This is a genomic window from Gammaproteobacteria bacterium, from assembly GCA_021647245.1.
Classification (GTDB): Bacteria; Pseudomonadota; Gammaproteobacteria; order RBG-16-57-12; family RBG-16-57-12; genus JAFLJP01.
The window spans coordinates 1-57,671 of the sequence record JAKIVC010000011.1; the positions used below are offsets into that span (position 1 = coordinate 1).

Below are 57,671 nucleotides of genomic sequence, written 5' to 3' on the forward strand. Positions count from 1 at the left end.
CGCTGGGGGCCGGAAAAGACAAACTGTGTATCCCTCACTTCAACCAATTGGCTGGCACTCTGACCGGTTACACTATCAACTGCGGTCACCGTAATGGTTCGATTAGCGGGATCACCACCCACATCCAGCGTTGCAGAGACTCGCCCTGAAGAGTTAGTTATGGTGCGTTCACCCGGTAAAATACCACCCGATGATGCGGAGAATTCAATAGCAGCATTCTCTACATAGTTATTGTCGCTGTCCCGAGCCACTGCGGTCAAAGTAACCGTACTTGAGCCATCGGATGGCATTTGTGGGCTACTAACCAATAGTGAAATATTCGTTACATTAGAGGTGGGATGGGGGGGAGGGTCACTGACATTAACAGTGCGTGTTAACTGCGTTGCAAAATTACCCGCTGCATCACTGACATCGTAAGTCACTACATAAGTACCTACCGCCGCAGTATCCACCGCATCGCCAGCAACAACAATATGCGCTGTTATATTGCCATCGACATTGTCCAAAGCAAAAAAACCGGGATCAACATAGGCATCACCAACCGATAGATTTAATGGATTATCACCGAGCAGTATGATTTCTGGAGCGTCCATATCACTGACATTAACAGTGCGTGTTAACTGCGTTGCAGAATTCCCCGCTGCATCACTGACATCGTAAGTCACTGTATAAGTACCTACCGCCGCAGTATCCACCGCATCGCCAGCAACAACAATATGCGCTGTTATATTGCCATCAACATTGTCCAAAGCAAAAGATCCGGGATCAACATAAGTATCACCAACCGGTAGATTTAATGGATCATCACCGAGCAGTATGATTTCTGGAGCGTCCTGATCACGAACGTTAATGGTGCGCGTTAATGGCGTTGCAGAGTTCCCCGCTGCATCACTGACATCGTAAGTCACTATATAAGCACCTACCGCCGCAGTGTCCACCACATCGCCAGCAACAACAATATGCGCTGTTACGTTGCCATCGACATTATCAGAAGCCGTGGCACCGGGATCAACGTAAGTATCACCAACCGATAAATCCAACGGATTTTCACCGGCTAATGTTATTTCGGGTACGGTTGTATCCGTTGCACCACCGCCATCATCTCCATCCACACAGGCCGTCAACAACAAAAACATGAAAATGACAGTACCCCGAATCCACTTCACCGATGACATAACATCCTCCATTATTTTTTATTCAGCGTGAATACCGCGTATTCACTGCCAGTAAATCACATAATAAAATTACCATACCACATTATAATCTTGGTCATTCATAATCGGATAGCCAAAAAAGGGAAGGGGGTCCGGAAGGGGGTCAAATACCATATTGATTTTTTGCCCTGTTTATTTAACAAAACTTATCGCAATGTCATATCACAAAACACTATACCCTGAGAGATCCCGGAAGTTAATACAGAAGCAATACGCCCTCTACGATCCAGATATTACGATTTGTGGAGGAACCGGGGGCTTATTCAAGCGCTGTTAGGTCATGCTGAGTTGCAAACCACGATGATTTATACGCATGTGTTGAGGCAGGGTGCGCAGGGGGTAGTGAGTCCGCTGGATATGCTGTAGGGCCAGTAGTGCATTAAGCCTATCGCTACCTAAAGGTGGCTCCTACGAGGATTTGCGGCGACCACGCTGTTATTAGCCCGCTTGATCGAATTTATAAAAAAGGGGGCGAATTCAATATTGGGCTTTTGCCTTTACAGTCGGCTGAAGAAAGTTTTTATCGTCTCCCCTGCTCATTAGCATGACCAAGCGCCTGCGCTCTTTACACAGTGTCATGAAATCCCTCGGTTTAGGGTGCGCCCTTTACGCTTTTATCTCTTCCACCCGCTTCATCACGTTATCCAGTGCCCCGCGATTTTGTGCCACCAGCCTCTTGCCCTGCTCTCCCATGGTGTGGCTAAGTGATGGATCGTTAAACAGTTGCCGTAACTCTTTTGCCAGGTGGCGGCTGTTCTCTACTTCTAGGGAGGCTTTTGCTTGTAGCAGCAGGCGGTGAATCTCTGCAAAGTTAAACATGTGGGGGCCAGTGAGCACTGGGATGCCCAATAAGGCGGGCTCTAGCAGGTTATGCCCTCCTGCGGCCACTAGGCTGCCGCCGACAAAGGCGATGTCTGATGCGGCGAAAAAGAGCATCAACTCGCCCATGCTGTCACCAAGAAAGATTGTCGTTTCGCTTTGGCAGTTGTGTTGTTCACTGCGGCGAACCAAGGTAAAGCCACGTGCCTGACACAGCTTCGCAACTTCATCAAAGCGCTCTGGGTGACGCGGCACCAAGATTAACAGTGTTTCTGGCAGGTGCTGTTGTAGCGTTTCAAACGCATCCAACAGTTGCTCATCTTCCCCTTTGTGGGTGCTTGCGGCGATCCAGACTTTGCGATTAACACCCCATTGGCTACGCAAGGTACGGGCACGTACTTCAAGGTCGGCGGGGGGGGTGAGGTCAAATTTCAAGCTACCGGTTATATGGGTTTTTGCGGGGTCTGACCCCAGCTTAATCAAGCGCTCCGCATCAATTTTTCCTTGCGCGGCAATCGAGCTGAATTTATTGAGTGTCGAGCGTGTGAGTGCGCTAAAACGGGCATAGCCTCGGGCTGATCGTTCTGACATACGGGCATTGACCAATAGGCTGGGGATCTTCCGCTGATGGCAGTAGTGCAGCATATTGGGCCAGATTTCGGTCTCCATGATAATCAGCATCGATGGCTGGATGCGGTTGAGAAAGCGTTTGATGCAGCCGGGTGTGTCGTAGGGCACATATCGGTGCTGTATGTTGCCTTTGATGTCGGCCACCCGCTCGGCTCCGGTCGGGGTCATGGTGGTCACCACCAGCGTGTGTTCGGGGTATTGCTTTTGTAGGCGCGTGATCAATGGTTTTGCCGCTTGCACTTCGCCCACGGAGACCGCATGCAGCCATATTACCGGTGCTTTTATACGCTCGCCAAAACCGAAGCGTTCGCTCAACCGCTCTCGATAAGCGGGCGATTTTCGCGCGCGCAGATAGAGGCGCAGCAAGATGAGAGGCAGTAGCAGTGTAAAAATAAAGGAGTAGAGAGGTCGCATCTGGTTTGTTATTTGTCTTCAGTCGGTTGCTGGCGAATCCGCTCTACAATGGCGCTGGTTGAACACCCTTCTGCAAAGTGCAGCACCTGCACTTTACCACCGCTGGCCTGAACGCACTGATGTCCGGCGATCTGTTCGATCTGATAGTCGCCGCCCTTTATGAGTACATCGGGTAAAATTTTGCAGATGAGACGTTGCGGGGTCTCTTCTGAAAACGGCACTACCCAATCGACACTGCGCAGGGCGGCCAGTACGGTCATCCGTTGTGCCAGTGGCACAATGGGGCGTTGCTCACCCTTGAGCCGCGCAACGGAGGCATCATCATTCACTGCCACGATCAGTCGGTCGCCCTGCTGCCTGGCTTTTTCAAGGTACTCTACATGGCCTGCATGTAGCAGATCAAAACAGCCGTTTGTCATCACGATGCGCTCACCCAGTTCTTTAGCGCGCTGCACGACAGATTGCAGCTCGGCTTCGTTCTGCACACCGGTTTTGATGCTGTTTTCAACCGGTTCACCTGCCCGAATGGCCGTACCCAGCTCTTTTACTGAGACGGTGGCGGTGCCCAGTTTGCCCACTACGATTCCTGCCGCCAGATTAGCTAATGCGGTGGCCTCGGCCAATGACTGCCCAGCAGCCAGTGCGGCAGCCAGAGTGGAGATCACGGTATCGCCTGCACCGGTTACGTCATAGACCTCTCGCGCCAGGGTAGGCAGGTGGAGTGGTGGGTGCCCTTTTTGTAGTAGCGTCATCCCTTTTTCACTGCGGGTGATGAGCAGCGCTTCCAGCTGTAACGCTTCACGCAGTGCATCGCCTTTGCTCACCACTGCGGCATCATTTTCACAGTGACCAACCACCGCTTCAAATTCGGAGAAGTTGGGTGTTAGCAGGGTTGCGCCGCTGTATTTCTGCATCGTAGCGCCTTTGGGGTCAATCAGTACCGGCTTACCGGCTGCTCGTGCCGCTTGAATCATCAGCTGAACTTGGTCCAACGTCCCTTTGGCATAGTCTGAAAGTACTACTGCATTACAGCCACTCAAACCCTGGGTAAAGCGAGCCAGTAGCGCCGCATTGGCAAACCGGTGCAGCGGTGCTTCAAAGTCGAGCCGCAGCAGCTGTTGATGTCGACTGAGCACCCGCAATTTGGTGATGGTCTGGATTTTTTCCGAGCGTTCGAAGCGGCAAACCACCCCCGCCTGTTCAAGCTGTTGTGACATGATGCGACCCGATTCATCGTCACCCGCTAAGCCATCCAACGCGACACCCGCGCCCAGCGCAGCAATGTTGATCGCTACATTTCCTGCGCCACCGGCTCGGGCATCTAGCTCACTACGCTTGATATTCACCACCGGCACCGGTGCTTCGGGGGAGATACGGGAGGTCGCCCCTTGCCAGTAGCGGTCTAGCATGAGGTCACCCGCCACCAGAATCTGTGCTTTTTTAAAATCAGGAATAGAGAGGCTCATACTTCAATCGACTCGCAAAGCAGATGTAATATAAGGATATGCATCTCTTGAATGCGTGCGGTGCGCTCAATCGGCACCGTGATCGCGTAATCAACCAGAGGAGCCAGCGCACCGCCGGTTTTACCCAGTAGGCCGATGGTTTTAATCTGGTTTGCGTTGGCATACTCCACCGCTTTGACCACATTGGCTGAGTTGCCCGAGGTGCTGATCGCCAGTAAAATATCACCTGGGTGACTCAAGGCGGCAAGCTGGCGCTCAAATACCGCATCAAAACCGTAGTCATTGCCAATGGAGGTGAGCGCACAACTGTCTGTGGTCAGTGCTACGGCAGGATAACCCCGGCGCTCTATCTCAAATCGCCCGGTCAACTCCGCCGCAAAGTGTTGAATATCTGAAGCAGAACCCCCGTTACCACAACCGTAAATGGTATGCCCGTTCGCCAATCGCTGGCGCATTAACTGGCTCACCTCATGCAAAATGGGGTAGAGTTTTTCTACGCAGCTCAGGGCGGCGCGGTGCTCTTCCAGACTCGTTTTAAAATCAAAAGCCATCTATTGTTCCCACTGACCCCTCACCCCCGGATAGCCACACGCACACTGCACAAACGATTGATTTAATAGCAAAACCAACATCTTACATGTCGACTCGTGTTTCTACCCAGGAATAAGGACTTATATTTTAAGTTATGTACTGATAATCGGGGTGTTATACTAGCACAGTCGTGCCCGCTCTCTGAGCGAGTTTACATGCTGAGTTTAAATCACCAAGATGCAGAAAAACAGACCTTCAGAGAGATTACCCATCCACCCCAAATATTGGCCCATCTGGCTGGGTTTGGCGCTGTTACGCCTGCTCAACACACTACCGTTCCGCGTACAGCTGATGCTGGGCAAACAGCTGGGCAATCTGCTCTTCCATGTGGCCAAAACTCGCCGCCGTGTGGCAGCCACCAACATCAAGCTCTGTTTTCCCGAACTCTCTGATGCAGCAAGGGCCTCCATACTGCGCAAACACTTCCACTCAATGGGTATTATGCTGTTTGAGTTGGGTTTGAGCTGGTGGGGGGGTGATAAACGCCTGGCTGCATTAACCGAAATTGAAGGGTTGGAGTATCTGGAGAGCGCGATAGCGGGTGGAAATGGCGCACTGTTGTTAGGTGCTCACTACACCACGCTCGATATCAGCGGCCACCTGCTCGCCACTCAAACCGATCTCTCCATACGCAGCATGTATCGCCCCCACGAGAATCCGGTGATCGAATATGTAATGAGAAATGGCCGCGAGAGTTATCTGGAGAGCCTGATCCCCCGTGATGATATTCGTGGGCTGATCCGCAGCCTCAAACAGAACAAAGCCGTCTGGTATGCGCCGGATCAACACTACGAAGGAAAAGGGTCGGCACTGGTACCCTTCTTCGGCATCCCCACCCCCACCAATACCGGTACTTCCCGGATTGCCAAAATGAGCAAGACAGCGGTGATCCCTTTTGTTTCAGTACGCAAAGAGGATGGCAGTGGCTATGCGCTTAAACTACTGCCACCGCTGGATAATTTCCCAACGGATGATGAGGTGGCGGATGCGGCCCGCATACACCAGCTATTTGAAACGCAGATTCGCAACAACAAGGCGCAATATTTTTGGGTACATAAGCGCTTCAAACGTAAGCGTATAGCGGGGGAAGATCCCTACCAAAAGTCACCCTGATATTAAGCTCTCACCAGTGATTGATAAACCTTAAAATTCCCCTCGACCATCGCCTCAATTGAGAACTCCGCCTTAACAATTTGCTTACCTTTTTCGCCCCATGCACGGGCCTGCGGCTCATCGGCTAATAATTTAAGCAGTGCGCTGCGCAACTCTGCAACATCTTGCGGAGCGACTAAAATGCCATTTTCACCATCGCGTACAATTTCGGGAATCCCCCCGGCGCGGGTCCCTATCAAGGGTACTCCTGCGGCGGCGGCTTGAAGCAGTGAGACACCCAGCCCCTCCATATCAGCTGGGTGAACCACCGCATACAGGTTGGGCATCACCCGGTGCAGGTCATCACGAAAACCGATCAACCGCACGTGATCACTTAGCCCCTGCTGCTTTATTTGCTGTGTCAGCTCATCGGCCAAAGGACCCTTACCAAACAGTAACACCTGAATATCGGGATGTTTTTCAATCACCTCTGGCAGTGCTGCAAACAGGTGGCGGTGCCCCTTGCGGTGAATAAGCTGAGCAACGACAGCCAACACCCGGCTGTTATGTGGCAGCGCCAATGCCTCTATAAACCACTCACGCTCTGCGGGTTGGTCAAATCGTTCCACATCCACTGCGCTGTGGACACACAGCACCTTGTCGGCGGGCACGCCTTCACTAATAAGAACCTCGCGAATACCATATGAAATGGTAATCACCTGGTCGTAAAGTGCGTATTTAAGCCGTGCAATCAGCGGCGATTCCGGGTTATCAACCCGACGTGAACAGATGCTCTTCACTCCCGCCCATCTAGCCGCCAGACCGCCCAGCACATCGGCTCCACGGCGACTGTGCAGATGCACCAGGTCGGCCTTTTCTTCCTTAAGCACCCACTTGAGTCGCCGGATAAAACCAAGATCAAGATCACCTTTCATGGGCATCTCATACACCTTATCCACCACACCCCGCGCTGCCTCGGCAATCGCACTCCCTTTAGGGCAGACCAAGATAGAGCGCACCGGTTTATTGGCCAATCCTCGCAGCAGATAGTAAACCTGTAGTGCGCCACCATAGAGGTGCATACCCGCCTCAACATGTACAACCGTCATGGTCACGGGGTTACCTCTCGGATATTTTTCATAATCGTATCAACGGTAATTTTTTTCATGCAGCTGAAATCTCCGTCACAAACCGGGTTACGGCGACAAGGGGAGCACTCCATTTTACGGTAAAGCACCCGGGCATTCTCACGGCGGGTATCGGTGTAGGGACAGGTGGATCCAAACAGTGCCAGTGTCGGAACATTAAAGGCGATACCCATATGGGTCAGGCCGGTATCAACCCCCACCAGCAACGCACTCTGTTTAATGATTGCCGCGGTCTGTGTCAGTGATGACTTACCCACTAGGCTGATTATTTTATCATTGGCCGCTTGAATAGGCGCTGCCGCCACCACATCACCCGGCCCGCCCAGCATAATTACCGGCACCCCTCGCTGCGCCATTATCTGCTGTGCCAACTCGGGCCAGCGTGAGGCCACCCAGTGCTTTTGTGGGCGAGTGGTAAAAGGGCAGATTACGGCATATTCGCCCTTGCCACGAAACTCTGCGGCATAGGCTTCATCCTCGTCACTGAGAGCGATATCCATGGAAAAATCACCCACATCCAGCTTCATCTCCAGTGCAAGATGATAATATTCGGAGCCGATGCGAGGGTCATTCCCTTGGCGGGAAATCACTTGAGTCATAAAGCGAGCACTCGCCTCCTTGGAACCCAGACCAATACGCACCGGTGCGCCCGACCAGAGTGCCCAGATGCCACTTTTAAGCAACCCTTGCAGATCAATCGCCAGGTCAAAATTTTTCGCCTTAAGGCGTTTACGCAGCAGCCCCAACGCCCTGAGCAGGGTGAGATATTTACGCTGCTTCCACAGCTGCTTCCACTCACTCTTTGGCCAGATCACCAGCTCATCAATATCCGGGTTATTTTTCAATAGCGGTGCCGCCGCAGGCTCCACCAGCCAGCTGATATTGGCATCGGGATAACGGCGGCGCAGCGCCTTAATCAGGGGCGATGAGAAGACCACATCACCAATGGCGCTAAGACGAATAATCAAGATATTTTGGGGTTGGGTCATGGTCTGCTTATCTCAGCCAACAGCCGCCAGCTAGCGGAAGTGAAAAAAGTTATGCGATTGTATCAGGCAAAAGGTGGGGAGAGTAATCGATATGATACCCCAACCCCAAATAACGACTCAGCCCCAATCCTCAGGTAGAAAGACGTCCGGGCGTTAGGGCTCAGCTAAAAACCGCAACGGATCGATCAGCGTAGGTGGCCGCACCCCACTCCCTTCAATAAACAGTTTGTGCCAGATAGAAAACTGCAACAGCGCATAAATATTTTTAGTCACATCACCCTTCTGTTGCTGGCGTTTCAATAACTTCTCAACGCCACGCCGCTGCATCCACTCGGCAATGGCCGGGCTTTCGAGTAACGCCATGCCAACCTTACCTAAATAATCACTTGCCAACCAGTCGCCCACTGGCACACTAAACCCTCGTTTCTTTTGCCAGAAATGCTCACTGGGAAGGTGGCGGCTCGCCCATTTTTTCAGAAACATCTTACCCTGTTTGCCCTCTATTTTCAGGCCATCCGGCAGTGACAATCCAAACTCGATCACACGATGATCAACAAATGGCAGCCGCCCCTCCAAACCCCAGCTCATTAACATACGATCCGCTTTAACCAACAGATTATCGGGCAGTGCAGTGGTAATATCCACATATTGACGACGCTGCAAATCACTCCACTCAGTCGGTGCCTCCTGCCAGGCGGTAATAATGGGGGCACGCCACTGATCAGCTCGTTGTAGCAGTTTTTCTGAGAAGAGTTGTTTTGGCAAACCACCGCGGAAATTACCCCCGGTACGGAAGCCGCCCGAACCGGGGTAGAGCCTGTTTTTCAACAGGCTCTCTAACTTCCCTGGACGATAGCGACCATAGCCTGCAAAGGCTTCATCTCCCCCTTCACCCGAGAAAACCACTTTCAAATCCTGTGCGGCCTCTTCAGCCAGTAGCGAGGTGGGGAGATTGGCAAAATCACGCATCAGATCATCTGCCGCCCAGGTACTGTAAACCAGACGCTGCAACATCGACTCAGCCGTCGGACGGATAATGGTGTGTTGGCTATTGAAGTGTTTAGCAATGCTCTCTGCCGTAGAGAGTTCATCGCCGACACTGGAGTTGCAAAAGCCCAGCGAGAAGGTTCGAATGGGTTCAGCTTTGTAACGACTTAGCAGTGCTAATAGGGTTGTTGAGTCCACCCCGCCTGATAGGAACAGTCCAAACGGCACATCCGCACGCATATGCTGCGTCATCACTGTTTCCATCAGTGAATCAAATTCAGACTCTGCCTCAGCATAGCTGATGTCACGCGGCTCGACACCCAGCGCCGACCAGTAACGCAGGCGGTCAACTACCCGCCCCTGCTCTACCGTCACACACTCACCGGGCAACAGCTGCTCAATACCCGAGAATAGCGTCTCCCGACCACTGGCGTTCTGATTTTGTAGAAACTGGATTAATGCCGAGGGATTTATTGACGGCTTTTCAGCCAGTGCCGGTAACAGAGCCTTAATCTCTGAAGCGAAGCAAACCCCTTCCGAGGTCTCTGCTATAAACAGCGGTTTCATACCAAGGCGATCACGCGCTAAAATCAAACGCTGCTTTTTACGATCAAACAGTGCAAAGGCAAACATGCCACCAATATGCTCAAGAAAAGTATCACCGTATACCGCATAGGCGTGCAGAATGGTTTCACAGTCAGAGTGGGTTTGAAATTGACGGCCTTGATCTTCAAGCTCTTTGCGCAACTCAAGGTGATTATAGATCTCACCATTGGCCACCAAAATCAGGCCATACTGCTCATCAATAAAGGGTTGATCACCACCCGCGAGGTCGATAATTGAGAGACGGGTGTGAGCTAGACCCAAAGAGCCGTCACAGTAAACATCTTGGTGGTCTGGGCCTCGATGAGCCAAAGATGAAATAGCGGCCTGCAATCGTTCGCCATCAACGGGAAGAACCGCGTTATACAAGCCCATAATTCCGCACATATTGTCTAACATCCAACAGTAAGATTAAATTTCAGATCCCAGTATACGTTAAATCAACGCCATTAACCGCCCAGCTAACATTCGATGTTTGTCAAGATAGTTGTCCAGCACTATGCTGATTCTCCTCTAATTCCAGGCCCTTTTTTACCCTAATCTTTTGGATTCAACCACACTTCACCTGCATCAAGGTTGCTATTTAATGTATACTAAAAATCAATAATTAATTGTCCAGTCGATACTCCTCCCTGACCATGCGTGTAGCTGGATGATACTGTTAGAGGCCTTTGCAGCAGAAGGGTGTGCGAAAAAAATAGATAAAACTTAACTGATTGAGGCGAAAAGCGCAGGGAGTAGCGAGCTACTCACAATATTTTCAACGAAAATCAGGTCTGTTTTAACCTTTTTTTATCCTTGCATCCTCTCGTGCAAAGGCCTTTGTTAGTGTTAGGTCAATAATTTCCGGATACCACCCTTTTTCATGACAACACATCAAAAGCCCAAAGTGACTATTTTCATCTCTTTTTCTGGTGAAGGTGGTGTCGAACGAATGATCAGCAACCTGATTCATGAGTTTATTCGCTTGGGGCACCCTGTCGAGCTGCTGCTCATAAAAGCTCGCGGGGAGCATCTAAAGCACCTGCCGAAAGAGGTTAACATCGTTAAACTTGGCTCTAATCACAGTGCCATGACACTACTACCCTTAGTGCGTTATCTGCAAAAAGAACAACCAAAATGTATATTGGTTGCAAAGCATCGTGCCATTGTAATTGCAGTTATCGCTCGCATGCTGGCGGGTGTTAACACTCGAATTGTGGGCCGTTTAGGTACCAACCTATCTCGAGCTTTAGAAGGAAAAAGCGCGCTAAGAAAATGGCTTTGGCACGCCCCTATGCGTAAAATTTATCCGAAAGTTGATATGATTATTCCTGTCTCAAAAGGAGTATTGGACGATATAACCTCTATCACAAAACTGAGTTCTGAAAAATTACGGGTAATTTGCAATCCGGTAATCACTCCTGAAACGGATCGATTAGCACAACAATCAATCAGCCACCCTTGGTTTTCAAAAGGGCAGCCTCCCGTGATTCTTGCTGCTGGGCGATTCACCCTCCAAAAAGACTTTATCACTCTCATTAAGGCATTTGCCGAGGTTCGTCAGCAACGTGCCTGCCGCTTAGTACTGCTCGGCCACGGCGCACTTCGAAGTGAATACGAAGCACTTGCGACAACACTAGGTGTTGATAAAGAGCTATCCATGCCAGGGTTTTCCAATAACCCATACCCTTACATGAAACAAGCCTCACTATTTGTACTTTCCTCTGCATGGGAAGGGTCACCCAATGTGCTCTCTGAGGCACTAGCACAAGGCACACCTGTTGTTGCCACCGACTGCCCCAGTGGACCAAGTGAAGTTTTGCAAGGTGGTAAAATTGCCCCGCTGATTCCTGTTAGTGATGTAAAAGAGATGGCCAAAGCGATTATTAAAACCCTAGACAATCCGCCGCCAGCCGAGTCACTTCGTGCAGCTGTACAAGAATATACCGTAAAGATCAGCGCACAACGCTATCTTGAGGCTCTAGGCATTCATTGAACAAGTTCGATGTTAAAATAAACCATAAGCTGATTTAAGTAGGCAACTGATGCTGTTATCCCATCGCTATCAATTTCTTTTTGTTCATATCGCCAAAACAGGGGGCACCAGCGTCCGTGCAGCACTGGTTAGAAAAGCAATGCTTGACCCATACCGGTTACCCATGTGGTGTTGCAGCAAGTTGAGCCACCTTACGAGACATAAACTAGCCAGCAAACTTCCCCGACACTCAAAAATCATCGCGGCAAAAGAGATGCTGCCAAAAGAGTTTTTTGATAGTTTATTTAAATTCGGATTTGTACGAAATCCTTGGGATTTACAGGTCAGTTCGTTTCACCATATCAAACGAGAGCGCCCTCAATACCTTTTTGGCCACGATAACTTCAAAGATTTCTTGAAGTTCAAATTTGACCCAAAGCGCCCCTATCAGTACCACATAGATACCTCTATTGAGCTACAAAGTGACTATCTAGTTGATCTGCACGGAAATATTATTGTCGATTATATTGGCCGCTACGAAAACTTTCATAATGATTTTTCTCACGTTTGCGAAAAGATAAAAATTAAATGCGCTCTACCAGAAAAGCGTATTTCAACAGACCGAACGAAGGATTTTCGTAACTACTACGATGATGAATCTGTTGAGCTGGTCGCTAGGCATTTCAAGCGAGATATCGAGCTGTTGGACTATTGCTTTGAGTAGCAAACACCGGCCTCACATTATAAAAAACCATATATCCAACTCCTACAATCATCACAAACTAGGCTAACACATTGAAAAGTCTTTATATTGCCAGATCTCCCCTACAATTATTCAATTGTATCGAGGCACGCAATCGTTTCTCTGGAGATGATGAAAATATTCTTGTGGCGGCATATAAAAATGATACAGATAAAAACCTACTGCACCAACTGATTGATAAAAACGATTGGAACCAAGTTTATCTACATTCAATTAAAGCCAATGCAGACCAATACTCACTCATCATAAAACTATTTGTGCAGCACTCTAAAGTAGACACTTTATACATTGGCGATTATACAAGCTCAATCAACTTTTATATTAACATTACAAGGCCAAAAAAAATCGTAATGGTTGATGATGGTATCGCAACCTTAAAAATAGTGGCGATGATAAACTCCGGCTCTTTACATAAAACAAAGAAACACTTGAAAAGCAAAATGAGTGTGCCAACAATTATTGTTAGAGCAATTTGTCAGACATCTCCTAAATATCTATATAGGTCTGACTTTTTCACTATGTATAACTTACAAGGACTTGGTCTTTCAGATAGAACCATCACGAACGACTACAGAATGTTCAAAAAAAACATTACAGGCTTGTCTGACGAAAAAACCTGTTTTTTTATTGGCACCAGCATGGAGGATTTATTGATCAGTAAAGCCTGCTACGAAAAATATTTTAAAATTCTTGCTGCTTATTTTGATAAAGAGAAATGGGTTTATGTTTTACATAGAAAAGAGTGTGCCGAGTACGTTGCACTCGTCGCAAAAAAATTTGGCATTCCTATTGTTCGCTTTAATAACATCATAGAGTCGGAGTTTTTTATTCAGAAAATTACACCCACCTCTATATCATCATTCTGCTCTTCTGCGTTGGATACAATAGAGGCTATATATAACCCAAAAATCAAACTTCTGAAATTTGATGAAAATGACCTCATACCTACCAAAAAAGAAGCTCTTCGCAACTACTATAAATACCAAGCCAACAGAGGGATCAACGTTATCCATTTCAATGAGTACACCAAGAAGTGACTCTATGCATCAACCTAGCTTAAGCATATTGATATAGCTTATCCAATCCTGCAGATAACTTTTCGAATGCAATCCATACATTTTCATAAATTGATCAATGGCTTTTGAACGCTCACCTTTACCACTCTCTTTATCCAGATGGTGCAACTCTATTTTTGAGGTAAACCATACCTTACTCGACTGCAACGATTGATAAACTTTAGATGCCTCTGGGCGTATTTGATAGTCACAAGGATCGGAAACTATTCGAAATTCAATACCATTGGCGACGCATTCAGAAAGCCCTGTTGCGTTTGGATTAGTAAAAAATACCCATTCATATTCAGGCATAACCTCAACCAAGGAACCTGTTTGACCACTACAGACAACCACAGCACCTTTAAGTTGATCAGGTATGGCTGCCTCATAATCTGAAAAGGGATTCCTAGGGTGCGCGCGCAATGTAATTTCATAGCCCACATCAACGAGTGATTCAAGCATCATTAAAGAGCGGTGTAAAGCTTGCTGCTGCTGCGTAACTCTAGGGCTCTGGATACTGTAAGCAAGTGTTGGCATGATATGGGGCAAAACAACCAACACTGTTTTGCTTTTGGACTGTAAAAAGTGGCTTTTCGTCACGGAGAGTAGATCACCCAAGCGCTTTCGTGAAAGCCTAACTGAAGGTAGTGGATGGTCATTGTCTGAAAATTTATACCCCCAGGTTATATAGTAATCAAAGATTTCTCGTTCAGTTCGTTCCAACCAGGTTGGGTCGGTCTGCCCATAAAACCCACCATGCTGACTACCAATAAGGGGGATATTTCTTGCCTTCAAAATGGCAAGCAGTATCGCCTGCACTGGCTTATGTTGAAATTCGATACCACAAATTAAAGCCTTCAGCCCACGAGCATGTTGCTTTGCATTTAGATAGCCGCTGGAAAACTGTTCGAGGAAGTAGGTAGGCATAAACAAAACTGAGCTCAGCAACAACTTATACTTCTTTTCAGGTAACTGCTTAGCGCCCATATGATCGGATAGCGAATTCAACATGGTCAAACGCATTTCAGAGTCTATTTCTACGGGGGCATGGCTGCTTTTCTGTATTTTTACAAATTTAATATTACCCCTGAGCCGGCACTTTAAGATCATTCGCTCAATCGCAGTAAACGATAGACTGACACCCACTTGCCTTTTATCGCACTCATCACTCAGCAACTCACTCAACGTAGCCATGTCAACGCGGGCCACTTCCTTGATCTCTGATGTGAGTATTGATGAAATAGAGGCGTGTACATCATTGGATTTAGATAACCCATATATTAAACGGTGCACTTTTCCGTTAAATTCTGTTTCCGATAATCCATTAATATTATTAAAGGCAAACTGTTCATCAGTATGATCATTTATGACTGGCTCTAAATAACTACCATTGGCATAGATGTAAACATATAAATTGTAAAATGGTCGCAACAAAAATGAAAAATCAATGACATCCCCATGAAGCTCTGAGAGATGCTTACCCATAATCGATGACAGTAACGTCACCAAAGACTCAGGATTCAGCTCTAGAGACCCCGAACTGCCAGTAGACTCATCTCCCAAAGTCTTTTGGAGGTTTTCAATAAAACTCATGGCTACTCCTGGCGAATATTATCTACTTGTTATTCAAGGATTTTAGACTGCTCTAATCCCCAGATAGAGATGCAAAATAATGTGTAAAATATTGTTTTCACCGTGAAATCAAAAATAGGAGTCGCACCCATAGAAGTTGACCTCATTTATTTCGAAGTGAGGACGTACAGCCGCTCTACTATGGCAACTATTGAAAGATTTACTTGATGGATAGTCACGACTAACTTCACTCATGAGCTGAGTGAAAAAAACATCGGACTAATTGCTTCCCTTCATGTTATCAACACTCATCCAGCAAAGAGCCGTGCCACGCTTAATATCCATAGTTGCCTGCTTACCCAAAATCGCTTCAAAATATTTAGGCTTTAAACCAAATCCAGGACGTATGATACGAATATTTTCCTCGCTAAAATTCTCACCTTGCTCGATATCTTTCACTACATATATTGAACGACGAAACTTAAGGTTTTGCTCCTCAACCGGTTTCCGCTCATAACTAGCGATGCCTAATGCCTGCCATGCCATATAACTATCGGTGCAAAGCTGTTTTAGCTCTTGAGGCTCCAAGGAGAACTCAGAATCTGGCCCCTTATCTTTCCTGCTCAACGTCACGTGTTTTTCAATTACGCAGGCACCTAAAGCAACACTAGAAACAGAGACTACCGTTCCAAGAGTGTGATCTGAGAGGCCCGTTATAACATCAAATTTTTCAGCAAGATCAGGAATTGTAAGTAAATTTGACTGCTCTACTGGAGCAGGGTAGCCACTAATACAGTGCAATAAAACCAGCTGCTGGCAACCATTATTACGAGCACACTCTACCGCCTCTTTTATCTCTTGAAAGTCGGCCATCCCCGTTGAAATAATCATCGGTTTGCCTGTTTGGGCTACCCGTTTTATTAAGGGTAAATCTATCGCTTCAAATGAGGCGATTTTATATGCTGGAGCATCGAGTTCTTCCAATAAATCAACTGCGCTTGCATCAAAGGGGGAGCTAAAAATGGTAATACCGAGCTCTTTCGCTTTATCAAACATCGTTTTATGCCATTCAAATGGAGTATGTGCCCAATCATAAAGCTGGTAGAGGTTGTAGCCATCCCATAAACCACCACGAATTTGAAACTCTTCACTATCACAGTCAATTGTCATGGTATCCGCTGTATACGTCTGTATTTTTATGGCATCCGCACCCATCTTCTTGGCCATTTCGATGGTTTTTAACGCTCTTTGAATATCGCCATTATGATTTGCTGAAAGCTCAGCAATTATATAGGGAGGATGTTGCTTACCAATTTTCCGCCCATCAATAGTGATTATTTTTGACATAGTACTACCCACAAAAAACCCATAAAAAACAAACGCTAAATACCATTAGAGCCGTCTGAATAAGAATAATATTTCCCATTCGACTGTTTATAACCCAATTTTTCAAACAACGCCCGTGATGACTCATTTTCTTCATGCACTTCAGCAACAATAGTGATCGATGGGTAGCGTTGGCGTAATTTTGTTAACGCTGCTGTACCAACACCTCGACCATAATAATCGGAGGAGATTAATATCGAAACCTCATACTCACTATCTATCGACAGCTTATCCAAACGTAGAACCCCAACCGGGACCCCTTCAAGCATTATGATCAAATAGGGGTCTGGTGATGATACCCGCTTAAGAAACCAGCTCTCATGATGCTCATAAGCGGGCACTTCTGTATTTCGCGAGTATCGACGTGCACCATGCTCACTTTGCCATTTATATATCAGTTCAATATCGGACTGGGTAACAATACGTAATATGACACGCTTGTTCAAAGCAATATAATCTGCCACTCGTCCGGCGCCGCGTCCATCGCAAATCTGGCTAGCGGCAGTGCTTAAGCCCATCAAATGATCCTCTGCATACGCCAGTGCATCTAAAATACTTTCGCTTTTAAGCTGCCTTCCTTCACCAATAAAAATGACTGCGCCGAGCGTTGAAAGCTCTTCAGCAACTAGATGTTGATTTTCAGCCGTTTGAATTAAAATAGTCGGCAGCCCAAGGCAGCATCTCTCCCAGCTCGTGGTACCAGCTGCCCCTATGGCCAAATCAGCCTTAGCCATTAAATGAGCCATATTATTAACAGACGATAGTAGCTCTACACCAAAGTTGTATTGAGCGAGCTTTTCCTGCAAAGAGTGGTAATGTGGTGCCCCAGCACCCAATACAACGGTCACCTGCCACGCCTGATCAATGGCCATGGCTAATGCATCCAATATTTTTTCTGAGATATTGTCTAGATCCATCCCTCCCATCGTCAGCAAAATATTCGAAACTCCATGCCGCTGACAGCGAGCCTCTAAAGCCTTTTTACGCAGAGCGGGAAACTCTTGTCTCAAAAGGCTGAACTGACTTCCTAGCAATATCTCAGTATCACCACGCTCAAGCCAATGGAGGTAATTAACAGCATTGCGGCCAACGGTTTGATCCAGTAGCAAGTCGCACTGGTGAGGCCGGTTTGCCAAGTCATCAATTACCAGGATAGACTCGACATGCTGTGCCATGCTCGCCTCCCAACGTGCATCAATACCGTAATGGTCGACTATCAACCAGTCCAATTTAGCAGTACTCTTCACTATTCTCTGGCACAACTCAGCGTCTTTTTGCCAGGGTACGCCAAGCCAAGAATTTGTATGGTCAACGGCAACATCCTCTTGCTGCCTAGGCAGCAGTGTAATGTGGTGACCCTGTTCTTTTATTAACCCGGCAAGGTGCCCTTTAATATCAGCACTCATAAATAGAATATCGTGACCACGCCCCTTCAACTCAGCAGCAAGTGCCAGACACCGCATCACATGGCCACTGCCGATGCTAACAGAGCTATCAGCGCGTATCGCAATATTCACTACGAGCCCTCACCGTGCTCAAGCCAAGCTCGATACATAAGCTCAGCACGCAACCAATCTTCCGGCGTATCAATGTCTTGCACCAAATGCCTTGGTAGAATAATAGGGAGTGAGTGGGTTGCAAACATGGTTCTGTCATTCAAAAAAGCCTGAGCACGTCCCCAGTAGAACTGCCCAGCATCATGATAAGCCTCTTCTAGGTCTTGAGAGCGCTGTAACATTGTTTCAGGGAAAATCGCCTCAACGCCTCCATTACTACAAATACGAATGGAGCGTTGAATGGGGAAGGCAAAACTGGTGACAGAAAATGAAAATATTTTATTGCTGTCATTTAACGCTTGGTACGACTGCTTAAGATACTCCGACTGCACAAAGGGAGCTGTGGCATAAAGGCAGCAGGCATACTCAACTTGAGTGAGGCTGTTTTCAAACCACTGTATAGCATGTTTAACAACCGCATTAGTGCCCGTATAGTCATCAGAAATCTCTTTGGGGCGAATAAAGGGTATCTCTGCTCCATACTTTTGTGCAACCGTCGCAATCTCTTCATCATCGGTCGAGACAACGATTTTGTCGAACAATCCTGTCTCTTGAGCCACCTCAATTGAATAGGCAATAATGGGCTTTCCACAAAAGCTTTTAATATTTTTTCGAGGAATCCGCTTACTGCCGCCACGAGCGGGAATGACTGCAATATTCAAGCTAAAGCCTCCCTTATAACAGCCGCCACCCTCCCTTGCTGGTCATCACTAAGGTTGGGGTATAGTGGGATGCTTATTGCCCGGGAGTAGTACTTTTCGGCATTGGGGTAGTCCCCTTTGCTATGCCCCATTGATTGATAATAAGGCTGTAAATGAATTGGAATGTAGTGGAGGTTGACACCAACACCATGCTCTCTCAAATACTCAAATACTTCACGGTGCGATCGGCTCACACTATCTAGCTGCACTTGAATTACATACAGGTGCCATGCCGAATAGCTATCACCACTCTGAGCTGGAAGTGTAATGGGCAGGTCAGACAGAAGATCGTTATAACGCTCTACTAACTGGTGACGAATAGCAACAAAATCATCCAACCGCTGTAGCTGGCTCACACCCAGCGCAGCTTGCATATCGGTCATGCGGTAATTATATCCCAAGCTGACTTGTTGATAATACCAAGGGCCATCAGATGACCCTTGCATAAGATGCTCATCACGTGTAATTCCATGACTACGCAATAACGCCATCTTTTCAGCCAAATCAGGGTTATTAGTTAACGCAAGACCTCCTTCGGCGGTCGTAATAATTTTAACTGGGTGGAAGCTGAAAACCGTAATGTCTGAGTATCGACAGTTGCCAATGATATCATTTTGGTAACGGCCACCAACTGCATGTGAAGCATCCTCAATAACTCTGAAACCATAGCGCTGTGATAGTTGATGGATTGCCTTCATATCACAGGCTTGACCTGAAAAATGAACAGGAATAACAATCTTTGGCAGCACTCCATTTTGCTCTGCCTCTATCAATTTAGCATCTAATTTTTCAACGCTCATGTTATAGGTTTCGGGGTCTATATCGACAAAATCGACAATGGCCCCGCAATATAAACCAACATTGGCAGACGCCACAAAGCTGTTGGGCGATGTCCATAGATAGTCACCACGCCCTAATCCCAAGGAGAGGCAGGCAAGGTGCAAAGCAGAGGTTGCACTATTAACAGCACAGCCGAACTTAGCCCCAGTATAGTCAACCAGTGATTTTTCAAATAGAGGAACTTGGGGCCCTTGAGTCAAAAAATCGGACTGAAGAACCTCAACAACCGCATCAATATCCTGCTGCTGAATATCTTGCCTACCATAAGGGATCATAACTGCGCCAATTTATCGAACTCTTTGATTTCCTCAACACTCAAAAAATGGGGATTATTACCTGAGTTATATTCGTAACCTTGAGTCACCGCTACACCCATCTCTCCCAAAGCATTCGTTGTATAATCAATATGTTTATGGTGAAACTTTATTGTAGGACGTAATACATAGTGATCATCAAATTCAAGCGTCAAGTGAGAGTCATCCGACGGGCACATTATTTCATGTAATTTTTCACCGGGACGAATGCCGATCACTTTACTTGGCAGTCCAGCATCTAAAGAGGCTGTGAGGTCGGTAATACGGATCGATGGGATTTTTGGAACAAAAATTTCGCCACCATACATTCTTTCAAAATTTTTCAAAACAAAGTCTACACCTTGCTGTAGGGTTATCCAAAATCGTGTCATTTTTTCATCCGTAATCGGTAAATGATCCGCACCCTCAGCAATTAACTGCTTAAAAAAAGGCACTACTGAGCCACGTGACCCGACCACATTCCCATAACGCACGGCCGAAAAAAGAGTTCCGCCACTACCCGCCATGTTATTTGCGGCTACAAATAGCTTGTCTGATGCCAGTTTAGTTGCACCATACAGATTAATAGGGTTTGCAGCTTTATCCGTAGAGAGTGCGATAACCTTCATTACCTTGTTTTTTAAAGCCGCTTGAATAACATTTTCTGCTCCATGAATATTAGTCTTTATACACTCCATGGGGTTATATTCCGCAGCCGGAACCTGTTTTTGTGCTGCAGCATGAATTACAAAATCCACACCGTTCATGGCTTGAGAAAGACGCTCTGCGTCACGCACATCACCAATAAAATAGCGCATACAGGGGGCATTAAATGTCTGCTGCATCTCAAATTGCTTTAGCTCATCACGAGAGTAGATGATCAGCCTACTCGGTTTATACTTTGCCAATATGGTTTTAGTATACTGCTTGCCAAATGAACCCGTTCCACCCGTAATTAAAATACTTTTATTATCAAACATTAATAACCTCTACGACCGTAAGCATTAAATTTCATCTACTCAGATTTCATCTGGTACTCCGCCCCACAATAAGGACACTTACCCTGGCCATCCTTCATTTTAATGTAGACGCGTGGGTGTGAGCTCCAGAGGCTCATGCCATTCATTGGACAGTGCAGTGGCAGCTCATCTTTGCTCACCGTATATTTATTCTCTTTATTGGGTAATACCTCGCCCACTTCTGGGCCAAGTTGTGAAATTCCGGATGTCATGTTGCCTCCCGTTGTCTCTGTTTTTTATCTGTTTTCGGCACCCCACAACGGGGTGCCTGTCTTGCTTAAACCAGTGTTAGCCAATCACTACGGCTTTGGTCGCGACCATGTACAATATCAAAGTACATGGTTTGCAGTTTTTCAGTGATCGGACCACGGCTTCCGGCTCCAATTGTCCGACCATCCAGTTCACGAATAGGCGTTACTTCTGCGGCCGTACCGGTGAAGAAGCACTCGTCGGCCACATAAACTTCATCACGGGTGATGCGTTTTTCCCGGACTTCAATGCCCAGCTCTTCACAAAGTGACATGATGGTTCCACGGGTGATGCCATCCAGTGCCGAGGTTAACTCGGGTGTATAGACGATACCATCACGAATCATGAAGAAATTCTCTCCACTTCCTTCTGCCACAAAACCATCAACATCCAGTAGCAGTGCTTCATCATAGCCATCTCGCAGCGCTTCGCTCAGTGCCAGCATCGAGTTCATGTAGTTGCCATTGGCTTTCGCTTTGCACATGGTGATGTTGACGTGGTGACGGGTAAAGGAGGATGTTTTAATGCGAATGCCCCGCTCCAGCGCCTCTTTTCCTAAATAGGCGCCCCACGACCAGGCCGCTATCATCACATGTGCTTTCAGGTTATCTGCTCGCAGACCCATTCCTTCTGAGCCAAAAAAGACCATTGGCCGAATATAGGCCGAATCAAGGTTGTTCTCTTTTACTGCGGCAATGGTCGCTTTGTTGAGAGTCTCTTTGTCATATGGCATCGGCATATTCAAAATATGTGCTGAGCGAAAAAGACGATCTGTATGCTCTTGCAGGCGAAAAATAGCAGCACCTTTGTCGGTGTGATATGCGCGTACCCCTTCAAAAACACCCATGCCATAATGCAGCGTGTGAGTCAGTACGTGTACTTTGGCATCACGCCACGGCACCATCACGCCATCTAACCAGATGACCCCATCTCGATCATCCATACCCATACTCATACTGCGGCTCCTCAAATCTAATAAATTCTATAACGGCTACTCAGCAACGATAACTTGCTGCCAGATTCTAGATACCGCTTGGCGATAGTCCAAATGCTCGTCTTCATCGGCTAGTGCTGGCTGCTCCTGCAAGGAGAGGCGGTGCCCTTCTGCGCGATAACAGCGATAAGCATCACACAATAACTCAACATCATGAGTTGATAGCAGGTCCTGCTCTGCAAACATCTTCAAAATTCGGATGTTGTCAGTAAAACGACACAACTCAGGATATTCAGCCGACCAAGCCAGAACCCCGTATTGCACCATAAATTCGATGTCAGCGATACCTCCTTGCCCCTGTTTCAGGTCAAATTTACCGACTATTTTATTTGCCAGTGCCTCGCGCATCTTGCCACGCATCTCACGCACTTCACGTTGCAATAGGCGGGTTTCCCGTGGCTGACAGAGAATAGCCGCTCGAATCGCTTCAAATTTGGCTTGTACGACGTCATCACCCACCACCACACGGGCACGCACTAAGGCCTGGTGCTCCCATGTCCACGCTCTGCTTTTCTGGTAGTCAGCAAAGGCTTTGACGCTACTCACCAATAGACCCGAGGCACCGCTGGGGCGCAGCCGCATATCGGCATCATAGAGCACTCCTGAGGGGGTATGGGCGGTCATCATATGGATGATGCGCTGCCCCAGGCGTGCAAAAAAAACAGTGTTATCGATAGGCTTTTCACCACAGGTTTCACCTGCTGAGCCCGCATGTAGAAAGACCAGATCCAGATCAGAGCTATACCCCAATTCATGACCACCCAGCTTTCCATAGGCGACAATCGCAAAGGCGAGGTCACACGCCTTATCATCAATGCAGCAGACGGGGCTACCGTGACGAGCCACCATATAGGACCACGCCACTTCTGAAATCTGCTCTAGCAGTAACTCGGCAATCCAGGTCAGGTGGTCACTCACTTTCATCAACGGCAAGGCATTACTGAGGTCAGCTGCGGCCACCCGCAACACATTGGTTTGTTTGAAGTGACGCAGCTGCTCCATCACCGCCTCCAGGTCACCCTCATCAATCGCCGCCAGGCGCTGTTTTAACTCGGCCTCTAAGCCCGCCCTATCGGGTGGTGAGTAGAGGCTTCTGGGGTCAAGCAGCTCGTCCAGTAGCATGGGATATTTTTGTAACAACCGGCCAATCCAGCTGCTCCCTGAAAAGAGGTAGACCAGTTGAGAGAGCGCCAGTGGGTTTTCAATCAGCAGTGCTACATAGGCTGAGCGACGCGCAATCGTCTCCATCAAGCCCATCACCCGCTCCAAGGTTACACTACAGTTATCCAGTATTGCGATGGCCGCTAGTAACAGCGGCATCAGTTGGTCCATGCGATCACGGGCGATATGACTCAAGGTCTGCATCGATCTTGAGTGTCGCAACCCTTTCAGCTGCACCCAAACAGCGGCTGGATCCTCAAAGCCTGCTTTTTCGAGTGATGCCGCCACCTCGTCATCAAACTCATCAGATAGCCATAAAGCGGCCAAACCATCAGCGTCATCATATCCTTTTTGGGGGGCGCTAATAATCTGTTCAAAATGACCTTGCACCTTGTCCCGGTGCTGCTGCAATACGGCTTGATAGCGATACCAACTGGAAAACCCCATGCCGATAGCCAGTCGCAGCTTTCCCTCATCATCTGTTGGCAAGTCGTGGGTCTGCTGGTCTCGCCACTGCTGGAGACGGTGCTCGCTGTTACGCAAAAAAAGATAGGCCTCTTTAAGCTCATTCACCACGTAGTCAGGTAGACAGTTCTGCTCAACCAGCTGCTCGAGAATGTAGAGGATTTCACGACGCTGTAACTCTCTACAGCGGCCACCACGAATCAGCTGAAAGACCTGACCGATAAACTCCACCTCACGAATCCCTCCGGGGCCAAGTTTGACATTGTCTTGTCTGCCCTTGCGCTTCACCTCCTGCATAATCATGCGTTTCATCTCACGCAGTGCATCAAATACGCCATAGTCGATGTAGCGGCGATAGACAAAAGGCCTCAACAATCCCATTAGCACTTCACCTGCCGCTTGATCCCCCGCACAGACTCGGGCTTTAATCATTGCGTAGCGCTCCCACTCTCGGCCATGTATCTGGTAATACTGCTCCATGCCGTTGAATGAGCTAACCAGTGGCCCACTCTCTCCAAAGGGTCGCAGGCGCATATCTACACGAAAAACCTGGCCGTCTTCAGTGGTGTTATCCAGCGCCTGCACTACTTTTTGCCCCAGTCGACGGAAAAACTCTTCATTGCTGATAACACGCTTTTCACCATCAGTTTCGCCCTGCTCAGGATAAGCAAAAACAAGATCCACATCGGATGAGTAATTAAGTTCGCGGGCCCCCAGCTTCCCCATCCCCAAAATCACCAGCTGCTGTGGCTCGCCTTGGGGATTACGCGGCGTGCCGTGGCTCTCAACAAGCCAGCCATAATGAAGCGCCAATGCCAGTTGAAGTGAGCTGTCAGCCAGATCAGAGAGGTCATTTGTGGTCTCAACCAGATCGGCCACACCCACCAGATCGCGCCATGCAATACGGACCATTTCGCGTCGTCGCTGCGTTCTCAGTAGGCGATTTAAACCCACTTCATCGTCAATCAATGGCGGCTGTGCCCGCAGTAGCCCGAGCATTTTCCCTTTATCATAAGTCGTATCAAGATCACCACTCTCAAGCAGTGACTCCATCATCAGCGGATAGCGCAACGCCGCATTCTGTACGAACTCACTACAACCCCAGACCAAAAAGAGTTGCCGCTTAAGTTCTGGCGGGCTAAATAGAGAGTCTTGCCGCCCCGCCTGTTGGAGCTTTTCACAGTAGAGCACCCATTGTGCATCCAAACTTTCGTGCCATGATGAAGGAAGTGGAAGATGGGACATTAAGCGACCTTAATTGGTTTTATATTGGGATTCAGTGTAGCAAGCTGTGCCGGCCAATTCATTAAAGCTCTCTGAGGGCACACCGATAAAACTTTCAGACAAGTCATTGTGACAACGGGCACAGAAGGGCTACAACTTATGGATATAAAGGATTACCTGCGCATCATGGTGAAATATGATGCCTCCGACCTCTATCTCACCACGGGTGCACCACCCAGTGCAAAAATCCAGGGTGAGATCAAACCACTCAGCAAAGATACAATACCACCTGGCTCAGTTAAAGATGTCGCCTACAAAATAATGAGTGCGGAACAAATCGCCGAATTCGAAACCACACCCGAGATGAACCTAGCAATTTCTGAACCGGGTGTCGGCCGTTTCCGGGTTAATATTTTCCAACAGCGCAACCAGGTTGCAATGGTGATTCGTAATATCAAGATTGAGATTCCTGAGATGGAAACACTGGGACTGCCCGATACTCTTAAAGATATCATTATGCAGAAGCACGGGCTGGTTCTCTTTGTGGGTGGCACCGGTTCAGGAAAGTCCACCTCCCTCGCCTCACTTATCGATTATCGCAACAGCAACAGCTCAGGCCACATCATCACCATTGAGGACCCGATTGAATTTGTCCATCGCCATAAAAAATCGATCGTCAATCAGCGTGAAGTCGGTGTTGATACCGCCAGTTATGCAGATGCGCTTAAAAACACCCTTCGCCAGGCACCTGATGTCATCCTGATTGGCGAGATCCGCGACCGGGAAACCATGGAGCACGCACTCTCTTTTGCAGAGACGGGCCACTTGGCAATCTCCACCTTGCACGCCAATAACTCAAACCAGGCGCTGGACCGAATCATCAACTTCTTCCCCGAAGATCGGCATAAGCAGCTGTTAATGGACCTATCACTCAATATACGGGCATTTGTCTCACAACGGCTGATACCGACACTGGATGGCAAACGCTGCGCGGCTATCGAGATTTTGCTGGGTACGCCGTTGATTCAGGACATGATATTGAAAGGGCAGGTTAAGGAGATAAAGGAGGTGATGGAGAAGTCAGAAAACCTCGGCATGCGTACATTTGATTCGGCCCTCTACCACCTCTACAAGGCAGGCAGAATCACCCTGAATGAAGCATTAAAGAATGCCGATTCAGAAAACAACCTTCGCCTGCGTATTTCACTCTCTGAAGGTGATGTCTCGACACTTGCCGACGACAGTGCCTTAAAAATGAAAGGTGAGGACGATGCGCCACAATCAATAAAACCATCGAGACCCAAAATGCCCGCTGGCGGGCTCTCTATAGATGACTAATAAAAAGGCCATGGAGATCCATGGCCTTTTTCATTTCCAGAGAGTGCGAACGACATTACTTGTGGTATTTAGCACTCAACTCATGAACTGCATTAACAAAAGCACCCGCATGTTCAGGGTCTACATGCTGGTGGATACCGTGTCCCAGGTTGAAAATATGACCTGAACCTTCGCCATAACCTTCTAGGATAGTCGCCACTTCTTGGCGAATACGCTCAGGAGAAGCGTAGAGTGTTGATGGATCCATATTACCCTGCAGGGCAACTTTATCACCCACCCGCGCACGGGCATCTGCAATATCAATGGTCCAGTCCAGCCCCAGCGCATCACAACCAGTGTCAGCCATCGCTTCAAGCCACTGGCCACCGCCTTTCGTGAACAGTATAACCGGCACTTTACGACCATCTTTCTCTCGAATCAGGCCATCAATAATCTGCTGCATATAACGCAGTGAAAACTCTTTGTAATCACGCGGTGTCAGGCAACCACCCCAAGTATCAAATATTTGCACCGCTTGTGCACCCGCTTCGATCTGGGCATTCAGGTAAGAGGTGACTGATTTTGCAGTTGTCTCCAGCAGTTTGTGCATGAGATCCGGGCGATCAAACATCATTCCCTTCACCTTGGCATAATCTTTGGTGCCCCCCCCTTCAACCATGTAAACCGCCAGTGTCCACGGGCTACCGGAGAAACCGATCAAGGGAACACGGCCATTCAGCTCGCGGCGAATAGTGCGCACAGCATTCATTACATACTGCAACTCACCTTCAGGGTCAGGCACAAATAGTTTGTTAACATCCGCCTCAGTGCGTACCGGATTATCAAAAACCGGCCCTTCACCCGCTTCAAAACGTAATCCGAGACCCATGGCATCAGGGATGGTCAAGATATCTGAAAAGAGAATTGCCGCATCCAATGGATAACGTTCAAGCGGCTGAATAGTCACTTCACATGCCAGATCTGCATTCTTACAAAGATCCATAAAGCTCCCAGCCTGAGCACGCGTTGCCTTATACTCTGGCAAATAACGACCCGCTTGGCGCATCATCCAGACCGGCGTGACATCAACAGGCTCTTTCAGCAAGGCACGTAAAAAACGATCATTCTTCAATTCAGACATCTAACTTCCTTTCCCCAATATAGTTTTTTTATGGCCCAGGCGATTATGCGAGAGTCGGTCGTATAATTGTAAAAGAGGCTTTAAACCTCCAGGTAATCGAGAATCCCTTCTGCGGCATTTCGCCCTTCAAAGATGGCGGTCACCACAAGGTCTGAGCCTCGCACCATGTCACCACCGGCAAAGACTTTATCATTTGTGGTCTGGTATTTATATTTACCCTGTTCGCTGGCCACTACCCGGCCTCGATCATCCGTCTCGATACCGTAATCAACAAACCAGGGAGCCGGGCTGGGTTGAAAGCCAAAAGCGACGATCACATGATCACAGGGAATCACCTTTTCTGACCCGGCTACAGGCTCGGCACGGCGACGACCGAAGGCGTCTGGCTCGCCCATTTGGGTAGTGAGCAGTTTAATGCCTTCAACCTTACCCTTGCCGACAATTTCAACGGGCTGGCGATTGAATAGAAACTCAACCCCCTCTTCCCGGGCATTCCCCACCTCTTTGGTGGACCCTGGCATATTCGCTTCATCGCGACGATAGGCACAGATGACACTATCGGCCCCCTGGCGAATGGCGGTACGGTTGCAATCCATCGCAGTATCACCACCACCCAGCACTACAACGGTCTTACCGTTCATATCGATGAAACCCGCCTCATCCTGTGGATAGTCGTAGCAATTATTTACATTGGAGATCAGAAAAGGCAGTGCTTCATAAACACCAGGGAGATCTTCACCTGGGAAGCCACCTTTCATAGAGTTGTAGGTTCCCATACCGAGAAAGACTGCATCGTATTCATCAATCAGCTTTTGAAAGTCCACATCACGGCCTACCTGAGTATTCAGTACAAACTCAATTCCCATCTCTTCCATAATGGCGCGACGGCGTTTAACCACCTCTTTTTCTAATTTGAACTCTGGAATACCAAAGGTCAGCAGGCCGCCCACTTCCGGATTACGGTCATAAACAACCGCTTTAACACCATTGCGCGCCAGAATATCTGCACAACCCAATCCTGCGGGGCCTGCGCCAATGATAGCGACTCGTTTGCCGGTGGCCTCAACATGTGACAGATCAGGCTTCCACCCTTTTGCAAAGGCAGTATCTGAAATATATCGTTCTACCGAACCGATAGTGACCGCCCCGGCATCCACCTGATTCAGCGTACAGGCACCTTCGCACAGGCGCTCTTGTGGGCAGACACGGCCCGTAATTTCCGGCAGTGAATTGGTTTGATTGGATAGCTCCGCCGCCTGCTCCAATTTACCCTCTGCTACCAGCTTCAACCAATCTGGAATGTAGTTGTGTACCGGGCATTTCCATTCGCAATAGGGGTTACCACAGGCGAGGCATCGATCCGACTGGTTCGCCGCACTGGCCTGATCAAAGCAACCATAAATTTCACGGTACTCTTTAATCCGTATCGTCGCCGGTTTTTTAGCCGGGTTGTCTCTCTTGAGTTGCAGAAACTGAAAGTTGTTACCCATAATTGTCAACACTTCTCATTAATCTTGTAATGGCGGCACTTAAGCCGCTGCTTTTTGCAGATCTTCCAGCAGTGATGCCAGCTCTGCAGCCTTCGGCTTAACCAGCCAGAACTTGCCCACCATGCCGGCAAAGTTATCCAAAATAGCTTGGCCCCGCGCACTACCGGTCTCATTCACAAACTCTTCAATCACGGTGTACAGGTGGTTTCGATAAGCCTCCATCGATTCTGTACCCACACGGTGTATATCGATTAGCTCATGGTTATAACGATCGACAAAGCTGTTATCTTCATCCAGCACGTAGGCAAAACCACCCGTCATACCTGCACCAAAATTAACACCACTCTGCCCTAGGATGGTTAACATGCCGCCGGTCATATACTCTGCGCCATGGTCACCAATTCCTTCAACAACGGCATAGGCACCTGAGTTACGCACCGCAAAACGTTCACCGGCAAGGCCCGCCGCCAGCAACTTACCACCGGTTGCGCCGTACAGGCAGGTGTTACCAATAATCGTTGTTTCGTGGCTGTTAAAGCGGCTCCCTTTGGGAGGATAGACAACCAGCTTGCCGCCTGCCATGCCCTTGCCAACATAGTCGTTGGCATCGCCCTCAAGGTACATCTCTAGGCCGCCGGCATTCCATACCCCGAACGACTGCCCTGCCGTACCGGTAAGGCGTAGTGTGATCGGTGCATCCGACATACCCAAATTACTATGCCTGATGGCAATTTCACCTGAAAGGCGTGCCCCTATAGAGCGGTCGGTATTTTTTACGCAATAGCTAAACTCACCACCGAGTTTATTTTCAATTGCCGAGAGTGCATCGGCAACCATTTTTTCTGCGGTTTCACCCTTATCGAAAGGCTCATTTTTGGGTTCTACACAGTACTGGGGCTTATCGTCATCAACCGTTACCAACAGGGGTGTCAAATCCAGGCGCGCCTGTTTTGCAGTTTCACCTTTAATCACCTCTAGCAGATCTACTCGACCAATGAGCTCTGATAGCTGCGAAACACCTAGCGAGGCCATAATTTGACGCACATCTTCGGCAATAAAACGGAAGTAGTTCATCACCTTCTCTACTGTTCCGGTGTAGTACTCTTTACGCAGAATATTATCCTGAGTTGCAATACCCGTGGCACAATTATTGAGATGGCAGATACGCAGATATTTGCAGCCCATCGCAACCATAGGGCCGGTACCAAAACCAAAGCTCTCTGCACCCAGAATGGCCGCTTTAATCACGTCAAGACCGGTTTTCAGCCCGCCATCGGTCTGCACTCTGACCTTCTCTCGCAGATTATTAGCGCGCAGCGTCTGGTGAGTCTCTGCCAGACCCAGCTCCCACGGGCCGCCACAATATTTAACCGACGTAAGGGGTGATGCGCCGGTGCCGCCGTCAAAACCGGAGATGGTGATCAGATCAGCATAAGCCTTGGCAACACCGGCAGCAATGGTGCCCACGCCCGCCTCGGCAACCAGTTTTACTGAGATCAATGCCTCGGGGTTAATCTGCTTCAAGTCATAAATAAGCTGTGACAAATCTTCAATGGAATAGATGTCATGATGCGGCGGGGGTGAGATCAGGCCAACGCCCGGCTTACAGTAGCGCAGCGTCGCGATCAGATCATTCACCTTATGACCAGGCAACTGTCCACCCTCCCCCGGCTTAGCGCCCTGTGCCACCTTGATCTGTAACACTTCAGCACTGCGCAAGTAGGCGGGGGTTACACCAAATCGACCCGATGCAATCTGTTTTATTTTGGAGCGTTTGATGGTGCCGTAACGAACAGAATCCTCACCACCTTCGCCAGAATTTGAGCGGGCACCCAGGCGATTCATCGCCTCGGCCAGTGTCTCATGCGCCTCTGGCGACAGTGCGCCCAGCGACATGGCAGCCGAGTCGAAACGCTTATAGATCTCTTCAGCCGCCTCAACCTCTTCAAGCGGAATCGCGCTGGCCTCTTTCAGTTGCAGCATGTCACGCAGTGAGATAGGCGCACGATTATTCACCAGCTCCGCGTGTTTTTTCCAATCAGCATAGTCGCCACTTTCCACCGCACTCTGCATGGTCTTAATAACATCAGGGTTATAAGCGTGATCTTCGCCGCCATGTACATACTTCAGCAGGCCACCCTGAGACATCGCCTTGCGCGGATTCCAAGCCATCTTGTGCAGTATGGCATTATCGCCATCAAGGTCTGAAAAGTTTGAACCTTGAATGCGCGCAACCGTTCCTTTAAAGCAGAGATCGACCACCTCGCGGTTCAGACCAACCGCTTCAAAGAGCTGCGCGCCACGATAGGAACCGATGGTTGAGATACCCATTTTCGAGATGATTTTGTAGAGCCCCTTGCCAATACCCTTGCGGTAGTTACGCTCGACATCCGCCGGATCGAAACCGGCAATCACCCCCTGCTTAACCATATCGCATAATGTTTCGTATGCAAGATAGGGGTAAACAGCCGTTGCGCCGTAGCCGATGAGAACCGCAAAGCCGTGTGGGTCACGGGCGGATGCGGTCTCAACCACAATATTGGCATCACAACGCAAGCCTTCATCAATCAAACGGTGGTGTACCGCACCGGTGGCGAGTGCGGCATGAACCGGCCGCTTATCTTTACTGATGCCCCGATCAGAAAGGACCACTACGACCTTGCCCGCGCTGACTGCGGCGACGGCTTCATCACAAATATCGATTACCGCCTGTTTCAACTCACCCTGGCGATTCAGATCGATACGCACATGTGCATAGTTCTCTTCACGCATGTTGAGCAGCTGCTGATATTTGTTATGGGATAACACTGGGGAGTCAACCAACAGGCGATCCGCATGTTCTGCGGTCTCCTCAAACATATTGAGTTCACGGCCAAGGCAGGTCTCCAGCGACATCACCACCGCTTCTCGAATAGGATCGATGGGGGGGTTGGTTACCTGGGCAAATTGCTGACGAAAGTAGTCATAGGGTGAGCGGACTTGGCGCGACAACACCGCCAACGGTGTGTCATCTCCCATGGAACCCACCGCTTCCTGCCCGCTCTCGGCAAGTACGCGCAGCACCTGCTCCCGCTCTTCATAGCTGACTTGGAATTGCTTCTCATAAACACTCAATTCTTCATCACTCAGCGAACGAACCCCAGAGTTTTCACCACTCAATTTTGACTTAAGGTGTTTTGCATTTTCCGACATCCACGCCTTGTAAGGGTGGCGTGACTTCAGCATATCATCCACATCTTGTGGCAACAGAAGCTCACCGGTCTCCGTATCAACCGCCAGCATTTCACCCGGCTTCAAACGCCCTTTTGCGACCACATCTTCAGGCGCATAGTCATAAACACCGATCTCAGATGCCAAGGTAATATGACGATCTTTGGTGATCACATAACGGGCCGGGCGCAAGCCATTGCGATCCAGCGTACACGCGGCGTAACGGCCATCGGTTAACACAATACCTGCCGGGCCATCCCACGGCTCCATATGCATTGAGCTGTATTCATAAAAAGCGCGCAGATCAGGGTCCATATTAGTTACGTTTTGCCATGCGGGTGGCACCAGCAGACGCATGGCACGAAAGATATCCATCCCGCCCGCCAGCAGTGCTTCGAGCATATTATCCATGCTGTTTGAATCGGAACCACTCAGGCTGACCAGTGGGCGTATATCCTCCATCGACAGCAGAGGTGTCTCAAATTTATGCCCACGAGCCAGTGACCAGAAGCGATTCCCCTGCACCGTATTGATCTCGCCATTGTGTGCCAGATAACGGAAAGGCTGAGCCAAACGCCACTGCGGCCAAGTATTGGTCGAGAAGCGCTGATGAAAGACGGCCGTTGAAGTGGCCAGGCTCTGCTCATTCAGGTCTTTATAAAAGACCGGAAGATTTTCGGGCAGCACCAACCCCTTAAATGAGATAACCCGTGATGAGAGGGTTGGAATATAAAAAACCGGATCGTTAGCCTCCAGTGCTTTTTCCGTTCGGCGGCGTGCAATATAGAGGTGGCGTTCAAACGCAGCATCCGTCATATCGGCGGGTGCATTCACAAAAATTTGCTCAATCTGCGGCATGCTTTGCAGTGACTCTTCACCACAAGCACTCGCATCCGTTGGCACAACCCGCCAACCCGCAACCACTAAGCCCTCCTTAGATATTTCACTCTCCAGCTGCACCCGCGCCGTATTCGCCAAGCCACTCTCTTGACTCATAAACACCATGCCCACCGCATAGAGATCGGTCAACTCATAACCCAGCTCAGCCGCTGCCGTACGCAGAAAGGCATCTGGCTTGCGCAGTAAAAGGCCGCAACCATCACCCGATTTACCGTCTGCGGCAACCGCTCCACGGTGGGTCAAACGTGCCAACGCCTCAATCGAGGTCTTAACAACCCAGTGGCTTGGTTTGTTGTCCATTTGCGCAATCAGGCCAAAACCACAGTTATCTTTTTCAAATTGACTGCGGTAAAGACCGTTTTCGTTTGGCTGCCTATTCATATCTGGAATTCTCTGCACCGTGCTGTTTTTCTTGGTCTACGTCCAGACAGAAGCCAATGACAGGCAAACCATCCACACGACAAAAGGGTTCGAGATTATACATTCGCAAGCCAATACATTCAATTACTAAGAAAGCCCCACTATCGCCCATCACCACTAGTTTGCGAATTTGTGTGATTTACGGGCTAGTGAATCAAAGGTGCTTAAGCTATTATCCACCCCTCTTGTACGCTTATAATTCACGAGTCATCACCATGCCCACCACTCCAAAAATAGGCTTCATCAGCCTTGGCTGCCCCAAAGCGACGGTTGATACCGAGCAGATCCTCACCCAACTGCGCGCCGAAGGTTATGAGTTAACCGCACAGTATGATGATTCTGAGCTGGTAATTGTTAACACCTGCGGCTTTATCGACAGCGCGGTTGATGAGTCACTGGATGCCATTGGTGAGGCACTCCGTGAAAATGGCAAGGTTATTGTTACCGGTTGCCTTGGCGCCAAAGAGGGTGTGGTTGAGACTCATCACCCACAAGTATTGGCCGTCACTGGCCCGCACGCTTTGCAGGAGGTGATGGCGCTTGTTCACCACCACATCCCCAAACCCCATGACCCATATATGGACTTGGTTCCAGCTGCGGGCCTTAAGCTGACGCCCAGCCATTACGCCTATCTGAAAATATCCGAAGGGTGTAATCACAGCTGCCGTTTCTGCATTATTCCCGACCTGCGTGGAAAGCTGGTGAGCCGCCCGATTGGTGACGTGTTAGAAGAGGCTGAAAACCTTGCCAAGGCCGGTGTGAAAGAGCTGCTAGTGATCTCACAAGATACCAGCGCTTACGGTGTTGATGTGAAATATCGCACAGGATTCTGGGGGGGCCGCCCGGTAAAAACCCACATTCAAGCGCTGGCTGAAGCACTGGGCAAGCTGGGAATTTGGATTCGTATGCACTATGTTTATCCCTACCCTAGCGTCGACAATCTGATCCCACTTATGGCGGAAGGTAAAATCCTCCCCTACCTGGACATTCCCTTCCAACACGCAAGCCCTGCGGTTCTAAAGCAGATGCGCCGCCCTGGAAACATCGAAAACACCTTTGAACGTATTCAGCAGTGGCGCAGCATCTGCCCGGATATCGCCATTCGTTCAACTTTCATTACCGGATTCCCCGGCGAAACCGAGCAAGACTTTGAGATGTTGTTACAGTTTTTAAGCGATGCCAAGCTCGACCGTGTGGGCTGCTTCCCTTATTCAGCCATTGAAGGAGCCAAGGCAAATGAGCTGCCAAAGCAAATTGATGAGGAGCTGAAAATCGAACGCGCTGAACGCTTAATGGATCTGCAAGCAGCCATTAGCGCAGATAAACTCGCCGCTAAAGTGGGTGCTCAAATGACGGTATTAGTGGACAATATTGATGCAGACGGCATGGTGATTGCGCGCTCCTATGCGGATGCCCCCGAAATTGATGGTGAAGTGCTAATCGAACAGGCCGAGGGAGTGGAGGTGGGCGACTTTGTCGATGTTGAAATCACCCACTCCAGCGAACACGACCTCTGGGGTAAAATGGTCAGCCGCTAACCCGGATACGTTGCAAAGTGGCACCGCAAATCACTTACGAATGCGTATCGTGAGATTAATATGTCGGAATAATTTAGAAAACCTCTTCGGCTTGGGATAGAATCGCCAAACATTGATTTTAATTGGGAGAGTGTCATGGGTAGTAGTTATATGGGCGTGTCAATGGCTCTGGGGATTCTTATCGGAATCGCCGCCATCCTGTTTGTCATATTAAAAGGCGGACCACCAAAAGATAAATAGCGGGTTTAACCCGCCTGGCACAAGGCTTCTTCAGAATCGCCAAGGCTGGCTATTTTATATTGAACAAGGATGGGGGTTGTAGTTTAAACAGTGGCTTGGTAGTATTCCCGCCATCGTTATTTAGTCGCGTAGCTCAGTTGGTTAGAGCACCACCTTGACATGGTGGGGGTCGGTGGTTCGAATCCACTCGCGACTACCAAAATATTTCAAAAAACGCCGATCTGGAGAAATCTGATCGGCGTTTTTTTATGCAAGAAAATTTTTAATCACTCATGGGATTAGCTGTTAATATATTTCACCTGAGACTCGAAGAGTCAGGCTGTCGAAGCTACCACATTTATTTTTAATAAAAACAACACCCCTTAGCCTGGTTTCATCCAGAACGCTCATCCGAACTTAATCAGCGTTTCCTTAGTAAAGAGTAATCATGGTATCAAGAGCAACCTCAGAACTTGGCATTGATGGCAAGCATCCCTTTGACCTGGAGGGGTGGCTTGCACACGTCCATAATGGTCGTAATACATCGGAGATGGCATCCATTCGCCGCGCTTATGAGGTAGCTGATAATGCACATAGCGGGCAAACACGCGCATCCGGCATCCCCTACATTTTGCACTGTGTTGCGGTGGCCGATATTTTGGCTGACTTGCGGATGGACAGTAATACCATCATTGCCGCACTGCTGCACGACACCATCGAAGACACGGCCATAACACTGAACGACCTGCACGAGCAGTTTGGTGAAGATGTCGCCACCCTGGTCGCTTCAGTCACTAAAATGCGCCGCCTGCCCGGTTGGCGCAATGATGAACCCCTGCCCGATAAACAGCACCTCTACGCCGAGAATCTCCGAAAAATGGTCTTGGCGATGGCTGAAGATGTGCGGGTTGTGTTGATCAAACTGGCAGACCGTACTCATAACATGCGCACCCTGGGCGCGCTCTCAAAAGAGCGCCGCCAACGTATCGCCCGCGAAACACTCGAGATTGTAGCGCCCCTGGCCAACCGCCTGGGAATTTGGCAGGTCAAGTGGGAGCTGGAAGATCTTGCTTTAAAATATCTTGACCCTGAGAGCTATCACTACATCGCTTCCAAACTTGATGAACGGCGTATTGAGCGCTTGGAATATATCGATACTTTTGTAAATACCCTGAAGGAGCACTTGGCGCAAGCGGGCATCAAGGCGATGGTAAAAGGCCGTCCCAAACACCTCTACAGCATCTGGCGCAAGATGACGCGCAAGCAGTTGGAGTTTGAAAACATCTTTGATGTGCGTGCTGTGCGTGTAGTGGTAGAGGAGGTTTCACAATGCTATAGCGCACTAGGCATTGTGCATAGTCTCTGGTCTTATGTGCCGGGTGAGTTTGATGACTATATCGCCACGCCAAAAGGGAATAACTACCGCTCGCTGCACACAGCAGTAATGGGCTCTGAGGGTAAAACGGTTGAGGTACAAATTCGCACTCAGGATATGGATCATCATGCTGAGTATGGCGTGGCCGCCCATTGGCGCTACAAAGAGGGCGGTAAGTTTGAAGAGGGGTTTAACGAAAAAGTAGCTTGGTTAAGGCAGGTACTGGAGTGGAAAGAAGAGGCGATTGATGCCAGTGATTTCATCGATCAGTTCAAATCAGATGTGCTCAGTGACCGGGTTTATGTATTGACTCCCAAGGGGCGGATATTAGATCTTCCACAAGGCGCTACCCCGATTGATTTCGCCTATGCCATCCATACCGATGTGGGACACGGCTGTCGAGGTGCTGAGGTGAACGGGCGCATCGTGAGCCTAGGCCATCAACTGCAAAATGGTGAGCAGGTCAAAATCCTCAATGTTAAAAATGGCTCACCTACCCGAGACTGGCTTAACCCCCACCTTGGTTACATCAAGACATCGCGAGCGCGCTCACGTATTTTGCAATGGTTTAAGCACCAGGACTTTGACAAAAATGTGCTGGAGGGACGCAAGCTGTTGGAGCGGGAGCTGGGTCGGCTCAATGTTGGCGGCACCAATTTAGAGAAGCTGGCCAAGCGGATGAAGTTTGAACAGCTGGATAGCTTTATGGCTGCCATTGCCCGTGGCGATATAAAAATGGGTAGCGTTATGAATGTATTGCAGGCGTCGCTGCACGAACATAGCGACTCCTTAAGGGATAATTTCCAACAGAAAAGCACCCCGCGAAAAAGTAGCTCCGGCGATATATTGATCCATGGCGTTGGAGATCTACTGACTCACATGGCCAACTGCTGCAAACCCGTGCCCGGCGATCCCATTGTCGGCTATATCACCCAAGGGCGCGGCGTGACCGTCCACCGCCGTAGCTGTAGCAATGCGATGCAACTGCGCAGTGAAAACAGTGTGCGATTGATTGAAGTGGGTTGGGAGGGTGAGGCGAGCAGCACTTATCCTGTGGACATTAAGGTGATTGCATTTGATCGTACCGGGCTGCTGCGTGATGTGCTCTCAGTGCTCACCCATGACAGTGTCAATATTCTCGCTTCAAAATCGCACACCAACCCCGACAACCTGCAAGTCGACATGATGTTAACTATCGAAATCAACAGCTTAGACCAGTTGAGTCGGGTATTAACTAAAATAAGCCAGCTCCCCAATGTTCAAGAAGCGATACGCAACAAAGGGAAGTAGTTCATAACTTAATGAAATCACCCAGCTATAAATCGGGCTAAAAGAGATAGCGTCCGCCGCTAGCGATAGCCGTCGTGATAAGCCCCAATATCAGATTGACCAACACCCCAATGCGAATCCAGTTGAGATGTTTAGCAGCCTTTTTGTAATCCTCATCCATCAAGGCAAGGCGCAACTGAATATAGGGAACAAAAAAGACTGCCAGGAAGATTAAAATCATCAAAATCCCCAGCAGCGTCATAATATGCACGTGAAGGCCAATGGACAACATATCCGGAAACAGATTAAACACCATCCAGAAGCCCGTTACCGGCAGCATGATGATCGCCACCCAGACCCAGGTGAAAAACTTAGCCAGCGTTTGCCCCCACAAGGGGAGGCGCTGTGAGGGTTCCAACGTGGCATTGGCCGCAGGGCGCAGGGCAACATAGGCGAAAAACATGCCGCCAACCCAAAGGGTCGCAGCAAGAATATGCATTATTTTGGCAAATGCGATCATTTAAATCATTCTCTTCAAAATTTAAGTGGCTGATTGAGACCTTTGCACGAGCAGATACAAAGAGATCACTGATTAAGTGGCTTCAAAACGACCTCTGCGCCAGCCGCATTTAGCCTAAGCCAGCTACCAATACGAGAAAGCAGCCACCCTTCAGCAGCCCAAAAGTTATTATTGGCGCTGCCCACTCTCTCCTGTCGATAATGAGACCTTTGCGCCCGTATCGCTACCGCTTTACGTTCACGTGCATGTTGCTGTGTGTCGTCTGATTCCCGGCTACCCAGTATATCAAGTATAGGGAGGGCTGTTTTTAGTTGTAACAGTTTTCTAGGTAAATAGGTCGTGGCTAATCCCTCGTGAATACGGAAACGTATGGCAATAAAAGCCTTAATATAAACAGCATGCCTTGGCGCCAACTCACCCGATAAGAAGTGGCTAATCGCCGTCGCTCCCAGGCCATGACCCATTAAGACAATATTGTAGATGCCAATGCCCGTAAAATACTCTACGGCGGCAACAATACGAGCCGTTGCCTGGTCAATGACCTTCTGCTGATTTATAGCCGACAACACCACATCATTACTCAGCAGTGGCAGCTGAACTGACACCGTAGGCCAACCACTTTTAGGCAGACCATAGCGCAGTGGTGAAATCACCTCAGGCCAGTCTGGGTGGGCATCCATATCGTGCAAGAGAATAACCCCACCCCTCTTCTCCACCTCAGGGTGCTCAACTTTTAAGCTCAAAAAGCGCCCGCTATTATCGTTTAACCATAGCGCCTCATGACCACCAATACGCTCAACTAACTCCGTAGCCACTAACCGCTCACGCGCTTGATCTAGCGCCTCAGCCACACTGATTGGCAAGAGACAGATAATAAACAGTAGTGGGCATAGCCGCATATGGATCCTTCCTGTAACTGGCCGTTATGTTTTGTGAGACAGCACGCAAGCCTGTGATAATATAGACGTTATTATCTGCATCAACAGATCAAGCCGAATCAACTACCCACTGCGCATAATTTATGGATTATTCAAAGAGGCCGATATTTAGACTAGCGTCCCTCTATTTTAATCGTATTTCTCAGGACAGATACTATTTTAAACTTTATGGCCACTACAGATAATACTTTGCTCAAGCGCCTCTGCGTTGGCACTGCTCTTATCTGCCTGCTTTTACTGCCACCCCTCTCTTTTGCTATGGAGCCAGAAGGAGATTCGGTAGAAGCGTTGGTAGAAGAGGAGCCAATCCCCTTCGCTTCGTTGCCCTATGCGGCTCGCATGGAACTGAATGAAGTACTGCTGACAATCTGGGAGTCTGCCAAACAAGAGGGCAATTTAATGAATGCCCGGCGCACACTACTCGCTTACCTGCGAAGCCCTGAAGGGAAGCATGAAACAGAAAATGGCTTTCTCGCAAACTCCTATCTATTTCATGTGCTGTTGGCGCGTGTTGGGCTATTAGAGCCCATGATGAACCAACTGGGGGATGGCAAAAACAAAGGTTTGCACTGGTTTTCCCATGGTCTGTTACGCATTTATGAAAAAAAATCAGCTCAAGCTTCCAGTAGTTTTGCCAAGGGTGTTTTTAGCGCATTGCAGTTAGGTGAGGCAGACTATAAGCGACTGACAGATGCCGATATCGATGTAAAGTATTTCCCCAGCATGACCTCTTATAGCAATGCCGCTTTTATTGCGGGGCGATTTTATAAAATGTCTTACTGGGAACAACAAAAAATCCTCAATATAGCTATTGCGGAGAAAGTGACAACCATAGAGATCATCCCCGCTGACCTGGTGACCCCCAGCAGTGAGAGTTACCAACTTCAAGCGCTTTACTACAACCTAGGTGCTTACTTGGTGCTTGAGGAGTATAACGACACCTATGCGGTAAAAGAGTTTTTCAACGATCCGGATGACCTCTATAACATCCTGCGGGAGCGTTTTGGCTATGATGCTCGTGAGATCTTTAAACGTCGATAATCGCCTGGCGCCGCCAATGAAAGATGGCCGATTTAAAAGACGAACAGCATAAAAAAAGCCCTCATAATGAGGGCTTTTTACCTTGATATACAAGGTATTTTGTGTGGTGCCGGCACGAGGAGTCGAACCCCGGACCTACTGATTACAAGTCAGTTGCTCTACCAGCTGAGCTATACCGGCGACGTGGTGCATAATACTCAAAAGCCGTTTTAATTACAATCAATTACACGGATTATTTTCATATTTAAGCAAAGAAAATTGTTCATCCATTATTTCTGATATTTTTTCATTTTGCGACGCAGAGAGCGGCCCTAAATTGACACTGTAAATGTGGTGCGTCTTATAGCGCGGAGCGATTAACACCGTAATGTCTTTGGTTGAAAACCACGCCACTCGGTCAAGTGCGGCGGCATGCTGTGTATATAGACCCAGTGAAATACTGTTCTTATTTCTACCCGCCTCGATGACATACAGGTCGTTAACTCCCAAAGCAACCAACTCTCGCTGTATTTCTCTGGCTTTCCCTATTGTCTCTTGCGCGGGCACATAGACCCAGTAGCTCTCAGCCTCCTCAACCTGTTGATGGTCACTTGCAAATGGTAGCCCCAATACCGTTAGCTGCTCGACCAACTGATCAAATATTGGCGTTTCTACTAATCCCTTGATCTCATAACAGTCTGTTATCTCTTCGACCGGAGCCACCACGGGCAGACCAAGGCGCTCGGAAGCGAGTTCAAGTAGAGGCTTGTCCACGGCGTAATCCGTACTAACATCGTTCCCGGCAACCTCAACCACACCTTGTTGATAGAGGTAAAAAACCAGACCATTCAGCACAATTAATATGGCAATGAAAACCTTCATTCAACCCTCATTTGTAAACAGATAAGACTACACTTCGCTCATCTGGCGGCTAACACACAATAAACCATTCAGAACCAGGTTTGCATCATATTCAAAAGTCTTATCAAGCAGAGGAATCAGCGTAGGCGCATCGCCACCGGTAATAAAAAACCGCGTATCGCGACCCGTACCCACTACTATATCGCTACAGACTCGATCAAGCATGGAGACCGCCGTGTATAGCGTGCCACCCATCACAGCCCCCTCAGTATCTCTAGCAAGAAGGCTGACCTCAGCCGGCAACTCATCTTTCAGACGAATACCGCGAGTACCCTTAACCAGTGCATTACGCATCAAAGACAAACCGGGGGTGATCAGACCACCCAGGTGCTGACCATCACCGCCCACCACATCAATCGTAATAGCACTTCCGCAATCGATTACACAGGCCGGCACACCAAGACGCCCTTCATCCGTTGCAGCAATCATCGCCAACCATCGATCAACGCCCAGCCGCTCTGGATTAACATAGCCATTAAGCAGCTTCCCCTGTTGTTTGGCTGTCTTGACCACCAAAACCTCACTCTGCCAACGCGCTTCTGCCCAGCAACTAAACATTTTAACAACACGAGGCGAGGCGACAGATGAGACCGCGATAATCATCTGCTTTTCAACAGAGTACAACATCGCATCTAACTGTGACTCAAGCTCTTTAGAGACATACTCTGCCTCACCCATTGATGTAAACTCATCACCATTGATAACAGCCCATTTAATTCGACTATTACCAATATCTACTAACAACATAAATCACCACTATTTTCAGCAAGGCGCAAACTGACCTCACCACTATGAATTCGACGAATTTTACCCTGACTCAATAACAGTAATGCACCACTCTCATCAATCCCTTGCGCTATACCGCCTACTGTATCGCTGACACCGTGAATAACCACCTCTTTTCCCAACATCACATCAAGCTCATTCCAACGTTGAATCAGCTGACTCAAGCCACTCTGTGCATAATTCAAGAGCGCCTGATTGATTGACCTTAACAATAGTATGGAGAGTTCATTGCGAGAGATATCCGAACCACCCTTTAACTCAACCAAATCAGTCCATGGCTGTGTAATCGCACCGGATTCACTAAACCCCTTCATATCAACATTAATACCCACACCAATCACCACACAACCAGAGCCACAGGGATCACCCGACATTTCCAAAAGAATACCCGCCACTTTCCTGTCACCGCAAAGAAGGTCATTTGGCCACTTAAGCCCTATACCCAAAACACTCATTTTTTCAAGTGCATCAACGACAGCGATACCGATCGCCAGACTGAGTCCGCCAATCCCATGAGGAGTATCCTCATAACGCCAAAGCAGCGAACAGTAAATGTTTTTTGCAAAAGGCGAGACCCACTGTCGGCCTCGTCGACCCCGCCCGGCACTCTGAAATTCGGAAAAAACAACCGAGCCACTCGGCTCACCCTTATGTGCCAGCTGCCATAAGTAACGATTTGTTGAGTCAATCGAGGGGAGAACCTTCACCCGACTGATCAAATGAGACCCTTGCATGCCATTAAGAATTCTCTTCTGATCTAACAACTCAACCGAATCGGCAAGTCTATACCCTTTACCAGGTAGTGAATAGATATCAACACCATAAACACCCAACATTTGAATATGCTTCCAGATAGCCGTCCGGCTGAGCGCTAGCTCACGCGCAAGCTGACTGCCCGAATAAAACCGATCGACTGAGAGTTGTTTCAGTATGTAAAGAGCCGCATCATGCATTACAAGATTATCTAAGATATAAAACCGCCATTCTACCATTCATTATGGGGATTAAACTGCAATAACAGAGGAAAACCACGAATGATAATCGTGAGAGAGTGCAACACCCACAATATATAGAAAAATAAGCAGCGACAAAGTGATAAAAAACAACTTCAACCTAAAAGTCCGTGCCGCATGAAGAGTGTAACCGGCAGCAGCAATATAGAGCAGCATGGCAACCAGTTTGGCCGTTAACCAACCATCAACAAACGGATATTGACCAAGCAGAGGAAGCATAGCAATCGCAGAAAGTAATAGCAGAGTCTCAACCATGTGCGGTGGATATTTAAGCCACGCTAAAGAGAGCTTTTCAGGATCACGAAGCAAGAAATATGAACGAAGACAAAAACCGGACAGTGATAAAACAACACAACTAATGTGTATGTATTTAATTATTTCGTAAGCAGCCATGAGCTGATTATCTCTGATTAATCACACAAATAGAACCACCACACCTTGCACAAGGCAAAAAAAGACCCTATCCAGATTGGATAGGGTCTAAATACGCTTTAGCCGGACAGCTACACAATATAATTTAAAGCGATCACTGCCATTGTGGATTGATAACTCGCCGATAATCTTGGGGGACCGTAATATTGCCACTGGCACCGCTGTTAATCAGCGCCAGCGGAGCATAACGATCACCATGGGACAGCGCTTTCTGTGCAGCAGGCCCATCCACACCTTGTGGCCACTCCACATCACCGGTCGCGGTACGTGCCGCAATCCACCACCAGTCACCAGACTGATACCAGTAGGACGCTGGCTCTGTCTCTTCGCCTTTCATAAGCGGGGGCTTGGGGAACTTAACCTCGACACCATCCTCCAGCTCAATCCACTCATCCTGTACAATCGGAATCGTACCATGAGCACATTTAGCCGAGTGGTCCCAACGACGCAGCAAAGGTTTTTTTAGTGGATAAACCGACAACGCCCTTCCCATTGAAGGTGTACCGGAGAGCGTCACCTCCAAGGTGTCGGAATCAACCTCAACCACCTTGAGCAGGTTTTCCGCCTTGCGCTGCAGCTCATAAATATCATCTATCACCTCAATCCAATCGCCGACTTTTAGGCCGAAGTGTTGATCCCGCCCGAGATGCGCCAAGGTCACCGTATCACCGCTCAGCGCCCGAACCGGAAAAATCACCGAGCCATTTTCTCGGGACCATTTGAATGTAGCACCCCCACTCCCCTCACCACTGTGGTGAATCTCCACACGGTAGAGTTGGTTTTCAACACCTCGATAGCGATTTTCCGGCGCGGTAATACAGGGTTTACCTGCTTCAGAGGCTTTTTTTGCCTGTGCCTGTAGCAGCCCGTCGCCCTGTTTTATGATCTCTTTTCCCTTCAGCAGCGTTATAAAACTTTCGTAATCTTGCTTGAGGTCTTGCGCAGAACCACTCGTCGCCTCCGCCTCCTTTGCCGGCAATTCCAACAACCTCACCTGCCACACTGTTTTTAAACGGGTAGCTGTATCAGGCCCCGCTAAAGCAACCTCTCGAATATCATCATCTTCATCAGCGGTCATATGCCGCCACCAGAGATGCAGGTAAACCAAGTACGCCTTCCCATGCGCTATCTTTTCGCTGTCATCAGGAAAATAGTCCTCCTGTTGCGTAAAAAGGCAGTCATCACTATTTTGGCACAAGGCCCCCCGCACATAGTAGCGCCCCCGTTTGATGGTGAAATCGTGTGTCACGGTGGAACCACTGACATCATCTGTCTCTGGTTCAATTTTAAAGCTCTCGCCCGGCCCGCCATGCTCACCTATCAGATCTTCAGCCAAATTTTGCAGATTCAACCACTGTGTGATGGCCTGTTCATTCCAGTCGGCGTCTAGCTGCACCCTGCCCTGCTGCATCAACAGCAGGGAGTACTGTTTTCGTTGATCATAGGTAATACGTGAAAAATCGCCTTTCATAACGCTCTCCTAACTGGCGTGGATAATACCGGCATCTGCCCCGGCGGGTATGTACTCTTCAAGGCGGGCAGTTAAATTAGCCTGCCGTTGCGGCTGAAAAAGATCGTGAAACGAACCCATTTCCGACTCATCATCAGCACCCGATTTAATCTCTTGTGCACAACTATCCGATAGTTGGCAATAGCCCGGAACACCATAACGCACACTGTTAAATTGTGGACGAACCCGCAATCGCTCCGGTTGTTTTGCACTCTCTAACGCCACAGCGGTGGGCAGAGGCAAGTTGTCATCCGCTGCCTGTTTACGGATGGCACTTTCAACAAATTGATCAACCAGATCGGGCTGGCAACGGTACCGCCGGGGCGTACGTGACTCCGGAGTGACATAACTGAATCGCAGACACCCCTGCTGGCGTCTGGCAACAGTGATCCGGCCATTAAAGATGCAGTTTTCAGCCAACTCAATGGCGTGCGTCTGTATCTCTCCAAATACGGTGCTGCGTACCATCGTCAGGGTAGCGTGGGCAACCGGACAACCGGGCATGCCCAGCACCTCCAGCTCCGGGTCGGTGGCATCCAGAATGGTGTCACTGATGCAGATTCTAATTGGATCCAAACGAACCTCACCACCCAGGCTTTGACAGTGGGGTGGTTGCACATTTTCATTTGCACTCTCATCTTCACCCGCTGATTGACCGGGGCTCTCCACTGGCACTGCAACAGCCGGATCAACCTGAATAGCCCCTAAAATAGAGTGTTCGATCTTCACGCAAACATTGGCGGCAAAAATCTCCAGGCTGGGCTCAGTGGCGCGGTGTGGCTCACAACCGCCACCCAAACTCCATCCGGGAACCAGCGTTGAGTGACGCAGGGTCAATGCGGCCAGCTCACCGGCAATATGCAGGCCACGGCCCGTCACCAGTATGCCATCGAGGGTAAAGCGGCTCCCCGCGCTACCGGTGATGGTCATGGAGTCCGGCCGGTCGGTCTGCCAATCCAGCAGTCGAATCACCGGGCGCTTACGATTAGCGGCCCGCAGTTGCAAGCTCTGCTGCCCTTCATTGAATTCGACATTGATCGGTTCAACGTAGACACCACTGTCCATAATTTCGATAACTGCGTGTTTTTTATTGTCTTTTTGCCACTGCTGTAGCGCAGAATTAATGGTCTTGAGTTTCTCATTCTCACCCACCGGATAGTGTATAAATTGGGAAGGTTGTGACAGCGTTCGCGCATATTCGCCCCCTCCCAGGTCAGCACTAAAGCCGTAGTGGTAACTGACCCACACACCATTTTTTGGCCAGAGACGAGAGGGGAAGGCGACCCGCCCCAATACTGGATCAACTGCAACCGCTCCGCGACGCGGAAGGTAGGACCAGTCGCTCAGGTCAGCAGGAATAATCTGCTCAGGCAACACCGCCCTGCGTTCGATTTTCTTCCCTTTTTTTACCCCGACCCAAATTTGCAAGCTGCTGTTATCGCCATAGAGTTGCTCTTTTTTTTCTGAGAATAGACGCCGCCTGATAGGAACCGGCAGATTGAACTCATCGGCAATGTGGGTGGGGTCAGCCTCCGGATCAGGATTTATGTAGAGCGGACTATCATTGCCCAATACACTAAAGGTGTAACAGTGTGGCCCCTGCGCTTCAAAACAGTAGGCGGGTGTTTGTGTAACAGCATAAGCACGCAGCCGCCAGACAAACAGGCCAACACTCGGAATGTTGTAACGACCGTTGGTACGACGAGAGTTGATACAACGCAGATCGACACGATGCGCCACCTGATCGAACGGAGTGTCAATCAGATCCAATGCCGAACCTCGGCGCAGATCCACGGTTTTTCCACGCTCAAGGCGAAGGTGGTTAACCGCCTGGGTACAACCCAGCAACGCGTAATACTCCACTGCCCGGCTGGGCCATCCAGCTACATCATTGGCCAGCAACTCCAGCAACGCCAGTGTCCCTTTACGGCGGCGATAACGAAGGGTGTTGGCCACCTCCCGGCGTGGAATCAATATATTGTTGCGCTGTCGCCCCTGCGCGGTACCCACCATCGACGGCTCCCCCGCCTCATGCACCGGTTCATAGCCGATAAGGTCACCAATATACGGTACTACCCAATCTTCACAGCTCTCGATAAACCAGTTTTCGTAAAGCTGACTAATATCCTCTTCAACCAAGTTGACCTGTTCGGAAATAACCCGTAGCAACGCCTTCAGTGGCTCACCCTGTTCGGCATCGCGCATGCGATAAATAACCGGCAGAAGTTCATAGAGGCGATCCTGTTTCAACTCACTCATAATCTATCCTCACTTGATCTGGTTCAGAATCAGCGTTTCAGGTACATCCGCTGTCAGGAATGCAAGCTGAGCAGGGCGTATTGCCCCCTTTTCAATATCCGCCAAATTCACCCTTATTCTCGATCTAGGCCGACCCAACTCTTCAGTCATGCCAATTAACATCTGGATGTGATTGGCAATTTCATCAGGCGTCAATAGCCGACGTTCGCCCTGCTCAAATTCATCCACCTGCTTCTCTGGAATGCCACCAAAGCTATCCATATCCACATAAGCAACACCGGGCACCGCCTGTATCACACTCATCACTTCGCTTAACACGACATCTTGCCCAAGCTCACGCTGCTCAAAGCTAAAGGTATCCAGCAGGGTTGCGCGCACGTTGACCACCACAGACTCCCATTGATAGTCGGCTTGAACCTTCACATTAGCGCTGATCACGATAAACATCAGTTCGCGTACCGCCAGTTGTAGTGGTTGGTAGGGGTCGCCAAAGTCATGCAACGCACGTCGCAGGTTGATGAATAGGTCCGAGTTTTCATCAATGGGAATATCATCAGCGCCTGCAATAGTGACATGTACCAACTGCTGTCGACCATTGGTGATCTCGACAGCATCGGATTTACCGATGCCCGCATAGAGACGGGAGAAATCTTTGTAATCCCGCACTGATACCAGACGGTCCAGTGCCATCACCGCCAACGGTGCGCTTTTGCGTGCCTGGTCGCGGCTCTCTCGATCTGCCCCACCGGATGCGCGCAACGGATTGATTACTCCCGTGACACCCAACGGCTTGCTTGCCAACAGAGAGATTTGTTCGGCTTTAACATTGCCGCCTTTGCCCATGCCATTGCGGTACTCAGCTCTGATGTTCTCAATACCGGTGGGCAGACGAGCACCCTCCTTACCGTTGCCAAAGATAATCGATGTTTTGCTGTCATTATCAGTTTTGGTCATAAAGCGGCGTTCGTTCGGAGAGAGAGCAGCCAACGAGTCTGATTCGTGCCACTCGATATCATTAACAAACAGATTCAAGGTACTCTCGACACCGCTTGGATTGGGTGCCGACAAGTGGGTAAGCGGTGACTGTTTCAACTCGAATGATTGCAACGCCTTGCTGCCATCACCACTGCCCAGCACCTCCTTGCGCGTTTCACCGTGAGTCGCCTTAACAACATTGCAATGAATAACCACCGTGTCACGCTTAAAACAGTAGGCGAGCTTGTCAGCCAGTTTAATAAAGGTATGGTTGCTCTCTCCAAGGCGGGGAGGTCGCTGCTTTTGGTATTGGCTTAAACCTATAGACTCCCTTCTAACATCCTGAGTTACCGACGAGAGCATTGCCAGTTCGCTGAATCTGACGCCACTTGTCCCTTCTATCTCACGCTCGCCGGAAACAATCACCCAGCGGCCCGCTTCCAGTCCGTCATAAAACTCGTCCAGCTCCAGCAACTCATCACTCCCCCCACAAACCGGGCTTTCGATCGGCTCTTCGGCCAGTTCAAGCTCTTCGGGTTGAAGATAAACCGTCGTGCCACGGATCACATTAAAATCATCACCCTGTGGTGACGACGGGACATCGAGATGATCGTTGATCGTTATCCAGCGCTCACCCGTCAGCTCAATTTGAGTTGTCGGTGCTGTCACACCATATTTTGATCTAGAGAGAGCAGCATCAACTTCATTCACCTTAGCAATCATCGTCTTTTTATCGGTTAAGCGACTCGTAGCGGGCGTTTCGACAACAACCCAGCTATCGCGCAAAACACCATCATATCGGGCGTCTAGGTAGACTCTATTCTCCTCCTCATGAGGGGTGTTACGATCATTGGTTGCTAGCTCCTCAATCACGGGCCAATCACCGATTATTTCAATTTCACCCCCTTCTTTTATTTTGGTACGCTTGGGTGCATTATGTCCAAACAGCGACGCTTCCACCCGCAAAGCATATACTTTAATATTATTATCAAGCGATGCTTTTGAGTTTGCGGCTGCGGTTGCTAGGGTGTCACGCAGAGCGGGGGAAAAGCGCTTCACTACACGGTAGCCCGCCTCGCCTTTCACTTTAAATTGATCACCAAGCTGTCGCCTTAATCGCAGTGAATTGGCCGGCTGCAACGAAGGCGGAGTGGTGAGCTGTTTGATTAGTCGAGTCTGAAAGCTCTCCTTCTTCACAACATCCAAACCCACCTTGCTCGCCACTGCACTCTGGCCATCAACTACTGTAGTCTCCGTTTGCAGGGTAACCTGTGTCCGATCAAGCAATAGATCCGTAGCAACCTCTTTCACGCGATAAAAAACTGGCTTTCCCCCTCCAAGGCCTATCAGTAGCGGGTCGTTTGGTTTCAAATTTGTATTGATACCGTTGAGGTAAACGTGTTCACCTTGAGTCAGCACCTCCCAGCTCTGCGGCTGCGTCATCCTCGGTTTAAGATTGTTCCATTTCGCCCGCGCCCTAAGATCTTCACGGGTCTCAAACGACTGCGGCAACTCATCGGGCCCGGGGATGCTTTGTACTCTGCTTCCTGCCGGGATGGTAATCTCTTCCGTACTGCTTTCATCAACGGTATAGGCAAGAAAAACAGAGGAACTGACCCCGGGGCGCAATGAGTAACCCACCAACTGTGCCAGCTCCAGAACCGAGCGCCGTTCCGTGGCGGTGCGTAAATACCCCTCGTTGACAATGCGCTCTTGGTAGAAGGTCAGCACATCGGCCACCGTCGCCCAGCCATCCAGCAATGCGATGGATGGATCATCACTGTTGCGTGTTGTCAGCCCCGCCAACTGTGGATAATCACTGCTGGAGAGCCGGGCGATCATAGTTTCCAGGAAACTTGAATGGCTACCAATACGGTACTTGAGTTGGGGCAAGCCTGGCCGGTTGGCGGTTGACAAGGGTGTTAAGGGTTCAACACCGTCACAACAACCACAGGCGTTGCTATCAGCCGCCTCTGGAGAACAACAGTCACAGCACTCGGCTTTCATCTTCCACCTCGCATATCCAGTGTCAGTTTACCGTTTTCGGGAAAACCAGGATCATTGTCCAGCCGGGCGATCTCAAATGGGCCCAGCGGTAATACACCACTCTCTATTTCCCGGTTGGGCGGCTCATTCAAACGTTGCAGCTTTATCACCCGCACACTCTCCACCCCCGTTACCGCTTGGGCAGTGGCAACCAGCTGACTCAGATAGAGATCATCACCAAAGGTCAGATTATCAACATGAAAAAAACCACCTTGGCCGCCAGCCAGCATTCGATTACTGAAAAGGCCCAACAGCTCCATTTTGACATGACCCCGCAGATAGCCCGGCGATACACAAATACTCAGTTCAATATCGAGGGGAACACGGCGAGCGGGTTTAACCACCAGGTCGTGGCCGATACGACGGTAACGGTGCAGGCGTTTGCTGATGGCATCCAGCAGCGCCGCATCCGCCTCTTCTTCACCGTAAGGATCAACAGCCACCAGCACTTCATACCAGCTCCCTGTCCAGCGCAGTCGTGCTGCCGCACGCTGTACTTTACCCCTGAATTCACGCTGTACAATTGCCGCGTAGTCATCGGCGATAATAGCCCGTTGTAGTTTTTTGCGAAACGTATGCGGGGCGAATAATTTGACTTCACTGATCGGTTCAGGCGCAACACCGCCTTGTGCAGCAAAAGGGTTGCGCACCTGTATCGAGACACCACTCAACTGCGTGTTTCGCATGACAAGATGTGAAATGGCACCACTGCCAACATTTCCAGCTACTCCAGCGCCAATGCGGTAAACCGCTTGAAATGCAGTTCCAGCATCCGGTTGCCGCCCCAACCCACCCTTACCAAAGCGGAGTTGGGCATATCCATCGTTATCAATTTCTACAATAAAATGTCGGTCACCGGCATCACTACCCAGCAGGTCACCTTGGGGCGACCAAGCGACATCACCAGTCATCGCATAACTTGCAGTGAGTGTTATTTGTGGCAAGGCTCGCCGCACATCCTGCTTGAGCAAATGCAAGGCGGGCAGGTCATCCACCAGCGGCTCACTGAATGTCAGTGCGGCATATCCCAAGCGGGGTGAGTAGTGTTTTGGTATCGCTATCGAATCTGCCAAAACCCCAGCGCCTTGGCAACACTCAATGAGCTTTTCCGTCGGCACTTTACCAAGATCTTCATCCACGGTTTTACCGTGATCCACCAGAATTACATTGCCACAGGCGATGCTGATATTATGCAGAAGCTCACAAGCGGGCGGAGGCCCAAGTGCGGAAAGGCAGAGTGGAAAAGGTAAAGCATCTTCTTCTGCCCAGCTAATTTCGACCACTGGCTCTTCGTTAAGCGGGTCAACACCCGTCTCAACCGCTATCAACCGCACCGCATGACGGTGGTTGGGATCAACATCACCCGGATGGCCGGTTTTTGGCCCCATAACCTCTTCAAAAATCAGCACATCACCCACCTTCAGGTGAAGTTTTGGTACTGTGGATTCCGCCACTCCTAACGCTCTCTGCACAACATCACCCGTCCCCTTATCAACAGATTCACAGGATTCCTGCGGCGGCATCTGCTCTGTTACCAGCACCCCTCTCAGGGTGGCACGGGTGGTTCCTCGCGGCAGACAACACTCATCATCACCCCAGGTGTAGAAGCCGATTCGGCTGTGATCACGGTAAAACTGAACCTGCTCTCTGCTCTGCCGGGCCATCGGCTCAAAGATTTCATAGGCACTCGATGGTATCTGGTGCAACTCATCCTCAAGCAACACGCTTTTACTGTTTGGCAACACCTTATGGAGATTGGTCACGAAATAAATTTTGCTGCTGGGCAGCGAAAAATCACCATCACTCTCAATGCAGAGCCAAGTACGGGCATTACACCCTTCATGCATCGGGTAATCCACTAGGCGCGCATGGCGACGAACGGAAATTCGTTTACGAGCGGTGTCAAGGTAGGCCTCGGTGGCCACTGCATCTTGGTAGTAGCTGAGGTGATCACCAACGTAGGCCAGCACCTCCACCAGCGCCATGCCGATATCGGGCACATGGCGTTCATTCCATTGCGGCATCACCAGCGCCAGGCGATCCAGAATCAGTTGACGAAGGCTGGTGTAATCTTTGGCGAGGTAGTTGATGTCCGGCTCTTCTTTCGGATCCGGTGGGCAAATAGCGACTTGTTTGCAATCAAGATCACTGGGGCAGCCTGCCTTGAAGTTGAAGGTAATTTGGTCATAGCGTGGATCAAAATCGGAGTGGGGTTGCCACTCCCCTACCTCACTTTTTTCAACCACCCGCAAAGTATAGGCAGAGAAGTCACCCGGCTTATCAACCTCCACTTCCATGTAGTCGTCAAACTCAATCTGGCTAAAGGTGTGCAGCCGCACCATCTTGACACTGACATCCCGAATACGCCGCCCACCCTCAATGCGTATATTTCCGATCTCCAGTTCAAGCGGCGCTTTACCCAGAAAATAGACGGTCAGTGTGAGCTGATCGTGGCTGACCTCCAGGTAGTCGATTCCGTTCAACTGACGGTGCTGGCGCACCCGTTCACGCCGTTGCACATTGTGACAAATCAGAGCACTCATGACCCTACCCTCCGAACAAAAGTTGCCGTGTGCGCTTCTCCGCTGCGCCGCACCCGGTAGCTGATCTCGACACGCAGTTCCGCATCGTCGTTCACCACATCCAGCGCCTGCACTTCGATCACATCACCCAACCACTGCTGCAAACCGGCCTGCACAGTAAACTGCAACGTCGAGGCCAGCTCCGGGCTATTGGGAGCAAAGATCAGTTGCCGCAGGCCACTGCCGAAGTCAGGACGGTTGACCCGCTCACCTACATGGGTAAACAAAAACTGCTCGATCATGTCGCGAATATGGCCGTTATCATCCGTATTTGCGGTATGACCCCGGTTATCAAACTGAAAAGGAAAGTCGATATTCATCATGTCCTCACGTTGCACTCACTCGGGTTTGGGTTGCGACGATTGCCAACGGTGTTCCGGTTGGTGTGCAGATCGCTTGGCTACTTTGAACCAGTAGCGGCTGGCCGTTGGATGTGACCCGGGTGGTGCCACTCAACCACTGCGCTGTCACACAGGGGCCATTGGCCACCGTAGGTGGTGGAAAAGTACAACCTGCCACCACATAAGGCGAACTCATCAACACAGTGGGCTGACCACTGAGTGTGACCCGAGGATTAGGTACTGTGGCTGTCGCCTGTCCAGCGTGTGAACAGAGCACTTGAGCGCCAACATGGAGTAAAAAACCGGGCATATACCCCCCTAAGTGACGACTAACGCGCCGTTGTTGATAGTGACCGTTGGCCCACTCATGATGAGACTGGCCCCCTTACCATTTTGAATATAAATACCAGTGTCATTGACGATAATTGATGCACCGGAAGCGCTCTTCAACATCAAGCCACCGGTTGGTCCCGGCAGGTCACTGATCACAAAGCTGTTCTGCCCTGCTGTCTGCAGCACAATGTTGGGCGATACGGGCAGACCAGCGTGAGCCAGTGGAGGAACATCGGAAGAGCCACCCCACCGACACCCAACCCAAATCGGATAGTCCGGATCACCCTGTTCAAACTCTACCCAGATAGCCGCCCCTATCGGTGGCACCATATAGACGCCCATCGGTGGCCCGGTGGGGCCGGCAAGTGGCACACACGGCTCAGCCCAGGTGGAGGGAATCAACCCCAGCACATCGGGGATAGTCAGCATCAACCGCCCCCGTGTTTCAGGGTCAACATTATTCAACACGGTGGCGCGGTATTTGCCGAAAAAACGCCCTGTTTCATTCGATTCGCTCATGGCAGAACAACCGGTGTATTGGAGATCAACCCATCGCGGGAGAGTGTGAAGTTCTGTTTGTATTCACCTTTTTTGATGTTATGGGTTACGCTGTCGACGTAGTAGAGTCCGTCATAGGAGATGCCTGCGCCCCGCACACCAACCACCGTCTGGGCACTCAACAACTGGCCATACTGCATAACATTCAGCGAGCCACTGCCACTGATAGCAGTCGCATTGTTCATCATGAAGCTCAGAATATCTCTTGCTGCCTCATCCGGTTGAAGCCGCGCCCCACCATTGTGCATCCCAATCTTTGCCGGTGGGGTTGGTCGTAGCCCCAATGGCGGTTTGGTTGCATTGATATTGGGCACGGGTATCGGAATAGGGACTCTTCGGGTGATGGGATCCAAAATGGTGAAGATGCTGATTTTTTTTGCCATTCCATCCAGTGAAAAACTCAATGATTCAACATTGGTGTGCGCATCCATATTGATACTTAACGCGCGTTGCGGGACAGGCACACTGATATCTGGGCCAAAGTAGGCAATACTCTGACCCGGCAATGGGCCGGGCTGTATATAAAACAGATAGCCATTGCGGCTCGCCAAGCTTTTTATATAGGCCAAATCAGTTGTATTGACCTGGCTTTCGGTTCTAGCTGCAGGGTTTTGAACAGTAGAAACAAGCGGTGGAATAATAAGCGGCACCACACCCAGTGCCGCGTATGGTGCTAAGGCGACCGCCACCTTGGCCACATCGGGCATCGCAGGATAGGGAACAACTTTTTCTACCAAATCCATGGCGATACTCAGGTCCTCTCCGGTAATCGTCAATTTTGACTGTCCCGATTCACTGCTCGGTTGCAGCTCGTGACGGGTGATAAAACCATCCATAATCACATTCGGGATGCCATTGACGGTGACCATAATGATGACCCGTGTCACGATGGGGTCAAAATAACCTGCGGGGAGCAGTGCAAGCTGTATCGCAGAGGTTTTACCCACACTAAAGGTCAATTGAAAACCGCTACGCGCCCGGGAAGAGCTGGTGACCTGCACACTCTGCAACGCTTCAATAACCGGCAGTGGTGCCGGCACCGGCACCGCTGGCCCGATCAGAAGCGTCAGAATATTACCCAGTAACATTGGGAATCTCCGGAATACCTTCGGGCAGAGTGATCCGCAACCGGCGGCCGATTTCGTCCGTCAACTCAGCGGGAAGCATCGCACCGTTGGCATCACAAATTCGCCAGAACTGCAGTGGGTCATTCAGATAGAGTGCAGTGAGGTTATCCAGCCGATCGCCTTCAGTGACAAGGTGCTCTTGTAACAGCGAAAAGTGCTCTGGTGCAGCGATAAAACGGCGCTTGAGATGGATAACCTCCTGGCCATCTGCTGCTTTAAAACGTGCCGTCTCTGTGTTGTAGTAACGACTGGTAGGAGGGAATAACAGATTACGCATAGCTTATAGTCCCGTCACAATATTTTCGGCGCTATTGACCACATTCAAGGTAGCCATTACCTCTTTGGCCATCTGATGCGCCATAAACAGACTATGCCCTGGATGAAGCACACCAAAATCCTGGTAGCTCAACACCGCCAGTGACAGCTCCACTTTGGCTTGAATCGGATTTAGTGAGGGGTCATAGGCATCCTCAGTGATACTGAAACTGGTAATCCGCACCGGTAACACCCGCTTCGCTCCCCAGGCAAAGAGTAAAAATGGCGCCTCTGTGGGCAGGATTTCGATGGAGCCGATCGCAGAGAGAATGGTATTAGCAATCACCGCCGCCGACTTTGGATAGAGCATCATCTCCAACGCTGAAAGAGCGGGGTAGATACCCATGGTGGTCGCCAGCGGGTTTGCCTCGGCCAACTGATCAGCTGCATCAATTTCGATACTGAGGGTAATTGTCTCCTTAGGTGGGCCAGTGAGCCGCTGTACCTCACCCGGATCACCATCACCACCGGCGGCACGAGCCTCCAGGCGGCGCGTCATGGTATTCGGGTTGTACTGAAACACCACCACGCTGGCCAGTGGATTAAAAATGTCCACACCTACCAAAGCGCCTTTAATCAAACGCGGAGAGCGGGAGAGCCCGGTCATTGCGGCAACCCTGTCATTTTCAGTGCCCAGCGGTTCAATTTGCCCTGATCAGCACCCGCATGATCCGACACCCTCAATCGCCAGTCACCCTTGATTGACTCACCCCGTAAAGCGTGTAAAGCGGTCGTGCTCACCATGGTGTAGGTTCTAATAATATTATTTGCCGAACCACCTAAGCGGTTATGCAGCAAAACTGTGCTGTTTTCGGCTGAAATCAGTTCGACAACCAAATCACCGATATAGGTGTGGGTGATATCCAGTTCAACGGCAAGCGTATCGAGCTGAGCTGTTCCGGCGACCGTCAGAACACGTTCAATGCCATTTCGCCTGTTATCAGGAATGGTGATGCCAGGGCTCTCTTCAACAACAACTGAAGAGCCTGTTTCTCCAGATACTTCCAGAGACCAGCGCTTGAGGCGACCTCGGTCAACCGATGCCAAATCCTGAACGTGAAGCTGCCACTCCCCCGCCACCGGCTCACCCGACAAGGCGTACAAAGCCGGTGCAGAGCGCATGTCAAACTCGGCACGCAGATCATTCGCACCGCCTCCGGCCCGGTCATGCAGTACCACGGAGGTACCAGAAGGTGAGGTTAACGTCACGCGCAGATCACCAATGTAGCTATGGGTAATATCAACACCAATCTTTATCTTACTGATCACAAAATCATCTTGGCTGGTGATTTTGTCTTTAATTCCCCTGGCGTTATTATCAGGAATACTTCTGTCTGGTGAAGAGTCAGCACGGAACTCCAGCCCTCCTGTTGTTGACTGATTCCGACTCAGCGCTTCCGCGACAGCCGCTTGCGCATCGACCTTACCGTGACCAAACCACGGACTCCAGCTGCCCTCAGCATCACCATTATCAGCAAAGACACCGCTATCAAACGGTGCAATGGGCGAGACATCCCAGCGGGTATCTTCATCAAAATTGGCTGGTGGTGTTTGCGGATAGTCGTCAAAATCCAGATCCTTGGCGGCGGTACCTTTGAGTAACGCAACCACCTCCTGCGCACTCAGTGCCGGATTTGCCGAGACCACCAGCCCAGCCACACCGGCAACCAGCGGCGTGGCGCTGGAGGTGCCACCAAAGGTATCGGTCACACCACCACTATTACCGGTGGTGGTGGTAATACCCAAGCCCCTCACTGTCATCCGATAATAGGTGTGTGAATTACTGCTCGGCGCACAAAGTGAAATACCGGGGCCGTAATTAGAATAGTGACTGCGTTTGGCGGTGCTCGCCAATGCAGCAATATGCATCACCCCCGGTATACCCACCAGGTTATTCCGGAAAGTGCGTGTCTTTTTCACCCCGACCC

The 57,671-nt window shown here is 49.6% G+C and carries 44 protein-coding genes, 2 tRNA genes and 1 pseudogene (1 of these 47 running past the window's edge); 10 read left to right on the forward strand and 37 right to left on the reverse strand.

All coding sequences use genetic code 11. From position 1 onward, the window contains the following. The coding region (locus tag L3J94_04485; GenBank protein MCF6218014.1) for a DUF5011 domain-containing protein at positions 1-1,175 on the reverse strand (1,175 nt) is incomplete at its 3' end. Positions 1,176-1,475: 300 nt separating this feature from the next. Between L3J94_04485 and L3J94_04490 the strand changes: the two are divergent. Next, positions 1,476-1,580: pseudogene (locus tag L3J94_04490) on the forward strand (integron integrase). Between the two features lie 240 nt (positions 1,581-1,820). Here L3J94_04490 and waaA read toward each other — a convergent pair. Genes waaA through L3J94_04505 form a run of 3 tightly spaced genes read right to left on the reverse strand, consistent with a single transcriptional unit; the run spans position 1,821 to position 5,094 of the window. After that, the gene (gene waaA, locus L3J94_04495; GenBank protein MCF6218015.1) at positions 1,821-3,077 is read right to left on the reverse strand and encodes a lipid IV(A) 3-deoxy-D-manno-octulosonic acid transferase; all 1,257 of its coding nucleotides are present in this window, start codon (positions 3,075-3,077) and stop codon (positions 1,821-1,823) included. 8 nt (positions 3,078-3,085) lie between these two features. Beyond that, the gene (gene hldE, locus L3J94_04500) at positions 3,086-4,543 is read right to left on the reverse strand and encodes a bifunctional D-glycero-beta-D-manno-heptose-7-phosphate kinase/D-glycero-beta-D-manno-heptose 1-phosphate adenylyltransferase HldE (protein ID MCF6218016.1); all 1,458 of its coding nucleotides are present in this window, start codon (positions 4,541-4,543) and stop codon (positions 3,086-3,088) included. After that, on the reverse strand, positions 4,540-5,094 hold the full coding sequence (locus L3J94_04505; protein MCF6218017.1) for an SIS domain-containing protein: 555 nt from the start codon (positions 5,092-5,094) through the stop codon (positions 4,540-4,542). The genes hldE and L3J94_04505 overlap by 4 nt, the downstream gene beginning before the upstream one ends. A gap of 217 nt (positions 5,095-5,311) precedes the next feature. Here L3J94_04505 and lpxL point away from each other — a divergent pair, with 217 nt between their 5' ends. After that, positions 5,312-6,247: an LpxL/LpxP family Kdo(2)-lipid IV(A) lauroyl/palmitoleoyl acyltransferase gene (lpxL, locus tag L3J94_04510; GenBank protein ID MCF6218018.1), complete on the forward strand. Its 936-nt coding sequence runs from the start codon at positions 5,312-5,314 to the stop codon at positions 6,245-6,247. Positions 6,248-6,249: 2 nt separating this feature from the next. Here the strand turns inward: lpxL and L3J94_04515 are convergent, their stop codons facing one another. From L3J94_04515 to asnB, 3 genes are all read right to left on the reverse strand, one after another. Next, complete coding sequence (locus L3J94_04515; protein ID MCF6218019.1) at positions 6,250-7,335, reverse strand: glycosyltransferase family 4 protein; 1,086 nt, start codon at positions 7,333-7,335, stop codon at positions 6,250-6,252. A 2-nt stretch (positions 7,336-7,337) separates the two neighbouring features. Then, entirely contained in the window at positions 7,338-8,363 is a 1,026-nt protein-coding gene (locus tag L3J94_04520) for a glycosyltransferase family 9 protein (GenBank protein MCF6218020.1), read from the reverse strand. 153 nt (positions 8,364-8,516) lie between these two features. Next, positions 8,517-10,328, reverse strand: a complete 1,812-nt coding sequence (gene asnB, locus L3J94_04525) for an asparagine synthase (glutamine-hydrolyzing) (GenBank protein MCF6218021.1) — start codon at positions 10,326-10,328, stop codon at positions 8,517-8,519. 490 nt (positions 10,329-10,818) lie between these two features. Between asnB and L3J94_04530 the strand changes: the two genes are divergently transcribed. From L3J94_04530 to L3J94_04540, 3 genes are all read left to right on the forward strand, one after another. Next, positions 10,819-11,931 (forward strand): glycosyltransferase, encoded by a 1,113-nt coding sequence (locus tag L3J94_04530; GenBank protein MCF6218022.1) that lies wholly within the window; start codon positions 10,819-10,821, stop codon positions 11,929-11,931. A gap of 49 nt (positions 11,932-11,980) precedes the next feature. Then, the gene (locus tag L3J94_04535; GenBank protein MCF6218023.1) at positions 11,981-12,634 is read left to right on the forward strand and encodes a sulfotransferase family protein; all 654 of its coding nucleotides are present in this window, start codon (positions 11,981-11,983) and stop codon (positions 12,632-12,634) included. 71 nt (positions 12,635-12,705) lie between these two features. After that, on the forward strand, positions 12,706-13,710 hold the full coding sequence (locus L3J94_04540) for an alpha-2,8-polysialyltransferase family protein (protein ID MCF6218024.1): 1,005 nt from the start codon (positions 12,706-12,708) through the stop codon (positions 13,708-13,710). 9 nt (positions 13,711-13,719) lie between these two features. Here the strand turns inward: L3J94_04540 and L3J94_04545 are convergent, their stop codons facing one another. From L3J94_04545 to glnE, 9 genes are all read right to left on the reverse strand, one after another. Continuing rightward, positions 13,720-15,321: a hypothetical protein gene (locus L3J94_04545; GenBank protein ID MCF6218025.1), complete on the reverse strand. Its 1,602-nt coding sequence runs from the start codon at positions 15,319-15,321 to the stop codon at positions 13,720-13,722. Positions 15,322-15,579: 258 nt separating this feature from the next. Continuing rightward, positions 15,580-16,647, reverse strand: coding sequence for a pseudaminic acid synthase (pseI, locus tag L3J94_04550; protein ID MCF6218026.1), 1,068 nt, complete (start codon positions 16,645-16,647; stop codon positions 15,580-15,582). A gap of 35 nt (positions 16,648-16,682) precedes the next feature. Continuing rightward, the gene (gene pseG / locus L3J94_04555) at positions 16,683-18,149 is read right to left on the reverse strand and encodes a UDP-2,4-diacetamido-2,4,6-trideoxy-beta-L-altropyranose hydrolase (GenBank protein ID MCF6218027.1); all 1,467 of its coding nucleotides are present in this window, start codon (positions 18,147-18,149) and stop codon (positions 16,683-16,685) included. A 53-nt stretch (positions 18,150-18,202) separates the two neighbouring features. After that, the gene (gene pseF, locus L3J94_04560; GenBank protein ID MCF6218028.1) at positions 18,203-18,904 is read right to left on the reverse strand and encodes a pseudaminic acid cytidylyltransferase; all 702 of its coding nucleotides are present in this window, start codon (positions 18,902-18,904) and stop codon (positions 18,203-18,205) included. After that, positions 18,901-20,058, reverse strand: coding sequence for a UDP-4-amino-4,6-dideoxy-N-acetyl-beta-L-altrosamine transaminase (pseC, locus tag L3J94_04565; GenBank protein ID MCF6218029.1), 1,158 nt, complete (start codon positions 20,056-20,058; stop codon positions 18,901-18,903). The genes pseF and pseC overlap by 4 nt, the downstream gene beginning before the upstream one ends. Next, complete coding sequence (gene pseB / locus L3J94_04570) at positions 20,055-21,056, reverse strand: UDP-N-acetylglucosamine 4,6-dehydratase (inverting) (GenBank protein ID MCF6218030.1); 1,002 nt, start codon at positions 21,054-21,056, stop codon at positions 20,055-20,057. Before pseB ends, pseC begins: the two co-directional genes overlap by 4 nt. Positions 21,057-21,091: 35 nt before the next feature. Further along, positions 21,092-21,307, reverse strand: coding sequence for a zinc-finger domain-containing protein (locus L3J94_04575; protein ID MCF6218031.1), 216 nt, complete (start codon positions 21,305-21,307; stop codon positions 21,092-21,094). A gap of 65 nt (positions 21,308-21,372) precedes the next feature. Further along, positions 21,373-22,293, reverse strand: coding sequence for a branched-chain amino acid transaminase (locus tag L3J94_04580; GenBank protein ID MCF6218032.1), 921 nt, complete (start codon positions 22,291-22,293; stop codon positions 21,373-21,375). A gap of 42 nt (positions 22,294-22,335) precedes the next feature. Further along, positions 22,336-25,209, reverse strand: coding sequence for a bifunctional [glutamate--ammonia ligase]-adenylyl-L-tyrosine phosphorylase/[glutamate--ammonia-ligase] adenylyltransferase (gene glnE, locus L3J94_04585; GenBank protein ID MCF6218033.1), 2,874 nt, complete (start codon positions 25,207-25,209; stop codon positions 22,336-22,338). A 138-nt stretch (positions 25,210-25,347) separates the two neighbouring features. Here glnE and L3J94_04590 point away from each other — a divergent pair, with 138 nt between their 5' ends. Next, entirely contained in the window at positions 25,348-26,526 is a 1,179-nt protein-coding gene (locus L3J94_04590) for a PilT/PilU family type 4a pilus ATPase (GenBank protein MCF6218034.1), read from the forward strand. Positions 26,527-26,581: 55 nt separating this feature from the next. Here the strand turns inward: L3J94_04590 and hemE are convergent, their stop codons facing one another. The 3 genes from hemE to gltB all read right to left on the reverse strand — a co-directional run bounded on the left by hemE (position 26,582) and on the right by gltB (position 33,627). After that, positions 26,582-27,646 carry a uroporphyrinogen decarboxylase gene (hemE, locus tag L3J94_04595; protein MCF6218035.1) on the reverse strand — a complete coding sequence of 355 codons (1,065 nt, stop codon included), beginning with the start codon at positions 27,644-27,646 and terminating at the stop codon, positions 26,582-26,584. A gap of 80 nt (positions 27,647-27,726) precedes the next feature. After that, complete coding sequence (locus L3J94_04600) at positions 27,727-29,139, reverse strand: FAD-dependent oxidoreductase (GenBank protein ID MCF6218036.1); 1,413 nt, start codon at positions 29,137-29,139, stop codon at positions 27,727-27,729. A gap of 36 nt (positions 29,140-29,175) precedes the next feature. Then, the gene (gene gltB, locus L3J94_04605) at positions 29,176-33,627 is read right to left on the reverse strand and encodes a glutamate synthase large subunit (GenBank protein ID MCF6218037.1); all 4,452 of its coding nucleotides are present in this window, start codon (positions 33,625-33,627) and stop codon (positions 29,176-29,178) included. Between the two features lie 254 nt (positions 33,628-33,881). On the opposite strand from gltB, the gene rimO reads away from it, so the two are divergent. From rimO to relA, 3 genes are all read left to right on the forward strand, one after another. Beyond that, positions 33,882-35,204: a 30S ribosomal protein S12 methylthiotransferase RimO gene (gene rimO / locus L3J94_04610; protein MCF6218038.1), complete on the forward strand. Its 1,323-nt coding sequence runs from the start codon at positions 33,882-33,884 to the stop codon at positions 35,202-35,204. Between the two features lie 362 nt (positions 35,205-35,566). Beyond that, a tRNA-Val gene (locus L3J94_04615) sits at positions 35,567-35,643 on the forward strand. Between the two features lie 228 nt (positions 35,644-35,871). Then, complete coding sequence (gene relA / locus L3J94_04620) at positions 35,872-38,088, forward strand: GTP diphosphokinase (protein ID MCF6218039.1); 2,217 nt, start codon at positions 35,872-35,874, stop codon at positions 38,086-38,088. 37 nt (positions 38,089-38,125) lie between these two features. Here relA and L3J94_04625 read toward each other — a convergent pair whose 3' ends face one another. After that, positions 38,126-38,587: a CopD family protein gene (locus L3J94_04625; GenBank protein MCF6218040.1), complete on the reverse strand. Its 462-nt coding sequence runs from the start codon at positions 38,585-38,587 to the stop codon at positions 38,126-38,128. A 65-nt stretch (positions 38,588-38,652) separates the two neighbouring features. After that, positions 38,653-39,486 carry an alpha/beta hydrolase family protein gene (locus L3J94_04630; protein MCF6218041.1) on the reverse strand — a complete coding sequence of 278 codons (834 nt, stop codon included), beginning with the start codon at positions 39,484-39,486 and terminating at the stop codon, positions 38,653-38,655. Between the two features lie 207 nt (positions 39,487-39,693). Here L3J94_04630 and L3J94_04635 point away from each other — a divergent pair, with 207 nt between their 5' ends. Continuing rightward, positions 39,694-40,566 (forward strand): hypothetical protein, encoded by an 873-nt coding sequence (locus L3J94_04635; GenBank protein MCF6218042.1) that lies wholly within the window; start codon positions 39,694-39,696, stop codon positions 40,564-40,566. Between the two features lie 104 nt (positions 40,567-40,670). Here the strand turns inward: L3J94_04635 and L3J94_04640 are convergent. The 16 genes from L3J94_04640 to L3J94_04715 form a co-directional block, all read right to left on the reverse strand. Next, positions 40,671-40,746 (reverse strand) — tRNA-Thr (locus L3J94_04640). Between the two features lie 39 nt (positions 40,747-40,785). Next, positions 40,786-41,427 (reverse strand): hypothetical protein, encoded by a 642-nt coding sequence (locus L3J94_04645; GenBank protein ID MCF6218043.1) that lies wholly within the window; start codon positions 41,425-41,427, stop codon positions 40,786-40,788. Positions 41,428-41,454: 27 nt separating this feature from the next. Further along, a complete protein-coding gene (locus L3J94_04650) occupies positions 41,455-42,213 on the reverse strand; it encodes a type III pantothenate kinase (protein ID MCF6218044.1) in 759 nt (252 codons plus the stop codon). Further along, entirely contained in the window at positions 42,204-43,205 is a 1,002-nt protein-coding gene (birA, locus tag L3J94_04655) for a bifunctional biotin--[acetyl-CoA-carboxylase] ligase/biotin operon repressor BirA (GenBank protein ID MCF6218045.1), read from the reverse strand. The genes L3J94_04650 and birA overlap by 10 nt, the downstream gene beginning before the upstream one ends. A 51-nt stretch (positions 43,206-43,256) precedes the next feature. Beyond that, positions 43,257-43,658: a SirB2 family protein gene (locus L3J94_04660; GenBank protein ID MCF6218046.1), complete on the reverse strand. Its 402-nt coding sequence runs from the start codon at positions 43,656-43,658 to the stop codon at positions 43,257-43,259. 133 nt (positions 43,659-43,791) lie between these two features. Further along, positions 43,792-45,168 carry a DUF6519 domain-containing protein gene (locus L3J94_04665; protein MCF6218047.1) on the reverse strand — a complete coding sequence of 459 codons (1,377 nt, stop codon included), beginning with the start codon at positions 45,166-45,168 and terminating at the stop codon, positions 43,792-43,794. Positions 45,169-45,177: 9 nt separating this feature from the next. Continuing rightward, positions 45,178-47,466, reverse strand: a complete 2,289-nt coding sequence (locus L3J94_04670; protein MCF6218048.1) for a hypothetical protein — start codon at positions 47,464-47,466, stop codon at positions 45,178-45,180. Between the two features lie 9 nt (positions 47,467-47,475). Beyond that, positions 47,476-50,448, reverse strand: a complete 2,973-nt coding sequence (locus L3J94_04675) for a putative baseplate assembly protein (GenBank protein MCF6218049.1) — start codon at positions 50,446-50,448, stop codon at positions 47,476-47,478. Continuing rightward, positions 50,445-53,030 (reverse strand): putative baseplate assembly protein, encoded by a 2,586-nt coding sequence (locus L3J94_04680; GenBank protein ID MCF6218050.1) that lies wholly within the window; start codon positions 53,028-53,030, stop codon positions 50,445-50,447. Before L3J94_04680 ends, L3J94_04675 begins: the two co-directional genes overlap by 4 nt. Continuing rightward, positions 53,027-53,389 carry a GPW/gp25 family protein gene (locus L3J94_04685; GenBank protein MCF6218051.1) on the reverse strand — a complete coding sequence of 121 codons (363 nt, stop codon included), beginning with the start codon at positions 53,387-53,389 and terminating at the stop codon, positions 53,027-53,029. Before L3J94_04685 ends, L3J94_04680 begins: the two co-directional genes overlap by 4 nt. Before the next feature lie 7 nt (positions 53,390-53,396). Beyond that, positions 53,397-53,720, reverse strand: a complete 324-nt coding sequence (locus L3J94_04690) for a DUF4280 domain-containing protein (GenBank protein MCF6218052.1) — start codon at positions 53,718-53,720, stop codon at positions 53,397-53,399. Positions 53,721-53,728: 8 nt separating this feature from the next. Next, positions 53,729-54,262: a phage baseplate assembly protein V gene (locus L3J94_04695; protein MCF6218053.1), complete on the reverse strand. Its 534-nt coding sequence runs from the start codon at positions 54,260-54,262 to the stop codon at positions 53,729-53,731. Continuing rightward, positions 54,259-55,389, reverse strand: a complete 1,131-nt coding sequence (locus L3J94_04700) for a hypothetical protein (GenBank protein MCF6218054.1) — start codon at positions 55,387-55,389, stop codon at positions 54,259-54,261. Before L3J94_04700 ends, L3J94_04695 begins: the two co-directional genes overlap by 4 nt. After that, complete coding sequence (locus tag L3J94_04705; GenBank protein MCF6218055.1) at positions 55,376-55,705, reverse strand: LysM domain-containing protein; 330 nt, start codon at positions 55,703-55,705, stop codon at positions 55,376-55,378. The genes L3J94_04700 and L3J94_04705 overlap by 14 nt, the downstream gene beginning before the upstream one ends. Positions 55,706-55,708: 3 nt before the next feature. Further along, entirely contained in the window at positions 55,709-56,350 is a 642-nt protein-coding gene (locus L3J94_04710; protein ID MCF6218056.1) for a hypothetical protein, read from the reverse strand. Next, positions 56,347-57,671 carry the 3' portion of a proprotein convertase P-domain-containing protein gene (locus tag L3J94_04715; protein MCF6218057.1) on the reverse strand. Its footprint extends 1,180 nt past the window's final position, so only the last 1,325 of its 2,505 coding nucleotides appear in the window; its start codon lies beyond the right edge, outside the window; the stop codon is at positions 56,347-56,349. Before L3J94_04715 ends, L3J94_04710 begins: the two co-directional genes overlap by 4 nt.

Coding starts and splice junctions, on each gene's coding strand:
- waaA (MCF6218015.1), bottom strand. CDS start 3,077: ATGCGACCTCTCTACTCCTTTATTTTTACACTGCTACTGCCTCTCATC.
- hldE (MCF6218016.1), bottom strand. CDS start 4,543: ATGAGCCTCTCTATTCCTGATTTTAAAAAAGCACAGATTCTGGTGGCG.
- L3J94_04505 (MCF6218017.1), bottom strand. CDS start 5,094: ATGGCTTTTGATTTTAAAACGAGTCTGGAAGAGCACCGCGCCGCCCTG.
- lpxL (MCF6218018.1), top strand. CDS start 5,312: ATGCAGAAAAACAGACCTTCAGAGAGATTACCCATCCACCCCAAATAT.
- L3J94_04515 (MCF6218019.1), bottom strand. CDS start 7,335: ATGACGGTTGTACATGTTGAGGCGGGTATGCACCTCTATGGTGGCGCA.
- L3J94_04520 (MCF6218020.1), bottom strand. CDS start 8,363: ATGACCCAACCCCAAAATATCTTGATTATTCGTCTTAGCGCCATTGGT.
- asnB (MCF6218021.1), bottom strand. CDS start 10,328: ATGGGCTTGTATAACGCGGTTCTTCCCGTTGATGGCGAACGATTGCAG.
- L3J94_04530 (MCF6218022.1), top strand. CDS start 10,819: ATGACAACACATCAAAAGCCCAAAGTGACTATTTTCATCTCTTTTTCT.
- L3J94_04535 (MCF6218023.1), top strand. CDS start 11,981: ATGCTGTTATCCCATCGCTATCAATTTCTTTTTGTTCATATCGCCAAA.
- L3J94_04545 (MCF6218025.1), bottom strand. CDS start 15,321: ATGAGTTTTATTGAAAACCTCCAAAAGACTTTGGGAGATGAGTCTACT.
- pseI (MCF6218026.1), bottom strand. CDS start 16,647: ATGTCAAAAATAATCACTATTGATGGGCGGAAAATTGGTAAGCAACAT.
- pseG (MCF6218027.1), bottom strand. CDS start 18,149: ATGCGGTGTCTGGCACTTGCTGCTGAGTTGAAGGGGCGTGGTCACGAT.
- pseC (MCF6218029.1), bottom strand. CDS start 20,058: ATGATCCCTTATGGTAGGCAAGATATTCAGCAGCAGGATATTGATGCG.
- pseB (MCF6218030.1), bottom strand. CDS start 21,056: ATGTTTGATAATAAAAGTATTTTAATTACGGGTGGAACGGGTTCATTT.
- L3J94_04575 (MCF6218031.1), bottom strand. CDS start 21,307: ATGACATCCGGAATTTCACAACTTGGCCCAGAAGTGGGCGAGGTATTA.
- L3J94_04580 (MCF6218032.1), bottom strand. CDS start 22,293: ATGGGTATGGATGATCGAGATGGGGTCATCTGGTTAGATGGCGTGATG.
- glnE (MCF6218033.1), bottom strand. CDS start 25,209: ATGTCCCATCTTCCACTTCCTTCATCATGGCACGAAAGTTTGGATGCA.
- L3J94_04590 (MCF6218034.1), top strand. CDS start 25,348: ATGGATATAAAGGATTACCTGCGCATCATGGTGAAATATGATGCCTCC.
- hemE (MCF6218035.1), bottom strand. CDS start 27,646: ATGTCTGAATTGAAGAATGATCGTTTTTTACGTGCCTTGCTGAAAGAG.
- gltB (MCF6218037.1), bottom strand. CDS start 33,627: ATGAATAGGCAGCCAAACGAAAACGGTCTTTACCGCAGTCAATTTGAA.
- rimO (MCF6218038.1), top strand. CDS start 33,882: ATGCCCACCACTCCAAAAATAGGCTTCATCAGCCTTGGCTGCCCCAAA.
- relA (MCF6218039.1), top strand. CDS start 35,872: ATGGTATCAAGAGCAACCTCAGAACTTGGCATTGATGGCAAGCATCCC.
- L3J94_04625 (MCF6218040.1), bottom strand. CDS start 38,587: ATGATCGCATTTGCCAAAATAATGCATATTCTTGCTGCGACCCTTTGG.
- L3J94_04630 (MCF6218041.1), bottom strand. CDS start 39,486: ATGCGGCTATGCCCACTACTGTTTATTATCTGTCTCTTGCCAATCAGT.
- L3J94_04635 (MCF6218042.1), top strand. CDS start 39,694: ATGGCCACTACAGATAATACTTTGCTCAAGCGCCTCTGCGTTGGCACT.
- L3J94_04645 (MCF6218043.1), bottom strand. CDS start 41,427: ATGAAGGTTTTCATTGCCATATTAATTGTGCTGAATGGTCTGGTTTTT.
- L3J94_04650 (MCF6218044.1), bottom strand. CDS start 42,213: ATGTTGTTAGTAGATATTGGTAATAGTCGAATTAAATGGGCTGTTATC.
- birA (MCF6218045.1), bottom strand. CDS start 43,205: ATGCATGATGCGGCTCTTTACATACTGAAACAACTCTCAGTCGATCGG.
- L3J94_04660 (MCF6218046.1), bottom strand. CDS start 43,658: ATGGCTGCTTACGAAATAATTAAATACATACACATTAGTTGTGTTGTT.
- L3J94_04665 (MCF6218047.1), bottom strand. CDS start 45,168: ATGAAAGGCGATTTTTCACGTATTACCTATGATCAACGAAAACAGTAC.
- L3J94_04670 (MCF6218048.1), bottom strand. CDS start 47,466: ATGAGTGAGTTGAAACAGGATCGCCTCTATGAACTTCTGCCGGTTATT.
- L3J94_04675 (MCF6218049.1), bottom strand. CDS start 50,448: ATGAAAGCCGAGTGCTGTGACTGTTGTTCTCCAGAGGCGGCTGATAGC.
- L3J94_04680 (MCF6218050.1), bottom strand. CDS start 53,030: ATGAGTGCTCTGATTTGTCACAATGTGCAACGGCGTGAACGGGTGCGC.
- L3J94_04685 (MCF6218051.1), bottom strand. CDS start 53,389: ATGAATATCGACTTTCCTTTTCAGTTTGATAACCGGGGTCATACCGCA.
- L3J94_04690 (MCF6218052.1), bottom strand. CDS start 53,720: ATGCCCGGTTTTTTACTCCATGTTGGCGCTCAAGTGCTCTGTTCACAC.
- L3J94_04695 (MCF6218053.1), bottom strand. CDS start 54,262: ATGAGCGAATCGAATGAAACAGGGCGTTTTTTCGGCAAATACCGCGCC.
- L3J94_04700 (MCF6218054.1), bottom strand. CDS start 55,389: ATGTTACTGGGTAATATTCTGACGCTTCTGATCGGGCCAGCGGTGCCG.
- L3J94_04705 (MCF6218055.1), bottom strand. CDS start 55,705: ATGCGTAATCTGTTATTCCCTCCTACCAGTCGTTACTACAACACAGAG.
- L3J94_04710 (MCF6218056.1), bottom strand. CDS start 56,350: ATGACCGGGCTCTCCCGCTCTCCGCGTTTGATTAAAGGCGCTTTGGTA.